Source organism: Brevibacillus fluminis (genome assembly GCF_052072235.1).
GTDB classification, from domain to species: Bacteria; Bacillota; Bacilli; order Brevibacillales; family Brevibacillaceae; genus Brevibacillus_D; species Brevibacillus_D fluminis_A.
The window spans coordinates 4,562,775-4,620,445 of sequence record NZ_CM125436.1 but is presented as its reverse complement, the minus strand read 5'-3'; the positions used below and the strand labels follow the sequence as shown (position 1 = coordinate 4,620,445).

Sequence of the window (57,671 nt, the reverse complement as noted above, 5' to 3'; positions counted from 1 at the left end):
GATTTACGGCGCACGCGGCCAAAGCCAGTCCCATGCGCTAAAAGGCGTGTCGCTTACGATACAGGAAGGGGAATTCGTGGGGATCATGGGACCGTCCGGCTCGGGCAAAACGACCTTGCTCAACGTCATTTCTACATTGGACCGGCCGACCGACGGCGTGATTCAAATCGCGGGGACGGACATCACGAAGATGAAGCAAGGCAATCTGGCAGATTTTCGCTCGCAGAAACTCGGCTTCATTTTCCAAGACTTCAATCTGCTTGAAAACCTGTCCGTCTATGAAAATATCGCGCTGCCCCTGTCGCTGCAGGGCGTCTCTTCCAAAGAGATCGGGGCCAAGGTGACGAAAGTGGCGCAAACCCTCGGGATCGAAGGCATTTTGAACAAATACCCCGTCGAAATTTCGGGTGGGCAAAAGCAGCGGGCTGCGGCGGCGCGCGCGTTGGTGCATGATCCGGCGATTTTGCTCGCGGATGAACCGACGGGCGCCCTTGATTCCAAAAACGCCAAGAGCTTGCTGGAAACGATGACCGATCTGAACGAAAACCACCATGTCTCCATTATGATGGTCACGCACGATGCATTCAGCGCAAGCTACTGCAAGCGCATCCTGTTTATTCAGGACGGCAATCTGTACACGGAAATTCACCGTACGACCGATCGCCAGCAATTTTTCAAACAAATTCTGGATGTCCTTGCCGAGCTTGGTGCATCGCATGATGTGCACTAGGAAGGAGGAAGGGACATGTTACTGAAGCTGTCGCTTGCGAGCATGCGCAAAATGATGAAAGACTATCTGGTGCTTCTGATCGGTCTCGTCATTTCGATCTCGATTTTCTATATGTTTCAGACGCTTGCGATGAATAAAGCGTTCATCGAAAGCAATTCCGTCATTTCGGCGATTCAGTTCGTGTTTTATGTCGGCGCCTTTTTGCTGGCGTTCATCACGTTCTTCTACATTTTTTACGCCAATTCATTCCTGTTGTCGCTGAGGCGCAAGGAGCTTGGCATGTACATGATGCTCGGGGCGAAAAAAGGGAAGGTCAGCCAGCTGTTGTTTGTGGAGACGCTCGCTGTCGGTATCCTTTCTTTGGGTCTAGGGAGCATTGTGGGAGTCGGGCTTTCCAGCGGTGTCGGCCGCCTGTTGATGAGCCAGCTGGAAATCGCGCCGGAAGGCTATCAGCCGTTTTACATGCCGTCCTTGTTGGTGACAGCCGGATTTTTTCTGGTGCTGTTCCTGCTGACATCGACGGTCAATGCGATCAAGCTGGCGCGCACAACCGAGCTGAACCTGATCACGGCCGAGCAGCAAAACGACCGGGTGAAGGCGAAAGGGCCGCTGACCATCGTCGTCGCGGCGCTTGGGATGATTTTGACCGCCATCGGCTATTACGTGCTGATTCATATCAAAGAGCTGCAGCTGCCAGGCTTCGTCATCGCGACGGTGACGATTACGATCGGCACCTATCTGATTTTCATTTCGCTGTTGCCTGTCTTTTTGAACGCATTGAAAAAGAACCGCAGCCTGAACGACAAAAAGCTGAATGCCTTTACGTTCGCCCAGCTCCGCTTTCGGGTGAACAACCTGACAAAAGTGCTCGGAACCGTCACAATGCTGATCGCCTTGGGCGTAGGCGCGATGGCCGGCGGGCTGGCGTTCCAAAAAAATGTCGGCATGATGGCTGAGCTGAGCCACGCCTATGACAGTACGCTGATCGATCCGGTCGATGCAGATTACGCCGCGCTGAAAACGATGAATGTCGTGGAACAGCGCACCTACCATTATAAAACGGATGACAAAGCCGTTTACTATCAAAAAGACGAGCTGCTCGCACACCCGCCGCTCATTCTCAACATCGGCAAAGAGATGTATGTCGAAAAGAATGAACCGCTGCGCGTCTCCGCCAAGCTGCCAGCCGATTCCTACAGCATGTATGAGGATAAAAAGGCAAAGCAGGGCGAGGAGGTGCCGAAGGAGTGGCAAAAAGCGCTTTCGAACGAATTCTCAACCAGCTATCAGCTGTATGACGGAAAAGCGATCCGCATCGTCGGTCAGGCAGCCTATGCCGGTGTCAAAGGCAAAGAACACACGCTGCTCTTGACCAAAGTGGATGATTTCCTCAAATACAAGCCCGCGTTTAAAGAGATGGATGAGCGCCAAAAAGCGCTGGTCACGCTCGAAACGGGGGAAGAAAACCCGTATCTTTCCACAAAATACGGCAACTACGAAGCGATCTATGTATTCACCAGCGGCACGATGTTCATGGGCTTCTTTTTAGGGATTGCCTTCCTGGCGATGATGGCGAGCTGCCTGATGTTCAAGATTTTGTCCGGCGCGACGCGAGACCGGAACCGTTACAGCATGCTTCGCAAGATCGGCGTGCGCAAGGAATGGCTCGTCGCCTCCATTTACAAGGAGCTGTTCCTGCTGTTCATTTTCCCGGCGATCATCGGGCTTGTACACGTGTTTGTCGGCATGAACCTCTTCTCGTTCATCCTGCTTGACCCGTATGTGAGCATCTGGCTTCCGCTCACGGTGTTCCTGCTCATTTACGCCGTTTACTATCTCATTACCGTCCGTCTTTACCGTGGAATTGTTTTGCCGAAAGAAGTGTAGAATCTGGAAAAAACGGGTAAAGCAAATAGACATGACCTCCGCAGTCATTGCGGGGGTTTTTCCTGTACATGTGGAGTTGGTGCTGTCGATTTTTTGGATATGGCGTCGAATGTTGGAGCATTGACAAAATTTTACGCCCGTCGGTAGAATTTTAAGAAGCATGCCAATTTTTTCTGTGAGGTTGCCGAAAAGCTTGGGACAAGCAAAAGATGGAGTGAGACAGGCATGAACGAGTCTTGGAGACAAAACGCCTCGTTTCTGATCATCGACGATCAGGAATACAATATCAGCCTTTTGGAGCGCATATTGAACCGGGCTGGCTATACCAATTTGCACAGTACGACCAATCCGCTGCAGCTGCAAACCCTTTTTCACGAAGTGCAGCCGGATATTATTCTACTCGATCTTCATATGCCGGAATTGGACGGATTCGCGGCGCTTCAGCAGATCAAGGAGCTGAATCAGGAGGGGGAGTACATCCCGGTTTTGGTGCTGACCGCCGATGTGACCCAGGAGGCGCGAAAGCGGGCGCTGCATGAAGGGGCCAATGATTATTTGACGAAGCCGTTCGATCGGACGGAAGTGGTGCTGCGCATTCACAATCTGCTGCGGACGCGGTTCTATCATTTGCAGATGCAGGAGCAGAATCACGACCTCGAACAGCGGATTCGGGTACGCACCTTCGAGCTTGAGCAGGCGAAAAAGGAGATTCTGCAAGTATTGAGCCGGACCGCCGAGTTCCGCGATGACGAAACCGGCCAGCATACACTTCGGGTCGGCCAGCTGGCGGGCAAGCTGGGCGCTGCGCTGGGCATGACGCAGCAAGAGGTGGAGCTGCTTGAAATGGCGACACCGCTGCATGACATCGGCAAAATCGGCATACCGGACGGCATCCTGCTGAAGCCGGGCCGCTTTACCCCGGAAGAGTTCGAACAGATGAAAATGCATACCAAAATCGGGGCGACCATCCTGGAGGGCAGCTTGTTTCCGGTTCTGCAGCTGGCGAAAACCATCGCGCTTACGCACCACGAAAAGTGGAATGGCACCGGCTATCCGTGCGGTTTGAGCGGAGAAGAGATTCCACTCCCGGGGAGGATCGTGGCCCTTGCCGACTTTTTCGATGCGCTGACCCATGAGCGTCCCTACAAGCGGGCGTGGACGGTCAATGAAGCCCTGGAAGAGATCAAAAAGCAGAGCGGAGCGCATTTTGATCCGCGCGTCGTGGACGCTTTCCTTGCAATCATGGAAGGCACACCCGCATCATCATTCGGCCAAATGGAAGGTGTTCACGAATGAAAGGCATGGTTTTCACCACATTTTTGGAAATGGTCGAGAGCAAATTTTCGCTTCAGCTCGCCGATCAGATCATCCAGGCTTCCGCTTTGCCCTCGGGCGGCAGCTATACGAGTGTCGGGACCTATCCCCACGAGGAGATGATCGCGCTTGTCGGACAATTGAGCGAGCGGACAGGCATAGCGGCAGCGGAGTTGATGCGCACCTTCGGCGAGTACGTGTTCGGTCAGTTGTAGGAGATGCATCCACGATTCTTCGCAGCCAACAGCTCGGCTATTTGCTTTTTGAAAAACGTCAACAACTACATCCACGTCGAGGTGCGCAAGCTGTATCCGGACGCCGAGCTGCCGTCCTTTACGTATGAAACGCCCGGGAAGGGGACGCTTGTCATGACGTATCGTTCGACTCGGCCGTTCGCCGATTTGGCAGAGGGACTGATCATCGGGTGCATTGCGCATTACGGGAAACCGGTGGGACTTGTGCGTGAAGATCTTCCGGAAGGCAATGGCACCCGTTTTGTTTTGACGAGTCAGGAGGAAACCGGCAATGACTGAGCTTGACATGCTCCGCAGGCAGCTGGAGCGCGAAAAAAAAGCACGCAAGGAAGCCGAGCGAATCGCGGAGGAAAAAACGCGTGAAATCTACTATGTGAACCAGGAGCTGCGTCATCTCAACGACCAGCTGGAAGAATTGGTCAAAGAGCGCACGCTCGAGCTGTCCAAAGCGCGCGACGAAGCGGTGGAAGCCAATCAGATCAAAAGCCAATTTCTCGCCAACATGAGCCATGAGCTGCGAACACCGTTGAATGCGATCATCGGCTATAGCGAAATGCTGAAGGAAGAGGCGGAGGAGATGGGCGAGCAGGCGTTTGCCGACGATTTGGACAAAATCAACACCGCCGGGAAGCATTTGCTCGCGCTCATCAACGATATTCTCGACCTGTCCAAGATTGAAGCGGGCAAGATGGACATTTATTTGGAAAGCTGCGAGATTGCAACCCTTGTCCGCGATGTCGTGACAACCGTCCGCCCGCTGGTGGAGACGAACAACAACCAGCTCGACGTATCCGAGCTTCCCGATGGGATCATGAAGACCGACGTTACCAAGCTGCGGCAAATTTTGTTGAATATCCTGAGCAACGCGTGCAAGTTTACGAAGGAAGGCACCATCTGGCTTTCTGCCGAGTACGAAACGCGGCAAGGGAAGCAGGGGATTCGCTTTCAGGTGCGTGACACGGGTATCGGGATGACGGAAGAGCAGCTGGCCAGGCTGTTTGAAGCGTTCAAGCAGGCCGATTCGTCCACGACGCGCAAATACGGCGGCACCGGGCTCGGGCTTGCGATCAGCCAGAAGCTGTGCCAAATCATGGGCGGGGACATCCGGGTGGCAAGCGAATTCGGCAAAGGGACCACGTTCACCGTCTGGTTGCCCACGATGGAGCAAGATATTCATGTGCTGGCAGATCCGAAAGAGACCGACATGCTGGTCAAAGGCTCATGCACCGTATTGGTAATCGACGATGACATGGCGATGCTGCAGCTTATGAAACGGTACCTTGGCAAGGAAGACTGGACGGTTGCGGTAGCCAAAAACGGCCCTGAAGGCATACGCTTGGCCAAAGAGCTGCGCCCCACCGTGATCGCGCTCGACGTGCTGATGCCCGGAATGGATGGATGGACCGTGCTGACTACGCTCAAAAACGATCCCGAGCTGGCCGACATCCCCGTGGTGATGATCTCCATGACCGACGACAAAAATTTGGGCTATGCGCTGGGGGCATCCGAGTTTTTGACCAAGCCTGTTTACCGGGAGCGCCTGATCGCGGTGCTGGACAAATATGTGCCGGAACGCCGGGACAATTCCGTGCTCGTGATCGAAGATGACGTGACAACCAGCCAAATGATGACCAAAATGCTGGAGAAGGAAGGCTATCGCGTCACACATGCGTGCAACGGGCAGATTGCGCTCGACGCCGTCGCCCAGTCGGTGCCCCAGCTCATTTTGCTCGATTTGATGATGCCGGAGATGGATGGCTTCGAGTTCGTGACCCAGCTGCGGAAGCGGGAGGAATGGCGGGTCATCCCGATCGTCGTCGTGACCGCCAAAACGATCACGGATGAAGACCGGCTGCGTTTGAACGGCTATGTGAAAAATATTGTGCAAAAAGGGAATTTTGAACGCGATGCGCTGCTGCAGGAAATCCGCCAGCTGATCGCCGGCGCGGAAGAACTGACGCGGGTGCAGCACGACAGTGACGCGCAGCATGAGAGGGTGAATCATGAATAAGATCCTGCTGGTCGAAGACAATGAAATGAACCGGGACATGCTGTCCCGCCGCCTCATGCGCAAAGGCTACCACGTCATCATGGCGGTCGACGGCCAGGAAGGAATCGATCTGGCGCGCACGGAGGCGCCGGATTTGATCCTGATGGATATGAGCCTGCCGGTTGTGGATGGCTGGGACGCGACGCGCCGGTTGAAGGAAGCGGAAGAAACGCGCCATATCCCGATCATCGCGCTGACGGCACATGCGATGGCAAGCGACCGCGAACGGGCGATGCAGGCGGGATGCGATGATTTTGATACGAAGCCGGTGGAGTGGGCGCGGTTGTTGGAGAAGATGGAGAGGTTTTTGGGGAGAGGAGAGGCTTGAGGGCACCTCTTTTTTTGATAGAAGAGAATACGTATGGGTGTTTAGGATTTTGTAGGGTGAACCGTATCATAAGTAACGGCAAGTTTTTGGGAGGGGAGCGGGCAGAAGCCCCTAAATACGGCTTATATGTCATGGGTTTACTTGCAAGAATCCTTTGTTTTAGGGGCAAATTCGGGCGTATTTTATACTAGATTACGAGGGGGTATCGGTAGGGGGCTTTTGCTTGGGGAAAGCAAAAGCCCTCTCCACTTTATTGGTGGAAGGGGCGTTGACGAGTTGGACTCCAGTTGCCTTTCAGCCTCTCTCTTGCGCTGGGTGAACGTATTGTATTTTCCTTTCAGCTCATATAGCCTTTCGAGCAGAAAATCGTTGTCGATTGTGTCGCTTTCATACAGCTTGAAGTATTTTTGTTTCTGAGTGTCGAGTGTTTTCAGTTCTTTTTCGAGGAGCACGATCTCTTTTTGGAGTGGAGTGACACTTTTGGTACGATCTTTGTTGATCTTGTTCACGACGTCGTCGAGAACCTTGGGCTGGAGCACTACCTCAGCTATGCGCTCCATCACGTAACTTTCGACGAAGTCAGCTCTCACAGAATTGGAGCTGCAGGCGCGACTACCGTTGTTCTTGAATTTGTCGCACACGCAGTAGCGACGGATAACAACGGTGTTCAGTTGGTTGGCGATGCTTCTAAGACCTTGGCCAGCGGCGTACATGCGTTGTTTACCAGGCCGTCCGTTTTCTGATGTAGTTGTCTGGTTTGAACTTTCTACCTTGGTTTTGTCTGGTTACATACTCACAGGTGGTGTAGCTTGTTCTAGTTGTTTTCGTTTCGGTGCAAGTATCCTTTTTGTTTGGACTTTTTGTTCAGCAAGCTTGTCGGTTTCTGCCGTTTCTTTCTTTGAGGAAGATTCCGAATTTGGGGTATCAGTCTCCCTTACAGTTCTTTTTGCTTCCTGTTCTGCAATTATTTTTGCGAAACTTATCTTTCTATTGCTCATTAACCTTTTCACTCCTGAAAAAATATTCCAACTACATAAACGTCTACGAAACGTAGATGTAATGTTTATATATTTGTTTTGTAGAAAGTAAAACGGAAGTGAGCTGGTTTAATTACCTCCTTTGGTGGTGGTATCGAGATTATAATATATCATCATTTTGTAAGTTAATTACAAAAGGTTAGTTAAAAGCATTAAGGATTTGTCTTTGTTGATCCATTTGGAAAGTATTGGGCAGTACATGTGCAGTACAGGTACAGAACATGTCCGGTTCCTTGAAAGGCTTGGGAAGAACAACAGTGCAGCAGGCTAACGATTTTTGGAAGGATTTTGATATTGCAAATTCTTACACGAAAGTTTTTTGTAGGTGTCTACTGTAGAAGGTTGTAGTAAAATGGTAATGGTTGTCGGGAGTAGGAGAAAAATCAAAAGCCCCATTTTTAGGCATGATGCATACTATAAATTCTGTTTTTCGGGGAAGGAGAATTATCTATGAAAAATTTGGGGGGATTTTTGTTACCCTGTATGGCATTAGTATTACTGTTGGGAGTGACTTCACCAGAAGTATCCTTTGCGAAAAACAAACAGTCTGGCTCAAAATACACTCAAGCTTTAAAAAAAGAGGAACCTGAGAAAGTTCGCTTGATCGACTGGTACCTCTACAAAACCGACAATCTCAACTTCTATATGACCGAGGGCGGCAAAAAATACGCCTATGTTTATTATGATGCGGAGAAAATTGTGGAACAGGAAATCAAGTATTTCAATGTTGACATGGATGGAGACAAAATTGATATCTTCCTATTTGGAAACGAAGGATTCTTGGCTCCTATCCGCGAGGCTGCGTACAACGGCGACCAAGATCTTATGGTTATGAATGGTGATGGTATCAGCCCACCCCACCGTCTGCAAGACATTCGTTACCATTTCGCGCACGAAATGGCTCATGCTATGACCAATCATAAGTGGGGAATGGACAAGCTGAATTATGCCAACATGAAGTATGCCGGAGCGGGAACTTGGCTAATTGAGGGAATTGCCGAGTATACTGCCAAACAGCAGATTCAATACACCAAGATGAAGGATGTACCTCCTCTCAAAGATCTTGGTTACGGAAAAGCAACCTATACTAAGGAATTAAAGAAACTTATTGAGCGCAACCATATCGACATGGGGTATGTCAATCAGACTGGGGACTTGATTAACCTTGGAGAATATTTCTTCTATGAATCCGTAGTTTACTTCATGATTGAAACCAAAGGTAAGGACAACTTCTTTAGCTTCCTTGAATCCATGACACCTAGCAAACGTGCTTTGGATATAGACGAAGCTATTAAGAAATACTATGGTAAGTCAAATAAGGACTTTATTAAGGATTGGAAAAAGTACTATGGCTTGTGAGGAAGCAGGGTGGCGTTGTTTGCCACTCTTTTTTTCCTGTGTCAGACTAAGTCAACTTGCCGTTACAGACAGCGCAGAGAGGCTTAGACTCTTATTTGTAAAAAATTGTTAAACATGTAGAGTGATGTACCATTAATATTTACCTAAAAACTATATAGAAGCACCTTAATTGTAAATATATCGGTTAACGGAGACGATTATTGGATCACCGACAATTAGGCCATATCAGATAACGTCTGAGGATATGGGCTTCGTGTTCGTGGGATGATTCCAAAGTTAAAATAATCTGTATCCGATATTGGTGTGTTTTGGTATAGTTAGGTCTAAGGAACCACTAAATAGAAGACTTGATTTGTAAAAAGTTGAAATTAGGAGAGAAACCGATAAAAAAGGCTATTCTGATTCATGGTTTCAATAAGAGCAAAAGCGACATGAAGTCGTTAGAAGATCATTTAGAGAGACAACAGTTAGAGTGTATCTCTGTTAATTTACCATTAACTTTTGAAAAAATAGAGCATTGTGCATTTATTTTCGAGGGAATATTTGAAAAAATTATACAGGAGATGAACGGGGAAGGGAAGATATCTCTAATAGGACATAGTAGTGGTGGATTAGTAATTAGAAAATTTCTATCAGATACAAGGTTTCTACTTAATGTACATAAATGCGTTCTTATAGCTACTCCAAACAATGGAACTAAGTTGGCGGACTATGCTGATAAATTTTCAAAGCCTTACACACGAATATATAAAACTTTACAGTCATTACGCACTAAAAATATTGAAGCACTGAATCTAAAGGACACTGAGGTTGATATTGGAGCAATTGCCGGAAATAAAAGTGATTTATTGTTAGGAAAATTGCTTAATTATCCTAATGATGGTCGTGTCGAGGTTGATTCAGTATATTATAAAGGGCTTAAGGATTTTGTTGTCTTACCTTATGGTCATAAAGATATACATTACCAAAGGGAAACAGCCGATCTTATTGTTAACTTTATAAAAAATGGAAAATTTAGATAAGGAGGGAATGATATGGCGTTTAGAAAGCCTATATCTACATTTGGGGGATTAACTTGGTGGAAAAACGTTCGGCAGAATGAATATTTTATTATGCAAGAACATAAGGTTGGTATACCGGTTTGGCCTTATAAATATAGAATTTTAATGAGAGAAAATAAGATGGAAATAGCCAATTCTAACGATTATGATGAAATCATTTACGATTGGCGGTATCTTGAGAATAATGCTGTTCCACAACTAGATCAGAAAATCGATTGGTTAAAAAATGGAAGTGACTTTGTTGATTTGATTACAAAAATAGTTTTAAAGAAATAATAAAACAGCCAGGGGATTTTAAACAATGAAGGTGACCATAACTGGTCACCTTCATTGTTTATGATATGCTCCAAAACAAGGACTGCCCGATAATTGTTATTCCATCATGGGACTAATCGATCAGAATTACTTTTTCTCAATGTGACAACACCAATCTTACCGTTTACCTTTATTGCATTTGTATAGTTTTTTGGAAATTGATTATTCTTATCCCAAGTAAGATCTGGGTTGTAATAATTATTCCCCTCCAAGGCTTGGAAAAATTCCTTCGGATAGGAGAGAATGATGTTACCTTGTGTATCGATCACATGATAATTTCCTCCGGGAGCATTCCAATCTTCTCTTCGATAGATCAGGTCTAAGCTCTTTTCCCCTTTCACAATGGAATCGAGTTTGTTAATCTGCTCTTCCGTTCCGTTAAAAGAAACATCATATACATCCAAAAATGGGCCATCATATACTTCAGCCCATCCATTTTCAAAATGATTCACTATAGAATAACCGCTAGCAAATAGAATCTTGCCAGCCCGATCAATATAATATTCCTTTTCGCCCTCAATCCATAGTACGGTATAATTCTCTTGGAAATATCCACGGAACGCCATTCGTCGATTCGGGTCGATACCATGGCTCACAAGCTCGTCTTTGATCATATCCGTAGTTAGCACGACTTGCCCGTTCTCATCGATAATCCCACTCATGCTGCCTTTCCGTACTCCCGCATAACCTCTATAAAAGTTAACAGCAGCATCCCATTGTGGCTCTGAAATGACTTTCCCACTTTTATTGACGAATCCGTATTTGCCATCCTTTTTAACTCTACCGAATCCATGGGAGAATCGATCAGCATCGTCCCACTGTGGCTCGGAGATCACTTTGCCACTGCTAGAAATGTATCCAAATTGGCCATTTTTGAACATAACTGCGATTTCTCCTCCAAAGAAATCCAATACACCGTCTCCCAATCTAGACTCTTTGGTTCCACTTGCCCGATACTCATATAGTATTGGAATAATCAACTTGCCACCTTTATCCATGAAACCATAGTTTCGATTTTTCGTTACCCGTGCCAAGCCATTGTGCATCTCTGCAATATCATCCCATTCAACTTTGGTAAGCGGCTTCCAGTTTGCATCTAACAGGCCGAATTTCTTCCCGATCTGAACTTTATAACCATAATATTGTTTTTTACCAGGTTTAAATTCATACCCGTCATACAAGCTTCTACTCTCTTCATCAAATACCCGCACAATGCTGTCATGTTGAAAAGGAAGTATAGCCTTGCCTTTTTTGTCGATGACACCGTATTTACCGTTCTTCTTTGCAATCGAGCTTCCATTTTCAAAATGTTCAATCTCATCATATACAAACGGAATCATCACTTTGCCTGTAAGGTCGATACATCCGTATTTACTATTTTTCTCAGCGATAATCAATCCATCGTTCAGAATTCCAGAATTCGGCGCCATATTGAACTGTATGCCAATAGGCTGGAATGGAAGAATGACTTTGCCAGCTTGATTAAGCAATCCTACTACTGTTTCCAGGCTGTTTTTTTTGGTGTATTTCCATGCTATATAAATAACCTGGTTATTATCAGAAACAACCCTGCGCAGCCCCGCATAAGCCATCGGAATAATGATTTTCCCCTTGGCATCAATGACGCCGGCTTTCGTTTGCGTCACATACATGTCTGTTCCATTAAACCCTAGCGACTCTGTCCCCTCTTTTACAATGGCTTGTCCCTTATAAAAGTTTTCTACTTTGGTGCTGGACGGTAATGAAAATGCAACACGACCATCCATGCCGACATACTCATTTATTGAATTGGATTTTTTCCGCTGACCCAATGCACTCGTTTCGCTGGAGAGAATGATTTTATCAAATTGGGGTACGAATACCGCCTTACCATTTGAATCCATCAAACCGTATTTTTGGCCATCTTGAACCTGAAAAAAATTACCCACTTTTTGTACAGAATCCCACTTTGGTTCAATAATGGTTTCCCATTCATACATTGGTTTAGATAGAGGAGTAGTATAAACGACTTTATTAAACATTTCATTATCTGCAAAGGCTTGTGCCGGAGCAAATAGCGTACTTAAAACGATAAAATAAGACATCGACTTTTTAAACATGAAAATATCCCCTACACATTATATTTAAATTGTTTTACGCGAAACTTTGAATCTGTAAACTATTGATATTCTTTCATCCTATGACATTGTGTTGATTCGAGGTTAGATCACACTATCGTGTCGAAGGAATTGTTTTATTATGGGTTACATTACCTTTTATGGTAACAACTTTTACATTTTATCTCTCCACTCAAGACAAAACAAGAAGAATATCTTGATTTACCATTACTTAGATATTTATACAGATAAAAATTCATAAAATTCTTATCCAGTATAAGGGCAACCGCGGCTACGCCAAAAAGCATAGCGTAGCCAGGTTTTCTAACGTAAAGCGTTCGAATGTGAATAAACGGTAGGATTTACAGTCACATTGTAAATGGAAACCAATGCTTCGATCAGGAGGAATCAATCGTTTCGTAACGAGTCAATCAAAGGAGTGATCACATGAACAAAAAAATCGGACATGTAACCTTGTTGGTAAAAAACTTTGATGAAGCCATTGATTTTTATATCAACAAGGCGGGGTTTGTATTAATAACCGACAACGCATTTGGCAACGGATTCCGCTGGGTCACCGTTGCTCCCTCGAAAGATGCTGAAACAGCAATTGTTTTCGTGGAAGCGGATACGGATGAAAAAAGGAAGAGGATCGGCAATCAGGCTGCGAACCACGTGTTTATGGTCGTTCAAACCGACGATTGCAAACGCGATTATGAGAAAATGAAGGCAAACGGAGTAAAATTTTTCGGAGAACCGAAAGAGGTGCCTTGGGGAGTTGAGGTTGTGTTTGAAGATCTTTACGGAAATCGTTGGGATCTCCTACAGCATAACGGATTCTAAAATAAAGTAGCCACTCGAACCGGAGTGGCTTGCATTTTAACCGAGGCAGTCGTTTTTAGTCGAAATCCTATCCCTGTTATTTTTGTCATAATCTCCACAATTAGGAGACATAAATCAGCAGAATCGTGCGAATAATTGTAACATAAATAAAATTCACCTTTACATTTGCACTCACTTTTTCCGCGAAATTCCACACATTTTCCCCAAAATCCCGTGCTTATCCCCTAATTCCTGCCTAAAACAGCGTGAGACTTCTAACGATTATCAGCTTTCATACAGCATTTTGCTGTCATATAATAGTAAATATTTTAATCTCTCAACAATAGTGTTACACTATAAGCAGGTAAACATTCATCCAGAAAAGGTGCGTAACTAGGTCGCACCCTGTTTGCTGTCAAAGGCTAATCAGGAGCGCCTACATCTTTTCTTCAAATACTAGCGCGTTAGGACGGTAAAAATGAGTAACAGACAAATCAAAACAGACGTTATCTTAATTGGTGCCGGAATCATGAGTGCGACTTTAGGGTCACTGCTGAAGGAATTAGTACCAGACTGGGAGATTACAGTGTTTGAGAAGCTTGCAAGCGCAGGTGAGGAAAGTTCCAACGAATGGAATAATGCGGGAACTGGACATGCTGCACTGTGCGAGCTGAACTACACGAGCGAGAAACCTGACGGATCGATAGATATTAGCAAAGCGATTAAAATCAATGAGCAGTTTCAGGTTTCTAAACAGTTTTGGTCCTATCTTGTCAACAGCAAGCTGATCCGCAACCCGCAGGACTTTATCATGCCATTGCCGCATATGAGCTTGGTCCAAGGGGAACAAAATGTAAAGTTTTTGAAAAAGCGTTTTGAGGCAATGTCGAACAATCCTTTGTTCCAAGGTATGGAATTTTCCGATGATCCGAAAAAGTTGGCGGAATGGCTTCCACTTGTGATGACAGACCGTACATCGAATGAGCCGATCGCAGCAACAAAAATCGACTCGGGAACGGATGTCAACTTCGGTGCGTTAACACGCATGTTGTTTGATCACTTGCAAAGAAAAAACGTTGAGGTCAAATACGAGCATAGTGTCGATGATCTTAAACGTACCAGCGACGGCTCGTGGGAATTGAAAGTGAAGAACCTCAAAAATGGCGTCGTCCAACGCCATGCAGCCAAATTCGTCTTTATCGGCGGTGGCGGCGGAAGCCTGCATTTGCTGCAAAAATCGGGTATTCCGGAAGGGAAGCATATTGGCGGATTCCCGGTAAGCGGAATTTTTATGGTGTGCAACAATCCGGATGTTATCGCGCAGCATCATGCAAAAGTATACGGCAAGGCTAAAGTTGGTGCGCCGCCAATGTCTGTGCCGCATCTTGACACACGTTATATCGACAACAAAAAATCGTTGTTATTCGGACCGTTTGCCGGCTTCTCGCCCAAGTTCTTGAAAACGGGTTCCATGTTCGATTTAATCACTTCTGTCAAACCGAATAACGTCTTGACGATGTTGGCGGCAGGCGCGAAAGAGATGGCTTTGACAAAATACTTGATCCAGCAAGTCATGCTCTCGAAAGAACAGCGTATGGAAGAGCTGCGCGAGTTCATCCCGAACGCGAAAAGCGAGGATTGGGATTTGGTCGTAGCGGGTCAACGCGTACAAGTGATCAAAGATACAGAAGCAGGCGGCAAAGGTACGCTTCAATTCGGTACGGAAGTCATTACTGCGGCGGATGGTTCGATCGCTGCATTGCTGGGGGCTTCTCCGGGTGCTTCTACCGCTGTTTCCGTCATGCTTGAGTTAATCAAAAAATGCTTCCCGCAGCATATCAATGCGTGGGAACCGAAATTAAAAGAAATGATTCCAACGTACGGCGTGTCACTGATGGAACACCCAGAGCTGATTCAGGAAATTCATACGTCCACAGACCGTACGCTTGAACTGAGCAAAGAACTGGCTCTTTCCAAGTAGACGGGTCAAAACCGAATCATAAGGCAAGCGGCCTTCGTCCTTCCATACCGTGGGACCAAGGCCGTTTCGCTTTGTGCATGTTCATAGAATTTTCTTGCAATTCATTCGGATGCATGATATATTTCTGAACAAAGATAAACGATTAACGTAAACGTTTATCTGCAGCAGGGAGGTTTCACATGGCTACGCTAAAAGACATTGCCAAACATGCGAATGTAAGCGTTTGTACGGTGTCGAAATACTTGAGCGCCGACATGACGGTCAAAAAAGAAACAGAAGAACGCATACAGCTCGCAATCAAGGAACTGGGATATGTGCCCAATGTGGTTGCCAAAGCGTTGAAGCGCAAGGAAACCTTCAATGTCGCGGTCATTTTGCCGAAGATCAACAACCTGTATTATTCCGAGATCACCTCCGGCATCAGTCAAACCTTGGGAAAGCATCACTATAATCTCTTTATCTATGAAGTCGACAATCTCAATCTAAGCGAAGATGAAATCCTTCAGCTTATGCGCGAAAATATGATCGCGGGCATCATTTTCATCGGCTTGTTTTCGGATACTTCTTTTCGCGAGAGCATCCACAACGCAGTGGGATGGGAGATTCCCGTTGTCTATGTCAATCGATGCATGCCGTACAGCGGCTTTCCTTTGGTGTACCCGGATTTGGTCCAGGCGGGCAAGCTGGGGGCAGAGCAGTTGCTGTCCAACGGGAAACAACGAATTGCTTTCGTTCATAAAAAGCTGCCTGACGATTTGCTGGGCTATTTTTTGGAAGGGTATCATCAAGCGGCCAACAGTGAGCACAAGCCGCTGTTGATCGAGATCGAAGACGGGATGGACCTGTCAAAATCATGCATTCCTGCCTTGCGCGAAAACAACATCGATGGTGTATTTGTACTCAATGAAATGAGCGCCGTCTATTTGACCAAGGCATTGGTGGATCAGGAGATTCGCATCAGCGAGGAGATCGCGGTTGTGAGCTTGGGAAATTCGCTGATCTCGCAAATTTCTACGCCGGAGCTTACTTGTGTAGATTTGCAGAACCGGGAATTAGGCATTCGCAGCGCAGAGATCATTCTCAGCCAGATTCGAAAACAAGCGTTTGAATCGGTTACGGTTTTGGAACCGTTCATCGTGGTGCGCAAATCCGCCTGATTTTTCGTGAAGGAAAGGCGAAAAATCAGGTGGTTTTGAAAGCGGATGTTGGATAAACGTTTAACAAAAGATGGAGTGTGACGATGGCGAGTCACAGAAAGAAACGTAGTCACAAACGGTGGAAGTGAGGCTCGGAAGACAATTGCACTGCAAGATAAACGTTTAACAATGAGATAAGACTTCCATGCCGCTGTTCGCGGCACCACTGATGAATGAAAATGAAATCGTTTTTTCAGGGGAGAAGAAACCGTAACCGGAAAAACACCCGATCAAGTTAAACGTTTAATAAGCGAGAATCATCATTCACTCCGATAAGTTCAGAGCCCAGCTCTGCTTATATATGAGAAAAACACAGAAGGGGAGAACAAACAATGAAACAAACAGAAACGAATCATCTTGAAAAAGTCCGCGCGATCTTTGATGTGCTGCATGGCGAAAAAGAAGCGGACCTGCTCGTAAAGAATGTGAACATCCTGGATGTGCATGGGGAGACGGTCTATCACGGATCGTTGCTCATCTATGACAAACGCATTGTTGCGCTGAATCCGGATGAATCGATCGTCAAGGTGAAAGAAGTTTTTGATGGACAGGGGCTTTATGCGATTCCGGGGCTGATTGATGCCCACCTGCATTTTGAATCGCAGCTGGCACACCCGACTGCGCTTGCCGAGGCGATGGTGCCATGCGGTACAACAACCATCTTTGCGGAGTGTCTGGACCTTCTGAGCGCGGCCGGTGAGGACGGGGTGCGTGCTGCCCAAAACTTGTTCCGCGATTATGACAAGCTTCCTTACCGACTCTACGCATTCGCGCCTGGCAAAAAAACAGCCGCTTGGGTCACAAAAGAAGTGTTGGAGATGGAGCCGGTGATCGGCTTGGGCGAATTCGAGCATTTTACATACAGCAAGGGGGATGAGGATGACTTCCAAAAAGCCGCCTGGGTACGGGAAAAAGGCGGATTCATGAATGGGCATTGGGGTTTGACCGCGCTTCCCGATATGGTGTTAAATTATTTGCCGGCGATTGGCGTATCCAACAATCATGATGTCTGGAATGGGGACGATATCGAAAAAAGCATTCGCTACGGCTTCCCTACGCAAATCAAGTTCGGCGTCGGCAGCAGTGAAGTGATCAAAACTTTGCTCCGCGCGATTGTCGACCGCAAGTTCCCAACAGAAAATTTCATGCTGTGCACCGACAACATCTCGATTGAACGCCTGCTGAAAATGGGGCATATGGACTGGATTATTTCGCTTTGCACACAGATGGGGATTCACCCGATCAAGGCGATCAAAATGGCTACCTACAACACAGCCAAATCCTATCATATGGACCATCTCATCGGCTCCTTGACGCCGGGGCGCTTCGCAGACATCGTCCTGACCGACAGCTTGTCGAAAATCAATCCGCTGTATGTATTTAAAGACGGCGAGCTGATTGCACAAGACAAAAAGATGCTGAAACATGTGGAGATCGATTACTCGGGCATGTGCACGAAAGGCATCGCAGGCTTGGATGATTTGACGCCGGAGCAGTTGGATTTGGTACCGTTAGAGGTTTCGGAGGACGGCACGAAGGCAAAAGTCTACTTGTTTGACGTATATGGCCGCGGGCACGCGAAGTTTTACCAGGAAGTATGGGTGCCGATCAACGAGGGCAAGATCGTTCCGGAATATGAAGGGGAACGGCTGAGCCGCCTCTCGGTCATTCGCCGCTATGCAGACGGAAAACGCCATGTTGTAAACGGCTTGTTTAAAGGTGTTTCGATCGAGCGCGGTGCCGTAGCAACCTCCTGGCCAGCTCCGATCCCTTATTTTGTTGTCGTCGGGCAAGACAGCGATGAAATGTGCTACTGCGCAAAAGAGGTCGATCGGTATTCGGGCGCGTGCATCGTCACGGACAACAAGACGCCAAAAAGCGTGATGCCGATCGAAATTTATGGCATGATGACAAATATGACCGTGAATGAACTGACCGCAAGCGCGGCTGCGATCGATGCCGCCTTGGAAGAAATGGGGAACCGCAACGCGGGGGAGCCGGTGGTGAACAAGCTGTTGAGCCTGTTTATTTCGCTGCATCGTTTCCGCTTCATGAAATAAAAGGAGGTTGGGACAAGCTTTTTTTAAAATGTCGTAATTATCCTAAAATTGAAACGAAAGCGTCTTGAAAATCGGAAGCGTGCTCCCGTTCTTTGCGGGGATGGCGTTTGGCGAGAACACCGCCTGGGAGAATGGAGCACCTTTTCGAAAGCGTTCCCAGCGTTGCTGCGACTCGAAGCCTGCTCTTTAAAACAGTCAGTGAAAGAAAGAGGGATGGTTGATGCAAAAATATACGGACAGTACCGAACTGCAAAACAATTCCAGTTTGACAAAGCGGTGGATCATTTATTTAGTTGGCATTTATATATTGACTCTTGGCATCAGTTTGGCGATTCGGGCAGGAATCGGGATCTCGCCGCAGAGCAGTCTTACAAGGACCATGACCGTCATTTTCCCTCAACTGTCGCAAGGAACGTTCTCTTTCCTCCTGGAGCTTCTCATGCTGCTGGGAGCCTATCTGGTCCTGCCGAAAGATTTTAAACTAAAATATTTTGCCGGATTGATTCCAGCTTTGGCGTTAAGCATTTTTTTGGACCTGAACCTGCTGATTACCAGTTTTATCAAGATCGATCTCTATTATGCAAAAGTGATGCTGCTGGCTGTTGCGGATGCAGCGTTGGCGTTTGGGTTGTATCTCATGATTCAAGCGAACCTGGTGCTGATCCCCGTCGATTTGTTTGTGAACACCCTGTTTAAAAGGACCAAAATGAAGTGGGGGAATATCAAGACGATCTTCGATTGCTCCTTGCTGGTGGTATCCGCATGCATCGGTCTGATTTTCCTTGGTGAGATCAAGTTTATTCGCGAAGGGACCATCATCAATGCGATTTTGGTTGGGCAATATATCAAGCTGTACACCTATTTGTTTAAGCGGGCAAAGGATCGCAAAGCGGATGAAGATCCAACCCTCATCAAAGGGTAGAGGCCGGGCTGTTCCCGCTTTTTCGTTTCCGGAACTTGTGCAGCAAACACGGTGGTTGAAAGTGGCTGACAAAATCAGTAAAGTAGGGGGAAACGAACAGGGATTGAGGGGTGTTTGGTCTGAATATTAAAATAGATGATTTGACTGGTCCGGAAGTGGCTGCGTTAATCGGGGAGCATCTTCAAAATATGGCCCAGCATTCTCCGCCAGAAAGCATACATGCCTTGAACCTCGACCGGCTGCGGAAGCCGGAGATCACGTTCTGGAGCGCTTGGGAAGAGGGCGAGCTGCTCGGCTGCGGGGCGCTCAAGGAGCTGGATGCCCTGCACGGAGAGGTCAAATCGATGCGAACGGCATCCGCGCATTTGCGAAAAGGTGTCGCGGGGCGAATCCTGCAGCATGTGATTGAGGAAGCCAAACGCCGCGGCTATCGGCGGCTCAGCCTGGAAACAGGCTCGATGGCTGCGTTCGAGCCAGCAAGGCGGTTGTATGCGAGCTTCGGTTTTCAGGAATGCGGGCCGTTTGCCGATTACGTGCCAGACGAAAACAGCGTCTTCATGACGAAAGAATTATGAGTCGCGAGCGGGCAGGGGGATGAACATGAAGATCGTAGTCGCACCTGATTCATTCAAAGGCTCAATTACGGCACGCGATTTGTGTGCCGCGATCCGTAAAGGCATCCTCGCAGTCCGTCCCGATGCCCAAGTTGTCGAGCTGCCGCTTGCAGATGGCGGAGAGGGCACGATGGAAAGCCTGGTCTATGCGACCGGAGGCGTCACGCAAAAGGTTCGGGTACACGATCCGCTGGGAAGACCGATCACTGCGGCGTATGGTGTTTTGGGCGACGAGAAGACGGTCGTGATCGAAATGGCGCAAGCATCCGGTCTGCCGCTGCTTGCGTGGGCCGAACGCAATCCGTGGCGTACCACAAGCTTTGGCACAGGAGAGCTGCTGCTTCATGCGCTCGATGCGGGCTACCGCCGTTTTATTATCGGGCTTGGGGGAAGCGCCACCAATGACGGTGGAGCGGGCATGATGCAGGCGCTCGGCATCCGTTTGTACGATCAAAAGGGGGAGTTGCTCCCGGCAGGTGCGAGCGGGGGAGCGTTGGAACAGCTCGGCTCCCTCGATCCGTCCGGACTGGATGCACGTTTGCAAGAATGTTCGTTCATCGTTGCAAGCGATGTCACGAATCCGCTGTGCGGCCCGTCAGGCGCATCGGCTGTGTTCGGCCCGCAAAAAGGCGCGACGCCCGAGATGGTGGTCCAACTGGATCGGGCGCTCATGCGGTACGGCGACATCCTTTTTGCCGTGCTTGGCGTAGACGTGCGGGAGCGTCCGGGAAGCGGTGCCGCAGGCGGGATGGGCGCTGCCTGGATGGCATTTTTGCAAGCGGAATTCAAGCCGGGAATCGAGCTGGTCATGGAAGCGACCGGATTCGCGGAGCATGTCCGCGATGCCGACCTGGTTGTGACGGGAGAGGGACGCCTCGATGCGCAGACGCTGTCGGGCAAAGCGATTGCAGGCGTATGCGCGCTTGCCCAAAAGCATCGCGTGCCGACGGTTGCCTTGTGCGGCGGCATGGAGCTGACCGGCGCACAGATGGACCAGCTCGGCTTGACGGCAGCTTTTCCCATCGTACCGAAACCGTGCGGCATCGAGGAAGCCATGGAAAATGCAGCCCAATGGGCGACGGAGCGAACCGAACAGATCATGCGCCTGCTGTCCATTCGGCAGGCAGGTAGATGATGATGTACGTAAAAAAGCATTGCTCTTCAAAGCCGAACAAATGGCGTGACGGGGCGATGCTTTTTTTCATGTTCTAAAGATGCTGCAAACGCTTCGGAATGTCAGCTGCGAAGCCGGCCGTATGATGGATGGAAAACGTCTGCAGCTTGTGTCCGGAAAAATGCGTAATCACAGCAACTCTTCCCCACGATGGCAATCAGATTACTTGGAAAAAGAGACGCTGCTTTTTGCAGGTGCACTGGTTTGCTTTCGGCCAAACCGGTTCGCCCCGACTACGCCGATGATGATCAATGCCGCCCCGGCTACATGATACAGCGACACTTCTTCCCCCAAAAAGAGGGCGCCGGCTGCCAGCGAGACGACCGTCGACAAGTTCGAGAACACGCTCATTTTCGCCGCCTCGATTTTGGACAGGACATAGTTGGCGATCATGGACGTTACCAAGGAAGACATGATGCCCAAATACAGGACGGCGATGACAAACTGCCCGTTTGCCAGCGGCGCGAAAAATTGCCCCATCGTCCCGGTAGCGATATGTTTGCCGACCGATACGATCAGAAAAATGACAAAGCCGAAGCCCATCATGACATAACTCAATTCGGAGGGGGTAAACTGCTTGGAAAGCGAGCGCGACTGGACATTGTAGCCGGAGATGGCGAAGCCGGACAACAGCAGGAGCACGATGCCGCCGATGTGGGTAGGATCGATGCTGCTTCCCTTCATGATGAAGATGAACAACACGCCAAAAACGGACAGGAGAATGGACAGCTTCTGCATGAGATTGGTTTTTTCCCGCAGGAACAGGGAAGCCAGGACCATCGTAATCACAGGCGTGAGCGCAATCAGGATCCCCCCTTCGGCAGAGGTCGCATGCAACAGTCCGAATGTTTGCAAGGTAAAGAATGAGGTAGGGTACAGCAGCGCGAGCACAAGCAGGGAACCAAGCGGCTTGCCACGGTAATTCAGCTTGATATGGCCGGTGAGCACCGGGATGGACATCGCCAAAAAGGATGCGATGAAGCGGAAAGCCAATGTATCGAGCGGATCAGCGGCTGCCAGCGCATTTTTGGTAAACAGAAATGAAAAACCGATGATGATGGCGTTTGTGATGGCGAAAACGTAGGCGAGCCCCAGCCCTTTGTTGGTCATAATGGAATCCTCCTAGCGAAAGGTAACGTTCTGGAATGTATTGTACAATCTGCGCCAATCGGTTTCATCGGCAGATAGTCGCTGCTTTTCTACAAAAATAGTCCACCCCTGCTGCAGGGTGGTCGTACGACTATTGGCTGATTTGTTTTCCAAGTATGCGTGAGGAAGTCTGTTTCTCGCTGTGCAACTGTGTTACAGTAATGCGGTACAATTACATACAGCGGGGATTTCTCAACCGCAGCAATCGTGAAAGAAGGATTACAGCAATGGAAGTGCTCAACCGGCTCCGCTTCCGGCGGATTGAGCATCGCATTGGCCGCCTCGGGCCACACCTATCTGCAGCAGGCCATCAGCCTCGGGATCGATCCGCAGGTCTTGCATCGGGTGGCCGCCATGGCGGGAGCGGGACTCGATACGCTGCCGCACAACGGGGCGATCTTGACGATTTTGGCGATCACCGGCGTGACGCACCGGCAAGCGTATCGCGAAATTTTCGGGCTGACCGTCATCAAGGTTGCCGCGCCGTTTTTTGTCATTTTGGTGTATACGTGGTTCGGCATCGTGTAACTTGTGTCTTCTTCGGGAACGATTGGGGGAACCGGTTGCATTGTGGTCTGCAGAAGTGTAGGTTTACGGAGGAGATAGAAAAAGCGCTGCAGATTGAGAAAGGGGGTCCAGATGAGAAAGCACTTTTATGCGCTGATGCTGGCGGTGGCTGCCGTCTTCATCGGTTATTCTTTCTACGCAAATTTCATCCATGATCCCCAGGCGACCGGCTTTCTTGGACACAAGGTGGCGCTGAAGCGGCCGATCAACCTGCCGGTGTGGCTGACTGTGATGGAAGTTCATATTGTGTTCGCGTGTGTCGCGCTGGTGTCAGGCGCGCTCAACTTCCCCAGCCGCATCGTCCAAAACTACCGCAAGTTCCACAAATTCAACGGCTACCTGTATGTGGCGTCCGTAGTGATCGTCGACCTGACCTCCGGGTATATGGCGCCTTTTTCAACCGGCGGCAAAATCAACAGCGTGGCGTTCAACCTGCTTAACATCATTTGGCTGGGGATGACGATCGCTGCGATCGCGCAAATCAAGCGAAAACAAATCGACAAGCACCGGAAATGGATGGTTCGCAGCTACGCGTTTTGCTATACAAACATGTTTATCCATCTGATTACGTACGTCTGTCACAACGGATTCGGCATGGCGTACGAAACGAGCTATACGATCGGCGTGTACGGCACGATCCTGCTCCTGCTCGTGATCGCTGAAATCGTCCTCGGAACCATCTATCGGCACCCTAAGGGACGATTGCGGGCGTAGCGGCGGATTTGCGGACGTACCATTCCACGACCAGCAGGTTGGGCACCCAGCAGATCCACGCGGTAGCCGGATAAAAGGATGCGAATGCGCCGGTTCCCCAAATGGCGAAGCAGATCGGCATCCAAAGGCGGAGCGTGACGCCGGCGAGCGTGAGGGCATAATTGCGGAGCATCCATTCGCGATGGGCCTTCACGTTTTTTTGCCTGATTTGTTGGTAGGCGGCGTAGCCCGTATACAGCCACAAAACGGAGAGCAGGAAAAAACCGCTCGCCGCCATGAATCCGCCTGACGCAGAAAATGCGAGGACTGCGCCTGCCACCCCGCCGAGCAGCACGGACACAAGGTATGCCTTCCCTAACGAGCGGTGAAGGGAAAGCCGTTTTTCGCGCAGCTTCGCGGAAAAGAGAAACGGGCCGATGACCAGCGCGACGGCGCTAAAAGCGATATGCAGATACAAAAATGCGTACCACGATGGCTGCAGCGGGCCCATGCTTTTGATTTTCACGTTGACCAGGCCGGCCTTGTCGACGCCCACCACGAGGTACTGGACAATGGAGTACGCGCTGATTGCGAGCGCAAAGAAAAGAATGATGGTCCAAATGATTTTTTTCATAAGTACGACCTTTCTATCATCGGGGATATAGGATAAATTTTACAAGATGATAGAGGCGTGCACAAATGATTCTCTTCCAAATAAGAAACGACCAGCCTTGCAAGCGCGAGGCTGGTCGTTTCACGGTTATGGCAATTACGCTTAATCGCGGAACAAGAGCGATTTGCCCGCAATCCCCGGATGGGTCATCTCATACGGATCGAGGATCAGGTCGAGTTCTTCTTCCGTCAGCACGTTATTTTGCAAGCACAGCTCACGCACCGATTTGCCGGTCAAAATCGCTTCGCGGGCGATGCGGGCTGCAACCTCGTAGCCGAGATGCGGATTGACGGCGGTGATGACGCCTGCGCTTTTTTCCACATAAGCCTTGAGAACCTCTTCATTGGCGGTGATGCCGTCGAGGCAGTTTTCCTTGAACACGCGGAACACGTTGTTCATCATGCTGATCGATTGCAGCAGGTTGAACACGAGCACCGGTTCCATGACGTTCAGCTCCAACTGACCGGCTTCGGATGCGAGGCAGATCGTATGGTCGTTGCCGATCACCTGGAAGGCGACCTGGTTCACAACCTCTGCCATGACCGGATTGACTTTGCCCGGCATGATCGAGGAGCCTGGCTGGCGCGGCGGCAGATTGATCTCGCCCAGACCGACGCGCGGGCCGGAAGCCATCAGACGCAGGTCGTTGGCGATTTTGGACATGTTGATCATGCACACCTTCAGCGCTGCGGACACTTCCGTATAGGCGTCCGTGTTTTGGGTGGCATCGACCAAATCTTCTGCACCCGTGATGGCGAACCCGCTGATTTCAGCAAGGTGGACGACGACGTTTTCGATATAGCGCGGATCGGCGTTAAGCCCGGTGCCGACAGCGGTTGCGCCCATATTGACTTCATACAGGTGCTGGCGGCTTTGCTGGATACGGAGAATATCGCGGGACAGCACCTTGCGATACGCTTCGAATTCCTGGCCGAGACGGATTGGCACGGCATCCTGCAAATGCGTACGGCCCATCTTGATGACATGGTCGAATTCTTTCGCCTTCTGCGCGAACGCATCGCGCAAGGTTTCCATTGTATGTAGCAGCTTCTCCAGCATCGAAAGCGTCGCGAGATGGATGGCTGTCGGGAATGAGTCGTTCGTCGATTGGGACATGTTGACGTGCGTATTCGGGCTTACTTGGAAATAATCGCCCTTTTCAAAACCGAGAATTTCCAGTGCGCGGTTGGCAATGACCTCGTTGGTGTTCATGTTGATCGAGGTACCTGCACCGCCTTGAATCGGATCGACGATGAATTGCTCATGCCAGCGTCCAGCGATGATCTCTTCCGCAGCGGAGACAATCGCTTGTCCAATCCGCTTGTTAAGCTGGCCTGTTTCCATATTGGCCAGTGCAGCCGCTTTTTTCACGATCGCCATCGCAGTGATCAGCGATTCGTGAATCCGGTAGCCTGTAATCGGGAAGTTCTCGATGGCACGCAGCGTTTGCACACCGTAATAGGCATCTTTCGGCACTTCTTTTTCTCCGAGAAAATCCTTTTCGATCCGTTTAGTTGCTTCCATGTGACACATCTCCTTAGAGTATTTTGAGGTGACTGTTTCTTCGAAGGAACGATGGTTCGGTCGATGGTATAGTGAAAACGATTTCGTTCACTTCTACCATCCTACCACAGTTTTCAGGATGTTTCCCATCCTCATAAAAATTCTACCGATCAAATGGTGAATCGTGCGCCAAAAACAGGGAAGCAGAAGCAGTTTATTTGTTTTGTAACGATGCTCTCCTATAGTAAGATAGAAAAAAACGAGCTGGAGGAATTTCATCATGCACGGGTTATCGTTATGGTCGGCTACAGTCAATGCCCATCGCGAGCGAGCTTCCCTTCAAGGAAACAAGGAAGCGGATGTGGTCATCGTCGGAGCCGGCTACACGGGACTGTCTACGGCCTACCATGCGTCACAGCTTGGATTGAAGGTCATCGTCGTGGAGCAGAACGAAGCGGGATGGGGAGCGAGCGGGCGCAATGCTGGCATGATTTTGCCAGGCTACAAAGATTACATGAAGACGCTTGCCGCGAAGCACGGGCTAGAAACGGCGAAGGAGATGTTTTCGCTTTCGCTCGATGCGATCGCACTGGTCAAAAAAATGGTGAGCGACAATCAAATTGCGTGCGATCTCGCGCAGACCGGCCATCTGATCGCGGCTACAAAGCCGAAGCATATGGACAGCCTGCGAGAGGAACAGGAATTTTTGCAAAAGCAGTTCCACTACCGCACAGAGATGGTGTCGAAAGACGAGATGCGCCGCGAGCTGGACTCGCCGCTTTTTGCCCATGGCGGGCTGGTGGACGAGCACAGCTGCTCGTTTCACCCGCTTAACTATGCATTGGGCCTGGCCGATGCTGCCGAGGCGCTCGGCGGCGTTATTTATGAGCGTTCGCGGGTGATTGCCATCGACAGAACGCCGGGGAAGGTCATCGTCAGGACGGCGGAAGGGGCGGTTGCTGCCAAAGAGCTGGTCATCGCCACCAACGGCTACACCGACGACCTGGTGAAAAAGTTGACCCGCTCGGTATACCCGATCGCAAGCTACATGGTCGCGACTGAGCCGCTCGCCCCCGATCTCGCCGCGCAGCTGATCCCGCGCAACCGGATGGTATTCGATACGAAAAACTTCATTTACTACTTCCGCCTGACCCCTGACGGCAGGCTGGTGTTCGGCGGCAAGGATCAATTCACCGGCGAGGAAACCGCGCAGACGTACGAAGAGGTGCGCGATGATCTGATCAAAGTGTTTCCGCAGCTCAAGGAAACGCGCATCGACTATAAGTGGGGCGGTTTGCTCGGCGTTACCTACGACATGCTGCCGTACATCGGCCAATTGGAGGATGGCACCCACTTTTCCATCGGCTGCGCAGGTCACGGTGCGGCGATCACCACGATGCTGGGCAAGATCATCGCGCAAAACATTGCGGGTGAAAGCCGGATCAAAAAAGGGCTGGAAACGGTCCCGCTGAAGCAGATTCCGTTTCACGGGCAGCGGGCTTTCGTGCTCAGCGTCCTGGAAGTATACTACAAGCTGTTGGACATCATAGCGTAAAATCAGAATCATTTTTTCGAGCAGGAAGGGCTAACGCAAGCAGATGCGCAATAGCCCTTTTCGCTTGCTAAGTCGTTCCTTCCAAGGCCCGCAAGTAATCGAGCCCGCTGCGCGTCAGCTTGATCCCGCCACGCCCGCGATTGGTCACGATGTAGGCCTGTTGCTCCAATATATCCAGCCGCCTGCGAATCTGCTGCTCGGTGAGCGGCTTTTTCCACAGTCCGCTTTTTTCGGACAGTGTCTTGCGGCCGATCGATACCCCTTGCTGATTGGCGAGATGGATGGCTTCAAGCATAAACCGATGCTCCTCCTGATCCGACGGGATTTCCAGAGGGGATGCCGCCGGTGCCTGGGTGCCCGGATCAAGGAGGGCAGGCTCGTGAACGGCCTGCTGTTCCGGCGATTTGCGCTGGAAAAAGCTTTCGCTTGGAATATCGTCCACGGTGATCACCTGGCCGTTGCACACCGCGAGCATGTAATCGATCGTATTTTTCAGCTCGCGGACATTGCCGTACCATTGATACCGCAGCAGATGCTCCATGACCCCGGGCATGATCGCGATGCTGCTTCTGCCGCTTTGCATGAGGAAGTGCTCGATCAGGGCGGGGATGTCTTCCTTGCGGTTGCGCAATTCGGGCAGATGGATGTAGAGAATTTTCAGCCGATGGTACAAGTCTTCGCGGAACGTCCCTTGCTCGATCATCCGGATCAAGTTTTTGTTGGTCGCGGCGATGACGCGAACATCGATCGGAATGATTTTGTTGCCGCCGATCCGCATCAGCTCTTTTTCCTGCAGGACGCGCAAGAGGCGGGCCTGCAGCTTGAGACTTGTATCGCCGATTTCATCGAGAAAAATCGTTCCCCCGTTGGCTTGCTCGAACAGGCCGATTTTGCCGCCTTTTTTCGCTCCGGTAAACGCCCCTTCTTCATAGCCGAACAGCTCGCTTTCCACCAGATCGTCCGGCAATGCGCTGAAATTGACCGCGAGAAACGGGCCCGACTCGCGCAGCGATGCGTTATGGATGGCGCTGGCGTACAGCTCCTTGCCTGTGCCGCTTTCGCCCTCGATCAGCACCGTCAGATTGGTCTTGGCGATTTTGCTTGCGATCTCTTTCGTTTTCACGACGCGCTCGCTGTTGCCGCGAATGTCCTGAAAGGTGTATTTGGCGATGTAGCCTTTGCGGATCAGCTCGCGGCGGAACGACTTTTCCAGCTCGATCGTTTCATGCGCATTTTTGAACGTGGCGACGATCGACTCCTCCGTGCTGACGTGGAAGCGGTGGACGATCACATCCGCCTGAAACAGCGTGAACCAGCGGCTCTCTTCCTCCGAGTCATTGAGCACGAACGAAACGAGTTCGTGATTGCGAAACACGTCCGACAAATGGCGGCCCACTGTCTTGGTCGTATTCAGCCCGAGCATGGCGATGAGGTTTTCGTTGAACACGGTAATGATCCCGCTGGGGGTGACGGCGAGAATGCCGTCGTTGACCCCGTCGAGCACTTGCTTCAAATGCTTGTTGAGCTGATCGGACTGGCGCGTGGTATGGGAAAGCTTTTTGCTCAGGTCGATGATCTTGCGGATGTACTTTTCCGAAACGATGTCGCCTTTCTTTTCCAGCAGATTCAGATGCTGCAGGATCGTGATGACGGTGATGAGGTCGATCAGCCGCGGGCCGATGTTGACGACTTCCTTCACGACGGCGGGGACGAGGCTGACCTCGCCGGGGGTGATCGCGATCTCGATGTCCGGGACGTGTTTTTTGCCCGGGTAGAACGGGATGTAATCGATGTGGTTGATCCCGAGCTGCAGCAGCGTTTCCACCGACTCGTACACGGTTTCGGGGGCGTCGTTGACGTACAGCACCCGCGTGTTGTCAGGCAAAAACAACAGCTTGTCGATGTTTTGGAAATTGACCGTTCGTTTTGCGACCACGACCTTGCAGCCTTCCCCGATGTAGGGAGCGGCTTCTTCGACGATCGCAGAGGAGGAGAGGATGATCAGCTTGTCCGTAAACACGTGGGGAATCGACTCTTGCAGCGAAAAGTCATGGATGTGAACGAAATCGCCGATGACTTCCGTCAATTGCTCAACCAGCGTCTTTCTGGTTTCTTTTGTCCCGGTGATCAGAATAAGCTCCTTGGCATACATGTCGCCGTTCCCTCCTGTATGGCCTTTATTGGTTCAAATCGGTTCTTTGGAATAGCATCCAATTTCATCCATTATAGCGAATGTTGGGCAAAAATGTCTCGTGAATAGACGAAAAATTACGAATTGTCCGGGTGGCACGCGGGTTGCAATTTCGATCAGGCAAGAGGGGCATTCATTTTTCACTATTGGAGGGGTTTTTATTGGCACGTAAACGCAATGGCTTGAAAGCAGGAGTTAGCGTCGTTCTCGCGGCAGGTATGCTGGCGGCTTGTTCACAGGCGCCGGCGACGACTACACAAAGTCCACCGGCAAGCACGCCTGCACCGGAGACACCGGCACCAGCTGCACCGGCGCAAGCGAAAAAAGAAGAAGCGAAGCCGGTTACGCTGGCGGTCGAAGCAGAGCCGGTCTCGCTCGATCCGCAAAACGTGACAGACGGGAACTCGATTACTGTACAGCGGCCGATGTTTGAAGGGCTGTTTGCTTTCGATGACAAGATGCAGCCGGTGCCGGTTCTCGCTACCGGCTATGAATTCAGCCAGGATGCGACATCGGTCACGTTTACGCTGCGCGAGGGGGTCACGTTCCATGACGGTTCTCCCTTTAACGCGGATGTGGTGAAAGCGAATCTTGATTTTGTCCGCGACGAGAAGAACGGGCTGGCGCGGCGCAGCTTTTTCTCCTTTATCAAAGAGGTGGTCGTCAAAGACCCGACGCATGTGACCGTTGTGGCAACTGCGCCGAACTCGGCGATGCTGTCCTATCTGGCCCATCCGTCGGCTTCCTTCAAATCGCTCGAATCGATCAAAAAGAAGCAGGCAGACCCGAGCTACAATCTCGACCGCAATCCGGTCGGTACAGGACCGTACAAATTCGTCGAGTGGAAAGACAACCAATACGTCAAATATGAGCCGAATCCAAACTACTGGAACAAAGAAAAGCTCCCGAAACTGGCAAACATCATCTACAAGCCGGTGACGGAAGCGAGCACGCGCATCAACATGCTGAAAGCGGGCGAAACCGACATCATCACCAAGCTGCCGACGCAAGCGGCGAAAGAGATTGCGCAGGACAGCAACTACAACGTCTTCACGGCGCCATCGCTGAATGTGTACTATGTGGGCCTCAACCTCAAAGAGAAAAAGTACCAGGACAAAAAAGTGCGCCAGGCATTGAACTATGCGATCAACAAGGATGAGCTGATCGCCTCGGTGGTGGACGGCTATGCAAAGGTGGCCGATTCCGCGATTGCGCCGGGAACATACGGCTACAGCCAGCAAAAAGTGTACGAGTACAATCCGGACTTAGCGAAAAAAATGCTGGCGGAAAGCGGATATAAAGACGGCTTCACCGCAACTCTCTGGACGCGCAATACGAGCGAATTCATCGCCATTGCTGAAAACGTGGCGATTCAGCTCGGCAAGGTAGGCATCAAGGCGAAAGTCCAGGCTTATGAAAGCGGCACGCTGTTCGACATGCTCGACCATAACAAAGGCACGGACATGTGGATCGGCCGCTGGTCGCCGGGAACCGGGGAAGTGGACTACGGCATCCGCCCGAACTTCCATACGAAGAGCTTTGCGCCTGACAACAACAACTCCGGCTTCTACAGCAACAAGGAAGTCGACAAACTGCTCGATGAGGCGCTCGCGACCCCGAATAAGGAAGAGTCTTTGAAAAAGTACGCGGATGTGCAAAAGATCATCTACGACGATGCGCCATGGGTGTTCCTGCATGTGCCGGACAACGTCGTCGCCAAGACAAAGGACGTGAACGATGTAAGCGTGCTGCCGAGCGATACGGTGATCGTGAATAATGCCGTGAAGAACTAGAGGTGAACAGGCGTGCTTTCTTTCATCATCAGGCGAACAGCCGCAATCGTCCCCATGTTACTCATCGTTTCCATCATCGCATTTTTGTTTGTTCACCTGACGCCGGGCGATCCGATCCGCATCATGTACGGGAACGAAATCGATGCCACAACCTACCAGCTGCTCAAACAGAAGGAAGGGTTCAACGATCCCTTGTACCAGCAATACGCCCGCTATGTCGGCAAAATCATCACGCAAGGCGATTTCGGCATCTCGTACCGGACCAAGGCGAACGTATCCGATGAGATTGTACGCCGATTCGGCTATACCTTGATTTTGACGCTGGCAAGCATGGTGTGGGCGATCGTGATCGGGCTGATCGTCGGCGTGGTTTCGGCGACGAAGCGCAATTCCATCTGGGACCGCATCGGCATGGTGTCCGCGATCACGGCGCTCAGCATCCCGGAGTTTTGGTTCGGTTTGATGCTGATGCAAATCTTTGCCGTGCAGCTCGGCTGGTTTCCGACGAGCGGCAGCGGTAGTATCCGGCACCTGATCCTTCCTTCACTGACGCTGGGGCTGGGGGTCGCGGCGATCGTGGCCCGCTTTACCCGCTCCAGCATGCTGGAGGTGCTGCGCGAAGACTTTGTGCGGACAGCGCGGGCGAAGGGACAGAAGGAATGGGTGATCGTCATGACGCACGTTCTGCGCAGCGCGCTGATTCCGGTCGTCACCATGACAGGCCTGCAATTCGGCTTTTTGCTCGGCGGCGCCGTCGTCGTGGAGCAAGTATTTGCCTGGCCGGGACTGGGTTCCTATCTGATCGATTCGATTCTGACGCGGGATTATCCGGTGATTCAAGCGCTGATCTTGTTGTTCTCGGTGCAATTTTTGGTCGTGAACCTGCTGGTCGACATCAGCTACGGATTGCTGAATCCGCAAATTCGTTACGAATAAAAAGGAGACCATTATGCCAACGACAACCAAATCACCCTCTCCTTTTCAAGCGTTTGTCCGGAAATTCCGCAAGCAGAAAGTGGCGGTGGTCTGCCTTGGCTTCACGCTGGCGATCGTCGGCGTAAGCATCGCGGCCCCCTGGATCGCTCCATTTGACCCGTATCGGCCCGTCACGGACCAGTATGCGGAAAAAGGCGTCCAGGTAACGCAACTGACCAGTGCCAGTCTGGGCGTCCGCGCGCTGTACAGCGATGGCAGCGAGCAGCCGGCAAGCGGACTGAACCCGCTGTTGTTTGAAAGCGACGACAAGCTGATCGCTTCCGCGCGAAAAACAGAAGCGGGCGTCAGCATCAATGCGAGCGGCCAGGGCACGACGACAATTCGGGTGCAGAGCGGGGATGTAGCGTCCCGCTTTCAGGTAAATGTCTCGGGAGAAGGGCAAGCAAAGCCCGCGCTGTCCCAATTGATCGCCGAGCTGCCGCAACTGCGCACAGGGCAAACGGCCAAGATCGAGCTGAAAGCGCTGCTCACGGATGGCAGCCAGGTCGCAGGCGCATCCGAGATCGCCATGCTCGCGCACAAAAACCAGGCGGTCGAGGCGATGAAGCCTGTTGAAAGCAACGGCTTTAACACCACCTCGACCACGCAGGCGAAGCATGGGCTTACCTTTGAGGCGCTGTCGCCGGGCATCGTGACGGTTGGCGAGGACGGAACAGTAACGGCGGTCAGCCAAGGCGAGACTGCGGTGAAGGTGGCGCTGGACGGGGTTTCCACGCTCGTCCCGATCGCTGTCAACCAGCCGTTTTCCCACCCGGTGCTGACCCGGCTGGAGCCGGAAGCGCTGCAGATCGAACTGATCAACGCCTACAAACATCAGCCGCCGTCCATGCTGCACTGGTTCGGGACGGATCACCAAAACCGCGACATTTTCAGCCGGGTGCTGATCGGAACGCGTGAGACGCTTTTGATCGGATTCATTTCCGTTGCGATCGGTGCCGTCATCGGGACGATTCTCGGACTGCTGGCAGGTTATTACGGCAGATGGGTGGATGCGCTCATCACCCGCTTCACGGATGTGCTTTTGGCGTTCCCCGGCATCCTGCTCGCGATCGCGGTGATCGCGCTGCTCGGTCCCGGCATTACCAACATTATCTTTGCAGTTGCCGTCTTCACCGTTCCGATCTTTATCCGCATTGTGCGCGGGAGTACGCTTTCGCTCAAGCAGATGATGTATGTGGAAGCGGCGCGTTCGATCGGCGTCAAAGATCATGTCATTCTCGCCCGCCACATTTTTCCGGGGACGCTTTCGGTCGTCATGGTGTATCTGACCATGCGCATGGGGACGGCCATACTCATTGGAGCGGCACTCAGCTTTCTCGGCCTGGGCGGCGATATTACCGCGCCGGAATGGGGCGCCATGCTGAGTGCGGCAAAGGACAACAGCCGGAATATATTCCATCCCACTTTTTTTCCGGGGCTTGCGATCGTGCTGACCGTCCTCTCGTTCAATCTGCTCGGGGATGGGCTGCGGGATGCGCTCGATCCGAAAGTAAAGGAATAGGCGGTGTGTAATGATGCAGGAACGACTTTTGGAAGTGAACGGGTTGACGGTCAATTTTCGCAACGATCATCGAGAAATCACCGTTGTTCACAATATTTCTTTTCATATCAACCAAGGCGAGACGGTCGGTGTGGTCGGTGAGTCGGGCTGCGGAAAAAGCATCACCTCGCTGTCCATCATGCAGCTTGTGCCCACGCCGCCAGGGCGGATCGCAAGCGGCGAGATCCGTTACAAAGGAACGAATCTCCTGTCTTTGAAAAGCAAGGAGATGAATCAGATTCGCGGCAACGAGATTTCGATGATCTTTCAGGAGCCGATGACCTCGCTCACGCCGGTGTTTACGATCGGCAGGCAGCTCGACGAAGTCATCCGGCTTCATACCAAGGCATCGAAAAAGGAGGCCAAGGAAAGGTCGATCGACATGCTCAAACTGGTCGGCATCTCGCGGGCGGAGCAGATTTATGCCAGCTATCCGCACGAGCTGTCCGGCGGCATGCGGCAGCGCGTCATGATCGCCATCGGCCTCGCCTGCAATCCCAATCTGCTGATCGCCGACGAGCCGACGACCGCGCTCGATGTGACGATTCAGGCGCAAATCCTCGATCTGATGCGCGAGCTGAAGGAAAAGACCGGTTCCTCGATTTTGTTCATCACGCACGACCTCGGCGTGGTGGCGGAGATGTGTGATCGGGTGATCGTGATGTACGCCGGTGAAATCGTGGAAGAGGCGGATGTCGATACGATTTTTAACGATCCGCGGCACCCGTATACGCGCGGGCTGCTGGCTTCCATCCCAAAAATCGAGGAGAAAAAGCGGCACCTCTACTCGATTCCGGGGCAAGTCCCGCCGGCAGGCTCGATCACGCAAGGATGCCGGTTCCGCGATCGCTGCGACAGTGCCATCGATCGCTGTGCGACGGACAATCCGGCGCTCGTCGCAGTCGCCGCCAATCATGCATGCCGCTGCTGGCTGCAAGCCGACTAAGGAGTGAACCTGATGACAGAAGCGTTGCTGGAAGCCAAAAACGTACGAGTCCATTTCCCGATCCGAAAAGGGATCTTGCAACGGACGGCCGGTTACGTGAAAGCGGTGGACGACATCTCCTTTTCCATCCGGACAGGAGAAACATTCGGCCTGGTGGGCGAATCAGGCTGCGGGAAATCGACCACGGGACGGGCGATCCTGCAGCTGATCAAGCCGACCGCCGGACAAGTGCTGTTCGACGGCGAGGATCTGGCGCCTCTCGCTGCCGAACAGCTGCGCCAAAAGCGGAAAGATATGCAGATGGTGTTTCAGGACCCGTACGCCTCGCTGAATCCGCGCTTTACCATCGAGCAAATTTTGGAGGAACCGTTGAAGGCGCACGAGGAGCGTGACGACGCGGAATGGAAGCGGCGCATCGCTGACATGATGGACGTATGCGGCTTGAACAAAAGCTATCTGAAGCGGTATGCGCATGAGTTTTCCGGCGGGCAGCGCCAACGGATCTGCATCGCGCGCGCCCTGATTCTGCGGCCCAGGCTGATCGTCGCCGATGAACCGGTATCCGCGCTGGATGTTTCCATCCAATCGCAAATCCTCAATCTCATGCAGGACTTGCAGGAGGAATTCCAGCTGACCTATCTGTTCATTTCGCACGATCTGGCGGTCGTCCACCATCTTTGCAATCGGCTGGGCGTGATGTATTTGGGGCGGATGGCGGAGATGGGAGCGGCCGAAAAGCTGTACGCCAACCCGCTCCATCCTTATACGAAGACGCTGCTGTCGGCCATCCCGATCTCCAATCCGCGGATGAACAAGGAGCGCATCCTGCTGCAAGGCGAGGTGCCGTCCCCGATCGATCCGCCGAAAGGGTGCGCATTTGTGACGAGATGTCCGAAGGCGAAAGAAATCTGCAAGACAAAGAGACCGGAGCTGCTGCCGGTGGAGGATGACCATCTGGTAGCGTGTCATCTCTTTGCATAAGGAGAGGAATGTGGAATGGTAGAAACATTGGTAGTCGTCAAACGCGGTAATCAGATCGAGAGCAGACATTCCGGAAGCATTGCAGTCGTCGATTATGAAGGAAATCAGCTGTATGCGGTAGGCGATGCAGGGCGCGTGACATTGACGCGCTCCGTCCTGAAGCCGATTCAGGCTATCCCGGTCATCCAGTCGGGAGCCGCCGACCGCTTTCTGTTTACCGATAAAGAAATCTCCATTTGCTGCGGCTCCCACAATGGCGAGCAGCAGCATACCAAAGTGGTCGAGTCCATGCTGTTCCGCCTCGGGCTCACGCAGGAAAGCCTCCAGTGCGGCGTGCATGCGCCTTACAGCCAGGCCAGCTATGCGGAGCTGCTGCGCCAAGGTGTGGAGCCGACACCGATTCATAACAATTGTTCCGGCAAGCATGCGGGGATGCTGGCATTGGCGCTGCACCTGCAAAGCGACATCGGTACGTATCACCATCTGGAGCATCCGGTGCAGCGCAAAATCGAGGAGGCGCTTCTCGCCCTGTCCGGGCTTAGGGCAGAGGAGCTGGTCACGGAAATCGACGGCTGCGGTGTGCCGACGTTCGGGCTGCCGCTGCACAACCTGGCCCATGTATATGCCCGGCTGGCCTATCCGGAACAGCTCGATTCCCTTTCGCTGCGCACGGCGGTAAAACGGGTCGTCTCTTCCATGATGGCGTATCCGGAGATGGTGAGCGGTACCGACGAGTTTTGCACCGATGTCATGCGCGCGCTGCCAGGAAAAGTGCTGGCCAAGGGCGGGGCAGAGGGCGTTTACTGCATGGCGCTGCCGGAAAAAGGAATCGGCATCGCGATCAAGATCGACGACGGGGCTTTTCGCGCGGCGTATCCTGCGGCGATGGAAGTGTTGAAGCAGTTGGGCGTGCTGGACGCACAGGAGGAGGCGGCGCTGCAAAACTATCGCACACCGCCGATCACCAACCGCCGCAAAGAAACGGTGGGGGTTATCGAGCCTGTTTTCGCATTGAACGAATAACCAATCGAAAAAGGAGTGCATGGGCATGAAAAGGTTTGGCAAAAAAGTGCAGTCGTTTTTGTTGGCAGGGGTTATGCTTGTGGCATCGCTCGGATTCGGAGGCAGCGTGTGGGCGGAGGAGCCAGCTGCTGCACAGGATGAAGCAGCACAGGACGCTCTCGCGGCGAAAGCGAAAGGAAGCCTTGTCATCATCGGCGGGGCCCAGCAGCGGGACAATGCGGCGATTCACGAAAAGATGATCGAGCTGGCGGGCGGCAAGGACAAGGCGATGATCGGCATCTTCCCGACGGCGAGCGGCTCGATGTCGTCGTCGGAAGAAATGAAGGAAGATTTCGAATATTACGGGGTGCCTGCCGACCATGTCAAAATCATCGACATCACCAAAGACAATTATCAAGACAAGGTGAACAACGATGACATCGTCGCCCAGATCGCCGAGACAAACGCGCTCTTTTTCGTCGGTGGCGACCAGGCGCGGATCACCAAAGCGTTTTACAATCCGGACGGCAGCAACACCAAGGCGCTGGATGCCGTCTGGGACGTGTACAACAAAGGCGGCATGATCGCCGGAACGAGCGCAGGGGCGGCGATCATGTCCAAAACGATGATTGCCAACACCGATTCGCTCGGCGCGCTTTTGAACGGCGTGACCTATGATGACACGAAGCCTGGGCTGTGGGTCACCAAAGGGCTCGGCTTCTTCAACGGCGGAATCGTCGACCAGCATTTCAGCAAACGCGGTCGTCTGGGCCGTCTGGTCGTCGCCTTGGTTGCCGAGAAGCAAAAATACGGCTTCGGTATCGATGAAAACTCGGCGATGGTAGTAACCGGCAACACGATCGAGGTGATCGGCGCGAGCGGCTTGTTCATCGTCGATGCATCCAAGGCGTCCGTTTCCAAAAGCGGCGTGTACAAAGGCATCGACGTGTCCTACATCGAGAAAGGCGACAAGTACAATTACGTGACCAAACGCTACACGCTCGCCAAGGAAAAAGTCGCGATCGAACCGGGGAAAGAATACTATGAGGGCAATACGCTCAACACGAGCGTGTTCGGGCTCGATGCCGCAAAAGTCATGCTGCTCGACGATCTGATGGACAACACGGCGAAGGAAGCGGCCGGCGTCGCATTCGGCCTGGAAAACGACGGTGCCGGCGTCAAGGTCGTCTTCAGCAAAAACAGGAAAACACAAGGCTACTATGACGAAACCGAGTATGCGTCGTCTGCCTTGCATGTGGATATGACGATTACGCCGATCGAAGTGACGATCAAGGAGAAGAAATAGGAGCGCAGCTCACACTAAAAAACCGTTCAGGACCGTGCGAAAGGTGCATGTCTGAACGGTTTTTTCTTTCATCTCCGAAGACGCCGATCAGTGGCGCAGCGTTATCGTTCGCTATTTTGCCAGAGTAACACATTCGCTTCGCCTGCAATATGATGAGTCTAGAAATCCAAAGAGGTGAGCCAATGGCAGTCGTAAAAGCCAGAAAGCAGGATATTGATATGTTGGCAAGGTTGCTTCGGGCTGAAGCTGAGACCGAAGGCGAAATGGGCATGCTCCTTGTTGGAAATGTTGGCATTAACCGAATAAGAGCGAATTGTTCCGATTTTAAAGGAATCCGGACCATTCCCCAAATGATCAACCAGCCGCATGCGTTCGAAGCGTTGCAACATGGTATGTACTATCAAAAAGCAAGAGAGAGGGAACGCCGTCTGGCGCAACGGGCAGTGAATGGGGAGCGGAATTGGCCAGGCAAATTCTCCCTATGGTATTTCCGTCCAGGAACGTTCGAAAATCCCGGACCCTGTCCGCCAACTTGGTATAATCAGCCGTTCGTAGGTCGATGGAAGAAGCACTGTTTTTATGAACCGACCGCGAAAGAATGTGAAAATGTATATAATACGTTTTAACGAAAAGAACTCAGGATCTCTTAACCTGACTGTCACAGCCATGTGTCGGTAAGTTGTTGTCGGGTTCGAGATTGAACGAACGGGTATCGATAGCTTAGTAAAAGCGAGGTATTCAGGAATGATTTTTTCTCCTGACTACCTTTTTTATTTTCCAAAGAAATACTTTATTTTCTACGAACAACCGCGGCCTTGTCCATGAAGGCCGCTTCATCAAAACTCAACATCTCTATACATTGGCTTCACGCCCCGCTAACATTCCCGTCGTAAGATAAACAGTGTAGAGATGAACAAATGAGCGGGAGGATTCCACATGCTGACCAAATTCCTTCGGTGGATGCTGTCGGAAACAGAAGACGTACATGTTGAGCGAAAACTGTATGTCCAAAATGAAATCAACCAATTCGTGCCGAGCAAAACAGGTATGGCAATGGGGGCCAACCTGCTGTATCGGTCTTGAGCAAAAGCCGCAGCAGGCGAACGAAAAGCCGTCCGATAAATGTAGGGAATACATTTGCGGGCGGCTTTCGTTCTACCGTGCAGCCAATCAGGGAGATGCGTGAAATCGCGTGTTTACACTACACAGCTTGGGGGGAACGGGAAGATGGATACGGGAAGTCATCTGTTGCTGGGAGTGTCGCTTGCGGGACTGGCGTATGCCGATCCGGTGGTGGCGCTTCATCCTGAGATCGCGCATGCCGTCATGATCGGCACGATGATCGGTTCGGTCGCGCCAGATTTTGATACGGTGGTTCGATTGCGCGGATACGCCTTTTATATTCGCCACCATCGTGGGATCAGCCATTCCATTCCGGCGTTGTTTTTGTGGCCAGCCGTTATTTCAGGTGCGATCATGTTATGCAGCGGGCTTTCGCACGGCTGGCTTTCCTTGTTTCTCTGGACGTTGGCAGCTGTGATGCTGCATGTTGGACTGGATATGTGCAACACGTACGGCGTGCAATCGCTCCGGCCTTTTTCCAAGGCATGGGTGCATCTCGACATTTTGAGCATTTTCGAGCCGTTCCTGTTCTTCTTGCATCTGGCGGGCGTTGTGGCCTGGTGGCTGCACGCAAGTATTGCGCCGGGCATGCTGTTCGGCTTGATTTACGCCATAAGCGGCTTGTACATTGTGATACGGGCGAGGCAGCACCGTGCGTTGATTCGGCTGATCAAAGCGCACAGCGGCCAGAAGGGGCTGTGCCATGTCTTTCCGCAGCTGAGCTGGTTCCGCTGGCAATATTTGCTGGAAGGCGAGCAGGCGTTTTACACCGGCATGATCGAACGCGGACGCATCATGAGCGGTGAAGTATTTTCCAAGCAGGAAAAAAACGACGTCATTCAGGCGACGGTTGGGACAGACGGGGTTCGCGCATTTCTGGCGTTTGCGCAGCGTGTCCATGTCACCTGTCTGGAATTGCACGACGGGTATCATGTCCGGTGGAGCGATGTGCGCTTCTGGCATGGACAAAAGCTGCCGTTCGGCGTGGATGTGCGGCTGGACCGGGAGCTGAATGTCATCAGCTGCTCGCTCGGCTGGCGCAAAAAGGTGTGGGAGCCGCCGTTCGTGTAAGCGCGTTTCGTCGGGTACGACGCCAGTAGGAGCCAACCCTCCATAAAATATCATGCGACAATCAGCCTAAAGATGGATATACTTTCCTGTCGAATCTCGTATACTTTGAATAGTTTGACAATTTTCGTCATAATGGAGGGTAGGACAATGAAAGGTATCATTTGGCTGCGTATTGCGGTCGTCTACTTCGTCATCGGGGTCGTTTTCGGCATGGGAATCGGTATCGCCCAGCTGTTCCAGCTTGCCAGCGTTCACGCGCACATCAACCTGCTCGGCTGGGTATCGCTCGCACTCGCTGGCATCATCTACTGTCTATTCCCGCAAGCGGGCGTCGGCAAGCTGGGGAAATGGCATTTTTGGCTGCACAACATCGGCTTGCCGCTGATGGTCATCGGCTTGTATCTGGAGATCATGCAGCTCTCGACGCTGCCGTTGATCCAGATCGGCGGGACCTTGGCGATTATCGGGATCATTTTGTTTTTGATCAACGTTTTTGTAAACGTGAAAGAAAGCACGTTTGTTTTCGCGAAATCGGGGAGCAATAAGTTTTCGTCTTGAAAATGCAAGCAAGGCAAAAAGATGGCAGCAGGGGCCGGATCGGACGGTTCTCGCTGCCGTTTTTTTGTTGAAAGGGAATGCTTGCTTTTGGGTGGCGGAAGATTGTACCATCACGGTATCGCAGGCGAGGAAGAGATCGCGCGGGGAAGAGGGAAAGCCGGATGGAGCTACTTGCAATCTTCAATGAAAACAGGGAAAAAGTCGGCGTCATGGAGCGTGAACAGGTGCACAGGGAGGGCTGGTGGCATGAGACCTTTCACTGCTGGTTCGTCAAAATCGTGGCAGGGGAGCTGTACCTGTACGTCCAGAAGCGTCAGGTGGGCAAAGATACGTTTCCCGAAAAATTCGACATCACCGCAGCGGGTCATTTGCGCGCGCACGAATCGCCGGAGGACGGGCAGCGCGAGGTCGCGGAGGAGCTGGGCATCGAGGTCGATTTCGCCCAGTTTGTGCCGCTTGGCATCTTTGCGGATGAAGGCTTCTTTCAAGAACTGATCGACCGGGAGTTTTGCCATGTTTACGCCTATCGCAGCGAGCATGAGCTGTCCGACTTCCATCTGCAGCTTGAGGAAGTATCGGGAATGTACCTCATCAAGCTGCAAGACATGCTCGACCTGTTCGCAGGAAAAATCGAGAGTCTCCAGGCGAACGGCTTTGAAGCGACCGCCACAGAGCGGACCGATGTAACCGTTACATTGACAGTGACTGACTTTGTCCCGCATGAGGCGCATTATTATCAAGGCGTATTCGGCAAAATCAGCGAGGTTTTCGCGTAACGGCCGACCGGCTTGGCAATGGAAAAAAGGAACGGAAGCTTGGCGATGCTTGCCAGCTCCGTTCCTTTTTTGATCGTAAAAGAATTTATAAGTGCTCGCACTTATAAATTCTGGAGCGGAAGAAAAACTTCCATAGTTCGAAGGACCTGCTTCTCGAAAGGACTTCTGAAAGAAGTTTTTCTTCCTGCTAGCTCAATCCGTTTCGTACAGCACCGTTCCCATCCGTGAAATGTCATAGCCGCCCAGCCCATGCACTTCCTTCTGAAACGCCTCCGAACGCAAAATCGCCAGCACGGTTTGAATCAGCAACCGGTTTTCCGCCGTTTTCAGCAAAACAAGATCATAGCTTTCCTGGATGAGCGGGACAAAATCGATGCCGGCGAGCCGCGCCGCTTTTTCGATGCCGACTCCCACGTCCGCCTGACCGCTCGCGATCACGCTGGCGACGCCAAGATGGCTGGTCTCCTCAGCTTCATAACCGATCAGCTGGTGCCGTGGAATCTGGTGAATCCGCAGCTGCTCATCGAGCAAAACGCGTGCGCCCGAGCCTTTTTCCCGATTGACCAGCTTGAGTCCGGGCCGCTGCAAGTCTGTCCATGTCTGCAGCTGGAGCGGATTGCCCTTTTGCACGTACAGTCCCGCCCAGCGTGTCATGACGTGAACGACCAGATACGACTCGCTGAGCAAAATTTTGCGGATGTAAGGCAGATTGTACGCATTCGCATCCGCGTCCAGCAAATGGGTGCTGACCACATCGGATTCCCCCTGAAACATCGAGATCAGGCTGTTCAGGCTTCCGGTATGGGTGCGGAGCGGACGGATGCCGATCTGCTGCTTTTCGATGTGTGCGGCAAGCAGATCGAGGCAAATATCTTGCCCGCTGATGATGATGGGGCGGGGAGCGGCGGTTTTGGCTGCGGAATAGCCCGGTACATGTGCAGGCGCTTGCGCTGCGGGCAAGGCGGCAGCGGGCGATTTGACCGCAACGTGCTCGCCTTTGGAACGGAGCTTGTACGCCTCCAGATCGGCTGCGTCCACGCGCATTTGCCGACCGACGCGATAGGCGGGCAGCTCGCCTTTTTTGATCAGATCATAGACGGTCAGTTTGGAGACGCGCAATAATTGGGCAATCTCCTCCGTTGTATAGGAAATCTCATTCGACAAGTGGCTTCCTCCCCGTGACATCGACACAGCATTTCTTTTATTATAAACCTTTTGCATCAGCCGCTCCATGCCGGGAAGAAGGCTTTTGTTGCTATAAATAGATATAGTTAGTTATAAATAGATTAAAATAAATGTGATAAATACAAAATTAAATATAGCCAATTATGTTTAGATATATATAATTGTAAATAGAATGCAGCATATGTAGAGAAGGAGTGAAAGAAGTTGAGTAAGCCACGCAAGTCTGTTCTAATGCTGTTCCTGTTTTGCCTGAGCCTCTTGGCTGCGCAAATTATGCCTGCTTCAACAGAGGTGGCACAAGCGGCAGCGGCAATCCATGTAAAGGTGGATGGACGTCATCTATCGGTCAGCCAGCCGCCTGTCATCCAAAATGGCAGAATGCTGGTGCCGATGCGCGATATTTTTGAAGCGTTGGGCGCCCGCGTGACGTGGAACGGCGCGAACAAGACGGCAACTGCCGTACAAGGCTCCACCACGATCGTGCTTGCGATCGGGCAAAAAACCGCGAAAGTCAACCAGTCGAGCAAAGCGCTTGACGAAGCGGCGCAAGTCATCAGCGGCAAAACGATGGTGCCGGTGCGCTTTGTCAGCGAAACATTCGGCGCAAAAGTGATTTGGAACGAGCATGCCCGTACCGTGGCAGTCGTCACGCCAAAGCTTGCGAACCAAAAAGCGGATTTGACCATTGCGGCGGCTGCGAGCCTGACCGATGCCTTGAATGAATTGAAAACCTCATTTAACGCGGATTATCCGAACTATCATCTGACCTTCACATTTGGCAGCTCCGGCAAATTGGCCACGCAGATTCAGCAAGGGGCGCCTGCGGATGTGTTTCTGTCCGCCAGCAAAAAAGACATGGATACATTGGAAGCAAGCAAGCTGATCGCACCGTCGACACGCGTCAATTTCGCAGAAAACCGCCTTGTGCTGGTTGCGCCGAAAGATACCAAGCTGCCGGTCGCCGGGTTTGACAAAATCAATCCGGATGCCATCAAGCAAATGGCAATCGGCAACCCGGACAGCGTGCCTGCCGGTCGCTATGCCAAAGAAACGCTGACGAATGTAGGGCTGTGGGACAAGCTGCAAAGCAAAATCGTGTTTGCCAGCGATGTTCGCCAGGTGTTAACCTATGTAGAGTCGGGCAATGTTGATGTGGGCGCGGTTTATACGTCCGATGCGCTTTCCACGGATAAAGTCAAAATCTTGGCGATCGCCGACACGAAATGGCACAGCCCGATCGTCTATCCGGGCGCGGTCGTCAATACGTCCACATTCGCTTCGGAAGCGGACGTTTTCCTCGACTATCTGAACAGCGAAAAAGCGATGCTGATTCTCTCGAAGCATGGCTTCTATGTAAAATAAGCAAATCGTAGCGGTAGAATTGAGAAAGGTGGCTATCATGACGGACATCGACTATACACCCTTGTATTTGTCTGTAAAAGTCGCCGGGATAGCCACCTCCATTGTTTTTATCAGTGGAGTTTTGCTGGCCCGGCTGCTCGCGCGCAAGGAGTTTGTGGGAAAAAGCGCGCTGGAATCGTTTTTTTTATTGCCGTTGGTCCTGCCTCCGACCGTCGTCGGCTTCGGCCTGTTGATGTTGTTCGGCAAAACCGGTTTCCTGGGCAAGTGGCTGCTCACGCATTATGATGTGCAGATCGTCTTTACATGGGTGGGGGCGGTCATCGCTTCCGTGGTCGTTTCGTTCCCGATGATGTACCAGAGCGCGCTCGCTGCGTTCCAGACGGTGGACAAGCATTTGGAAATCGCCGCGCGCACGATGGGCGCTTCCGAGTGGCGCGTGTTTTGGACGGTTTCCTTTCCGCTGGCGTGGCCGGGGGTTTTGGCCGGCCTGGTGCTCGCCTTCGCCCGGGCGCTGGGTGAGTTCGGTGCGACGATGATGCTGGCGGGCTACATCCCCGGCAAAACGGACACGATTCCGATCGCCATCTATTTCGCGGTGGAAAACGGGGAGATGGACAAAGCCTACTTTTGGGTCGTGATCATCGTTGCGCTCGGATTCAGCACCATCATGTGGCTCAATTGGTGGACCAAACGCAACCTGAGGCGCTACGCACATGAAAGCAAACAATCATAGAGTGGGAGAGACGCGCATGCTTTCTGTTCATATTGAAAAAAAGCTGGCCCATTTCCAGCTGGACGTCCAGTTTGCGGTCGGAAATGAACGGATCGTCCTGTTCGGCCCTTCCGGATCAGGGAAAACAACGATTCTCAACGCGCTCGCAGGCATCATTCACCCCGATGCAGGCGGGATTCGGCTGAACGATACCGTCTTCTATGACGCGAAAAAGCGCCCTCTTTCGATCCAGAAGCGCCGCATCGGCTATTTGTTCCAGGATTTCGCGCTGTTTCCCCACATGAAGGTCGAAGCGAACATTTTATACGGCGTCAAGCAAAAGGGGATGACCAGCCAATCCCCCCTCATCCAGCAGCTGTTGGCTGTGATGAAGATCGGACATTTGCTGGAGAAATATCCGGCGCAAATTTCCGGCGGTGAAAAGCAGCGGGTAGCTTTGGCCAGAGCGCTCGCCACCGAGCCGCATCTACTGCTGCTCGACGAGCCTTTTTCCGCGCTGGATAAAGAGACAAAGGCGCAATGCCATGAAATATTGATCGAGCTGCACCAGACGTGGAGCATCCCGGTGATTTTGGTGACACACGACCTGGAGGAGGCGCAAAAGCTCGGCGACCGGATTTTGTTTCTGGAAAAGGGCAAGATCGTGCGGCAGGAAGGGAATACGGACCAAAAAGAGCGACTGCATTCCACGTAGGAAGCAATCGCTCTTTTTGTGATGTTCAGTGTCGTGCTCCATCATTTTCGTTCCTGGCGAGCGTCGCGAACTCCGCCACATCCGCCTCCATACGGACGATTTCATCCTCGGCCAATTGCTGTCCGCCATAACGGTAGCTCTCGTACGTGCGCGTGATGCGTTCGGCAAGCGGGGTGACGGGACTGTTTGCATAGGCGGCGCGGATGCGCTGCAAAAACTCGCGGCTCGTCTCCTCCAGATGGATCAACATGCCCCGCTCGCTCATCTGCTGCAAAAATCGATAGTACGCGTACCTCACGCGATCGTTTTGCGGCACATGCCATTTCTGCAAGTTCTCATGCGGTTTTTCTTCCACAATAACGGAAGGGGAGAGCTTTTCCACCGTCTGTGCAGGCGGCGTGATCGGCTGCATGGGCTGATCCACACGCTTGTTCTTTTTGTAATGCTTCCAGACCATCCGCGCCAAAACGAACAGAATCAGAAGGGCGACAAGTGCGATGAGATACGGCTCCAGCCGCGAAAACAAGTCTTGCTGAACAGGCGGTGGGGGTGCGTATTCCTGCTGCGCGCCGCCGCCTTGCTCAAGAAATTTGTTCAATGCCGTGTTGTTGCTGGCCTTTCCTTTCAGCGCTGCGACCAGCGAATCGAGCCACAGCAACAGCGGCATGAAGACCACTTTGAGCAGGCTCAAAACAGGCCCTTTGATCAGGGCGAAGCCGTAGGCGAGCGCGTAGTAGAGGAGGCTTGCGGCCGTCAAAAAGACGGCGATGATTCCGATCGCAAGCCCTGCTTGCTGTGATGCGAATACAGCGATTTTTCCGCCGGAGAGTGCGGCAGAGCCTGCATCTCGCGTCAAAAACTCCAGATAACACATGATCAGAAACCAGACCGTCGAAAACGAGAGCGCGAGCATGAGATCGGCGAGCGAAAAAGCTCCCGTCAGAGCCAGCCAAATCATGAGGCAAACGTAGGTGAACATGACAAGCGTGAACCGCTTGGTCAATTCGGGCAGCGTGATGCCTTCCGCCGCGCGCACATGCAGACGCCAATAGTATACGGCAGCACCGGCCAGGGCGAGAATCACCGAATCCGCATATACATAGCCCAAAACCGCGACGAGCAAGACCGTGAGCGACAGCAGGATCAGGCCGAGAAAGCCGCGGCTGCTTTTTTGGTAAAAGAACGAACCGGCGGAAAACAGCACGCTGATGGTGAGAAACAACCCGATCGCGCTTTTGCCTGAAAAGGCCAGGTATGGCGTGACGAACAGCAGCAGCGCGATGATTTGCGCTTCAAACGTGAGCGCCAGCGAGCTGCGCAGAACGGCGTTATCGTTCATGGACGGCTTCACGCTCCTCTCGGATAGCACTTGACGCTCTCATGCCGGAATGCGACTGTCGCTGCAGCGGGCGGAAAAATGGCGTGTCTGCGGAAGCGTCGAGCAGTGTCACTTCATGCCCGCGCTTCTTCAGCCGTTCTGCCATTCGGCTTGTCTCTGCGTCAAAGCGGGAAGAAACAAGAAGAATGGACAGCTTGTGCGTACTTGCCTCCAGACGGCGAAAAACAGTGGACAGCGATGTGGGCACAAAATGGTTCATTTTCGCCAGCTGTGTCAGGATGTGCACATATTGCGCCTTACCGCTGCCTTCTGCCAGATGGAACAGCTCGCGCCCGCGCTGCCGCACATTCAAGTAGAGCGAATGAGGCGTCTTTTCCCGGCGGAAGCGGGCAGCAGCGGAGGCGATGGCCGAAATCGTCCGCTCGTTTTCCAGATCGTTGAATCGCTGTAGCTTAGGCTCGTACATCGGCAGCATGTGGCCGACGATCACCCATTTTTGCGAGGACGTATATTCGAAGAGCCGCGTTTGCAGCTGTGCTGTCTTGGCGGTGGCTTTCCAGTCGATCGTTTTTTGCCGATCGCCGGGCAAATAGTGGCGGACACCGCGGATGAAAGCAGGATCGTCCTGCATGCGCTGCATCGACAGCCGTTTGCCCAACGGCTCAAGCGATCCTTTTTGGTACGGGGGCAATGCAGTGATTTCGGGATAGACCAAAAGCGAATAGGATGTTTTGCCGGTATGTACGCAAGGCTCGGTCGCAAACGGGCTCATCAGCTCCATCGCCATATCTGTCAGCCAGAGCACCCCCCGCTTCCGTGGAATCACCGTCAGCTCACGTATGACCTGTGAACGGGGCGGGACGTGCAAACACAGCTGGATCTGCAGCTGCTTGCTCACCTCCCGGCAAACGTCAGCGCCTTCTACCTCCACGGTCAGCGGGAGCGTAAAGAAGAGCTTTGTCGCCGGAAGCGGGAGCAGGGAACGGTTTTGCACCGCGATGCGCATGGTCGTTGGCGTATGCGGCATCACCCGCGATTGCGGGCTGCTGCAGGTGATCGTGACAAAACGGGACAGCCGCTTTTGCCACCAGCGATGCGCAGCCAAAAGGAACAGGAAGAAACAACCGAGCGCGAAGAAAAACCAGTCGTGCGTAAACAGCGCGACAAACAGGAAAATGCCGCCGATCAGTTGAAACGAATCCCGTGTCGTCATTTATTGAACGCCCGTTTCCACAGGGGCTGGCACGCTTTGCAAAAGCTCCTGCACGACATCTCGCTCCGTCTGCAGCAGCTCTGCTTCCATCGTCAAACGGATGCGGTGGGTGAATAGCGGCGGGACTGCCAGCTTGACATCATCCGGCAGGACAAAGCTTCTGCCATCGATGTACGCGAGCGCCTGGGAAGCGTGGACCAAGGCAAGCATGGCGCGGGGGCTGATGCCGACCTCGATCGACGAATGGGTGCGGCTCGCCTCCGTCAAATCGATGATGTAGTTCTCGACGGCCTCGCTTACATGGACGCGGCGCACTTCCTTTTGCATCTGAATGATGTCTTGCGCGCCAAGCACCGGCTCGATGTCGTCCAGCGGCGAATCGGTGCGGAAGCGGCGCATGATGGCAAGCGAATCGGCCCGCGTCCCATAGCCCAGGGAGAGTCGGAACAAAAAGCGGTCCAGCTGTGCTTCTGGCAGCGGATATGTGCCTTCCGATTCGATCGGGTTTTGGGTGGCGATGACAAAAAACGCTTCCGGCAGCGGCAGGCTGACGCCTTCGATGGTAGCTTGCCGCTCTTCCATGCACTCCAGGAGGCCGGACTGTGTCCGGGGCGTTGCCCGGTTGATCTCGTCGGCAAGCAGCACATCGGCAAAAACCGGACCGCGGCGCAGCTCGAAATCGCCTGTTTTCGGATTGAAAAAATGCAGTCCCACCACGTCGGACGGCAGCAGGTCGGCGGTGAACTGCAGCCGCTGGAAGGCACCGCCGATCGACTGGGCCAGCGTCTTGGCCAGCACCGTTTTGCCCATCCCCGGCAGATCTTCCAACAGGACATGCCCGCGCGCAAGCAAGCCTGCGATCAGCAGACGAACTTCCGTTTCTTTTCCTACGATGACACGATTGATCGAATGCAAGAGCTGTTGAACCTTTTCAGCGTGCATGTGGTTCCTCCTTATCGCAGCTTTTTAAATGGAAATCCCATCTATTTTCTCATTATTTTCAAATCATTTCCATAAAGTATGAAAAATTCAGCATGATCAATCAATAAAATTTTATAAAATCTTATCTGTACCAAAAAAGCTCGCCTCAAGCAGGCGAGCCAATGGTGTTTCATTCGATTCGATTATTTTTTGCCGTTTTTCTTCTCATTCAGCGCCACATGGGAAGCGAAATCGTGAATGAGCGTAGCTGCGAGCAGGGACGTAATGTTGGTTGGATCGTACGGCGGCAGCACTTCCACCAAATCGAAGCCGATATAGTTCAGGTCGGTCAGGCTGCGAACGATTTCCAAAGACTCGGCGCTGGAGAAGCCGCCTGCTTCAAGCGTACCTGTACCTGGAGCGAACGCTGGATCGACGAAATCGATATCGAACGTCAGGAAGACAGGCGTGTCGCCGATTTTGTTTTTGATTTCGCTCACGACATCCGCGATGCCGCGTTGGCGCAGTTCAGGGGTGGTAATGACGTTGTAGCCCAATTCATAGCTGGCATCCAAATCGCCAGGGTGGTTCAGCGTGCCGCGAATCCCGACTTGGAACACTTTATCCGGTTGGAGCAGGTTTTCCTCGTATGCGCGGATGAATGGGGAACCGTGCCAGTATTTCTCATCATAGTACGTGTCCCACGTGTCGGTATGGGAGTCGAATTGGATCATGGCAACAGGGCCGTGCACTTTAGCGGCTGCGCGCAGGCTTGCCAGCGTGACGGAGTGGTCGCCGCCCAGACCGATCGGGATAATCCCTTTTTGCATCAATTCGAGCATCGCAGCTTCGATGCGCTCGTAGCTGCGGTGGATGTTGTGCGGAATCACCGGCACGTCGCCGACATCGATCGCATTGGTATCGTCGAACGGATACACCTTGTGGATCGGATGATACGGGAACAACGTCATCGAAGCCTGACGGATCGCTTGCGGCGCGAAACGGGCACCGACGCGGAAGGAAGCGGCGGTATCGAACGGCATCCCGATGATTGCAACTTTTGCATTTTCATTGGCTGCCGGCAAGCGCATAAACGAACCGGTTGTGCAAAATTCTGGTTTTACGTCTGGTGTCAAAGGATATTTCATGGGAAGTTCCTCCTGGAATTGTTGGATTTGTTGGGTTGGTTTTTCACGTTGAAGGCTTTCCCGGTTTTATAAGATCATCGACAGCAAAACTGCGATTAAGAACAGTTTCAAGTTCATTTCAGACTAACCCCTACCTTTTGATGAAAGTATGGCTGTATGCTTTACCTCTTAGCAAAAACGATACCAACTGTAAGGAAAGCGATTTTTACCCGCTTTTGCATCGTTTTTACCCATGAATGAATTGATTATGCACCAATGCATCGATTCTTCTAACTAATATTAGTTAGGTAATGGGTGTTAGCGTTTCCAAGCAATCGATGCTAAAATCAATTCACTTGATTTGTATTTTACCACAAAATGTGATCGGAAAGGTGGAATGTATAAAGATGGCAGAAGCCGCCAGTAAAGGGAAGGTACGCTTGACCGAAGGGCCGATCGGAAAAACGCTGTTCTTTTTTGCCCTCCCCGTCTTGTTCGGCAACGTCCTGCAATCGCTCAACGGCTCGATCAACTCGATCTGGGTAGGGAAGTTCCTCGGAGAGACCGCGTTGGCCGCGACGTCCAATGCGAACAATATCATGTTTTTTCTGCTCAGCTCCATTTTCGGGATCGGCATGGCCACAACGATTTTGGTAGGACAAAATATTGGAGCGGGCAACATGGGAGAAGCGAAGCGGGTCGTAGGGACGAGTGCGGTGTTTTTTTGTTCGCTGTCGATTTTCATCGGTTTGATCGGCTTTTTGTTTTCCGCCGACATCTTGCAATGGATGAATACGCCGCCCGATGCCATTCCGCTTGCGATTGCCTACACGCGCATCATTTTTGCCGGTGTCCCGTTTTTGTTCGTGTATAACTTCATCATGATGATTTTGCGCGGGTCGGGCGATTCGAAAACACCGTTTTATTTCCTGCTCATTTCGGTGGTTCTCGATATCGTGCTGAATCCGCTGCTGATTTTCGGGATTGGCCCGTTTCCGGAGATGGGCATTTCCGGATCGGCGTTCTCCACGCTCATCGCCCAATTCGTCAGCCTGATTTTGCTCGTCGTCTATCTGTACAAGACGAATTACTTCCTGTTATTGCGGAAAGGCGAATACCATCTGCTGCGCTTCGACCGCGACATCATCGCGGCTTTGATCAAAAAGGGACTGCCGATGGGGTTCCAGATGATCGTCGTCTCATCGAGCGGGCTGGCCTTGATCAATCTGGTCAATACGTTCGGCTCGGATGCCACAGCTGCATTTGGGGCCGCGACGCAGCTGTCCAACTACATCCAGATGCCAGCGATGGCGATCGGCGCAGCCGCGTCCTCGATGGCGGCGCAAAACATCGGGGCAGGGAAGTGGGAGCGCGTGACGCGCACGGCCATGACGGGCATTTTGTTCAATTTCGTCATGTCCGGGCTATTGGCCGCGCTCATCTATGTGTTCAACCGCGAGGCGCTGTCGCTGTTTCTTCCTACAGAGGGAGATGCGATCACGATCGGCATGCATATCAACCGGCTGACCCTTTGGGCGTTCGTGCTGTTCGGGATCAACTTCGTCCTGGCGGGTGTCATCCGTTCGACCGGTGCCGTCATGGTGCCGCTCCTCGTCACGTTTATCGCGCTGTGGGTCATCCGCATCCCGATGTCCTACTATTTGGCAAGCATGTATGGTCTGGATGCGGTCTGGTGGAGTTTTCCCGTCAGCTTCTCCATCGCGGTCATTTTGACGGTGCTCTACTATATGTTCGGCAATTGGAAAAAAGCGAAGATGATGTCATAACATAAGCACGAACAAAAAAGAAACCAGCCGCTCATGGCTGGTTTTTATTATCTTTTGGGAGAGGAGATGATGATTCGCAAGTCAAAAACGGACTACGATCGAACGATCAAGAGCGGTTTGGTGGTCCGGTGAATCATTTTGTACACCGTGCTGCCGACCAGCAAATCGGTAAGACCGCTCGTGCCGTGATACCCGAGCGCAACCAGGTCGATGTGCTCCTGCTCGGCGACTTCCTTGATCCGCAGGGATGGATCGCCGATCGCCACCTTCGTGGTGTAGGTGACGCCGGATGTGCGAAAGAGCGGCTCGTATGCGGCGATAATGCGTTCGCCGCTGGTCAAGAGCTTCTCGTGAATGTCCTCGCTAAGCTCTTCCGCGTGAGGGAGCGAGTAGCCGACAGCCGTGAACAGCACGAATTCCGCGCCGGTCTTTTTGCCCAGCTGGATGGCCGCTTCGGCTGCATAGCGGGCGTGATCGGAACCGTCCACCGCAATCAGGATGCGTTTTGGCGCATGGACAGACTCGGTTTCTTCCGGGACGAGGATGATGGGAACCGGCAGATGGTGCAGCAAAGGATAGCCGATGCTGCCGAGCATCCAGCCGGCGACACGGCCGTAGCCGTGCGTGCCCATCACAATCATGTCGTGCTCTTGGGCCCAGTTGCCGATCGCCTCATGCGTAATGCCGACCTCATAGTTCATGGTATAAGGCACGCGGGAATTTTCAACCAGCTCCAAAGACGGCTGGAGGTGTTCCATCGCGTCCTCTTTTTGATAACGGGTGAATTGCTCAGGATCGATGAACGTCACGGTTTTTCCCGGCGGCAGCGGCGAAAGCACGTGCAAGAGGGTAAGGGACGCATCGGCTTTGTCAGCGGCGATCGCGGTCGCCAGGCGGACGGCCTGCTGCGAACGCTCGCTTGCGTCGATTGGGACCAAGAGCTTCGTCATGATAAGTTCCTCCTAAACGGAAATATGGTGATTAACGTACGATCAATACCGAGCATTTGGCATGGTGCAGCACTTTGGCGCTCACGCTGCCCAAAAGCACAGAGGAGACGAGTCCATGGCCAACGCTTCCGACCACGATCAGATCGCACGCTTTCGCTTCGGCTTCATTGCAAATTTCTTCCGCTGCACCGCCGAGAATGTTGCGGTACGCGACGCGCGATTTGTCCTCGAATTGCGCCCATGCCTGATAGGAAGGCGTTTCTTCCGGCGAGAGCACGTCTTGCGGCTGCGGGATGACGGCAGCCGGATAGCCGGCGATGACGGGAACGAATGGCTGGAACACGTGCACGAACGTAATTTTGGCTTCCGGCAGCGCTTCGTGTGTTTTCTTTGCCCATTCGACTGCCTTTTGGGAAGTTTCGGAACCATCTACTGCAACTAAAATATTGGTAAACATGAGTGACCTCCTGTTTTGATTGTCATTGGCTTTCTGATGCATCTTCAGTATAGCAAAGGGGGGGATGGCTGTATGTCGGGGAGAACCCTGAAAATGGGGGGGGTTTTTCCCTGATCTTTGCCATGGAAAGCCACTGACTCGTCCGAGAAGTCGCAACCGTTTTAACTTACTGTCTTGACTTTGGAAGAAAGATGGGAATTAATGAGGGGAGGATAGCGCCGTCCATTTCTACCATTTCTACAGAGAAAAGAGGAGACAAGCCATGGAATTGCAAGAAAAGCTGGAGCGGATCGCGCGGGAAATGCCGGGGACGTTCGGGGTTGCCGTCAAGCATCTGGAGACGGGCGAAGAAGCGTCCTTGTTGGGGGATGAGCTGTTTCAGCTGGCGAGCGTTTTCAAAATCCCGATCCTGGCGACATTGTATCGGGATGTGGAGGAAGGGCGTCTGTCGCTTGGCCAGCGGGTGAAGCTGCAGGCGGACGAGCGTGTGCCAGGCTCGGGCGTGTTGCAGGAGCTGGACCCCGGCGCCGAGGTGACGATCAAAGACTTGGCGATGCTGATGATCATCGTCAGCGACAACTATGGAACCGATCAGGTGCTCAAGCATGTGGGGATCGAGCGCGTCAATCGCTTCATGAACGAGCTTGGCCTCGTGAAAACCAACATCCGGCACGATTGCTGGCGTCTGCTGACGATCTGTACGGGACTCGATTTGCCCGCGCCGACGGCTGAAGGATACGAGGAATATATGCGGCGCGAGGATGCCGATCAATTCGACGAGGCCCATCCGATTCTTGAGCCGCGGCCGGAGAATAACGTATCGACCCCGCAGGAGATCAACCGCCTGCTGGAGATGATCGCGAAGAAGCAGTTGATTTCCGAAGCGGCCTGCGACGGGATGCTGAACATTCTCAAGCGTCAGCAATTTACCAGCCGGATTCCGAACCTGCTTCCCGGACAAGCGCGAGCCGCACACAAGACAGGGACGATCGGCAGCTGCGTCAACGACGCCGGAATCGTCTACATGCCGCATGGAAAAGGCGCATTTGCCATCACGGTGCTGTCCCGCGACAACGAAAGCACCAACCAGGGCGCACAAACGATCGCTCGTCTGTCCCGCGCCGCCTACGATCACTTCATGGGCATGGAATCGTAAAGCGAAAACGAAAGAAGCCGGTGCGCGTGCATCGGCCTCTTTCGTTTTCTATAAGGTCTGCAACTTTTTTTCAGAAATCCCCGTATATCCACTACAGCCCACGGCCGCTTACCGAACCGCTTTCGCCCGCCCCGCCAGCTCGACGAACGATGCCGCAATCCGCAGCATGTTATCATCGTGCAGCCACATTCGCTCCGGATGCCACTGGATGCCGACAATCGTGGCATCGTCGTTTTCAATCGCTTCAATGACGCCGTCCGGTGCAACGGCCGTGACGCGCAAGCCTGGCGCCGGCTCTTTGACCGACTGGTGGTGGGACGTATTGACCAGCACGTCATCTTTGCCAAGCGCATCCCTGACAAAGCCGGGAGCAAGCGAAACGCTGTGCGCCGCATACAGCCTGGAGCCTTTTTGCCCGTGCTGGAGCGCGTGGGGAATTTGCGACGGGATGTCTTGCACGAGAGTTCCGCCGAGCGCCACATTGATGATCTGCATCCCGCGGCAGATGCCCAGCATCGGCTTTTTCAACTCGCGGGCGATGCGGATCAGCGCAAGCTCCGCCAGATCGCGCTCGTAATCGACCTCGCCTAAGCCCGGCAGCGGCTGTTCGCCGTAGAGATGGGGAGCCGGGTCTTCCCCGCCGGTAAAAATCAGTCCGTCCAGCGCTTCCACCATCGCTTGCAAGGGAGCGTTCGGCTGATGCAGGAGCGGCAGCAGCAACGGCGTTCCGCCGGAGCGCACCACGCCGTCGATGTAGCTGTTGCTTACATAAAAGTTCGGTTCGTGCGGGTTTTTGGCAAAAAATTGTTTGGGACAGGCAATGCCGATGATAGGCGGCATGTTCTCACCTCGTTTGTCAGTTGGAAGAATGTACGATCAGTATGGAAGATCTCAGACGGAAAGGGAACAAAAAACGTATAGAAGATTTACATAAGGTGTATTGAGGAATTCAATTTGTCATGATTCTTTTCCTTGCAGTACGATGTGTACGAGCAAAAAAAGAAAGAGATGCAAAACGATGAATCCGTACAGGGGGAAGCTTGCGATGAAAAAGAAGTTGATCCGTTGCATGAGCATGTTCGTATTGCTGGGAGGAATGTTGGCGGGCTGTAGCAGCAACGATGCCGCCGCACCAGCGCAGCCGGCACAGCCGCAAACGCAAGGAAACGCAGGAAGTACCGATGCCGGCAGCAAAGCACCGCAGATTTTGCACCTGAATGTAGAAGAACCATCATCGCTTGATACCGTTTCAGCGGACGAGGCGAATTCCGGCATTTTGATTCGCGAGCTGTTTGACGGGCTGACACGTTTCGATGAAGACGGGAATGCCGTCAAATCGTTGGCAGAGGACATCAAGGTGTCCGATGACCAGCTGGTGTACACCTTTACGCTGCGCGATTCGAAATGGACGAATGGCGATCCGGTGACTGCCGAGGATTTCGCCTATTCCTGGATGCGCAATCTCGATCCGAAAAACGCTTCTCCCAATGCATACTCTCTCTTTGATGTGAAAAATGCCAAGGCTTACTATTCGGGCAAAGCCAAGGCGGAGGATGTCGGCATCAAGGCGCTGGACGCCAAGACACTGTAGGTGACGCTGGAGCATCCGACATCGTATTTCTTAGCGTTGACCCCATTTTTCACCCCGGTCAACAAAAAGGCGGTGGAAGCCAATCCGCAGACATGGTGGAAAGATCCTTCGACATTCGTCAGCAACGGGGCGTTCAAGCTCGATACGTGGGAGCACAAGAGCAAGCTGGTGCTGGCCAAAAACGACACCTACTGGGATAAGGATTCCGTCAAGCTCGATAAAATCGAATTCTCCATGGTGGCCGACACGAATACCGAGCTGGAAATGTTCAACCATGGCGATCTGGATTGGGCGGGCGGGCCGCTCAGTTCGCTTCCGGCCGATGCGATTCCGGTTCTTAAGGAAGAAGGCAAGCTGAAATCCAAAATGAAGGCGGCCAACTACTACATCAAGTTCCAGACCGAGAAAGCGCCGTTCACCAATGAAAAGATCCGCAAAGCGTTTGCCTATGCGATCAACCGCCAGGAGCTGACCGACAACGTGACCCAGGCGGGACAGACCCCGCTTTTGGGATTCGTGCCGCAATCGATGGCGCTCAAGCCGGAGGGCTATTTCAAGGACAATGATGCCGAGCAAGCGAAAGCGCTGCTTGCAGAAGGCATGAAAGAGCTGGGCGTGACTGCCTTGCCGACCGTCACTTTCATGTATAATACGTCCGACATGAACAAAAAGATCGCCGAAGCGCTGCAGGCCCAATGGAAAAAAACGCTGAACGTCGACGTGAAGCTGGAAAACTACGAGACAAAAGTCTTTTTGCAAAACCAGGAAGGCGAAAACTACATGTTCTCCCGCTCAAGCTGGGTAGCTGATTACAACGACCCGATCAACTTTCTGGAAAAATTCACGGAAAAAGAAAGCTCGAGCAACAACACGCGCTGGTTCAACCAGAAGTATACCGATCTGGTGGAGGGAGCACGCGTCGAAAAGGATGCAGCCAAGCGCAAGCAAATGTACACGGAGGCGGAAACGATCCTCATGGATGCGATGCCGGTCACGCCGCTTTACACGAATGTGAACGCATGGGTGCAAAACGACAAGCTCAAAGGCGTCATCGTCGATGCGCTGGGGTACGTCGATTTCCGATTCGCCTATAAAGAATAGAAGAGATAGAACCATGGGAGGATGGAAGTATGAGTGAGAACATCGCTTATTTCAATGACCGCTTTATCCCGGTCGATCAAGCGGTCGTGCCGATCGAGGAGCGCGGCCTGCAGCTGGGGGACGGCGTCTATGAGGTGCTGTGCATCTACAACGGCGTGCCGTTTACACTGAAGGAGCATCTGGATCGACTGGAACAATCGGCAAACGCGATCGAGATCGATCTGCCGCAAAGCAAGGAGAAGCTGGCCGAGCTGGCCTGGGAAGGCATTCGCAAGGCAGGCATTGAAAACGGCACCTTGTACATGCAGATCACACGCGGAACAGCGCCGCGCAACCATCTGATCCCGCATAACATCACGCCGAACCTGTATTTGGTCTGGAAGCACGGCGCGCCTGATTTTTCCAAATACAAAGCAGAGGGTGCAGCTGTTTT

The 57,671-nt window shown here is 52.2% G+C and carries 51 protein-coding genes and 2 pseudogenes (2 of these 53 cut by a window edge); 38 read left to right on the top strand and 15 right to left on the bottom strand.

The window, feature by feature from the left end; translation table 11 throughout:
• The 6 genes and pseudogenes from ACTID9_RS22695 to ACTID9_RS22670 form a co-directional block, all read left to right on the top strand.
• Positions 1-730 carry the 3' portion of an ABC transporter ATP-binding protein gene (locus ACTID9_RS22695; RefSeq protein ID WP_441067132.1) on the top strand. It extends 38 nt beyond the left edge of the window, so the window shows 730 of its 768 coding nt (coding positions 39-768); the start codon falls outside the window, past its left edge; the stop codon is at positions 728-730.
• 15 nt (positions 731-745) lie between these two features.
• Entirely contained in the window at positions 746-2,617 is a 1,872-nt protein-coding gene (locus tag ACTID9_RS22690) for an FtsX-like permease family protein (protein WP_441067131.1), read from the top strand.
• A 225-nt stretch (positions 2,618-2,842) separates the two neighbouring features.
• The gene (locus tag ACTID9_RS22685; protein WP_441067130.1) at positions 2,843-3,913 is read left to right on the top strand and encodes an HD domain-containing phosphohydrolase; all 1,071 of its coding nucleotides are present in this window, start codon (positions 2,843-2,845) and stop codon (positions 3,911-3,913) included.
• Positions 3,910-4,464: pseudogene (locus ACTID9_RS22680) on the top strand (heme NO-binding domain-containing protein). The gene ACTID9_RS22685 and the pseudogene ACTID9_RS22680 overlap by 4 nt, the downstream one beginning before the upstream one ends.
• Complete coding sequence (locus tag ACTID9_RS22675; RefSeq protein ID WP_441067129.1) at positions 4,457-6,196, top strand: ATP-binding response regulator; 1,740 nt, start codon at positions 4,457-4,459, stop codon at positions 6,194-6,196. Before ACTID9_RS22680 ends, ACTID9_RS22675 begins: the two are co-directional and overlap by 8 nt.
• Positions 6,189-6,563 (top strand): response regulator, encoded by a 375-nt coding sequence (locus ACTID9_RS22670; RefSeq protein WP_441067128.1) that lies wholly within the window; start codon positions 6,189-6,191, stop codon positions 6,561-6,563. The genes ACTID9_RS22675 and ACTID9_RS22670 overlap by 8 nt, the downstream gene beginning before the upstream one ends.
• A gap of 182 nt (positions 6,564-6,745) precedes the next feature.
• Here the strand turns inward: ACTID9_RS22670 and ACTID9_RS22665 are convergent, their stop codons facing one another.
• Both ACTID9_RS22665 and ACTID9_RS22660 read right to left on the bottom strand, forming a co-directional pair.
• Positions 6,746-7,276: a hypothetical protein gene (locus tag ACTID9_RS22665; protein WP_441067127.1), complete on the bottom strand. Its 531-nt coding sequence runs from the start codon at positions 7,274-7,276 to the stop codon at positions 6,746-6,748.
• 72 nt (positions 7,277-7,348) lie between these two features.
• Entirely contained in the window at positions 7,349-7,561 is a 213-nt protein-coding gene (locus tag ACTID9_RS22660; RefSeq protein ID WP_441067126.1) for a hypothetical protein, read from the bottom strand.
• A 489-nt stretch (positions 7,562-8,050) separates the two neighbouring features.
• Here ACTID9_RS22660 and ACTID9_RS22655 point away from each other — a divergent pair, with 489 nt between their 5' ends.
• The 3 genes from ACTID9_RS22655 (at position 8,051) to ACTID9_RS22645 (ending at position 10,296) form a co-directional block, all read left to right on the top strand.
• Positions 8,051-8,959, top strand: a complete 909-nt coding sequence (locus tag ACTID9_RS22655) for a hypothetical protein (RefSeq protein WP_441067125.1) — start codon at positions 8,051-8,053, stop codon at positions 8,957-8,959.
• 347 nt (positions 8,960-9,306) lie between these two features.
• Positions 9,307-9,981: an alpha/beta fold hydrolase gene (locus ACTID9_RS22650; RefSeq protein ID WP_441067124.1), complete on the top strand. Its 675-nt coding sequence runs from the start codon at positions 9,307-9,309 to the stop codon at positions 9,979-9,981.
• A gap of 12 nt (positions 9,982-9,993) precedes the next feature.
• Positions 9,994-10,296 (top strand): hypothetical protein, encoded by a 303-nt coding sequence (locus ACTID9_RS22645; RefSeq protein ID WP_441067123.1) that lies wholly within the window; start codon positions 9,994-9,996, stop codon positions 10,294-10,296.
• 104 nt (positions 10,297-10,400) lie between these two features.
• Here ACTID9_RS22645 and ACTID9_RS22640 read toward each other — a convergent pair whose 3' ends face one another.
• Complete coding sequence (locus ACTID9_RS22640) at positions 10,401-12,434, bottom strand: WG repeat-containing protein (protein WP_441067122.1); 2,034 nt, start codon at positions 12,432-12,434, stop codon at positions 10,401-10,403.
• A gap of 444 nt (positions 12,435-12,878) precedes the next feature.
• Here ACTID9_RS22640 and ACTID9_RS22635 point away from each other — a divergent pair, with 444 nt between their 5' ends.
• The 7 genes from ACTID9_RS22635 (at position 12,879) to ACTID9_RS22605 (ending at position 21,161) form a co-directional block, all read left to right on the top strand.
• Positions 12,879-13,274, top strand: coding sequence for a VOC family protein (locus ACTID9_RS22635; protein ID WP_441067121.1), 396 nt, complete (start codon positions 12,879-12,881; stop codon positions 13,272-13,274).
• Between the two features lie 457 nt (positions 13,275-13,731).
• Positions 13,732-15,234: a malate:quinone oxidoreductase gene (locus tag ACTID9_RS22630; RefSeq protein ID WP_441067120.1), complete on the top strand. Its 1,503-nt coding sequence runs from the start codon at positions 13,732-13,734 to the stop codon at positions 15,232-15,234.
• 179 nt (positions 15,235-15,413) lie between these two features.
• Positions 15,414-16,391 carry a LacI family DNA-binding transcriptional regulator gene (locus ACTID9_RS22625; RefSeq protein ID WP_441067119.1) on the top strand — a complete coding sequence of 326 codons (978 nt, stop codon included), beginning with the start codon at positions 15,414-15,416 and terminating at the stop codon, positions 16,389-16,391.
• 371 nt (positions 16,392-16,762) lie between these two features.
• Positions 16,763-18,490 carry an amidohydrolase family protein gene (locus tag ACTID9_RS22620; protein ID WP_441067118.1) on the top strand — a complete coding sequence of 576 codons (1,728 nt, stop codon included), beginning with the start codon at positions 16,763-16,765 and terminating at the stop codon, positions 18,488-18,490.
• A gap of 220 nt (positions 18,491-18,710) precedes the next feature.
• The gene (locus ACTID9_RS22615) at positions 18,711-19,412 is read left to right on the top strand and encodes a YczE/YyaS/YitT family protein (RefSeq protein ID WP_441067117.1); all 702 of its coding nucleotides are present in this window, start codon (positions 18,711-18,713) and stop codon (positions 19,410-19,412) included.
• A 119-nt stretch (positions 19,413-19,531) separates the two neighbouring features.
• The gene (locus tag ACTID9_RS22610) at positions 19,532-19,987 is read left to right on the top strand and encodes a GNAT family N-acetyltransferase (protein WP_441072703.1); all 456 of its coding nucleotides are present in this window, start codon (positions 19,532-19,534) and stop codon (positions 19,985-19,987) included.
• A 25-nt stretch (positions 19,988-20,012) separates the two neighbouring features.
• Positions 20,013-21,161, top strand: coding sequence for a glycerate kinase (locus tag ACTID9_RS22605; RefSeq protein WP_441067116.1), 1,149 nt, complete (start codon positions 20,013-20,015; stop codon positions 21,159-21,161).
• 201 nt (positions 21,162-21,362) lie between these two features.
• Here ACTID9_RS22605 and ACTID9_RS22600 read toward each other — a convergent pair whose 3' ends face one another.
• Positions 21,363-22,310, bottom strand: coding sequence for a DMT family transporter (locus tag ACTID9_RS22600; protein ID WP_441067115.1), 948 nt, complete (start codon positions 22,308-22,310; stop codon positions 21,363-21,365).
• A 246-nt stretch (positions 22,311-22,556) separates the two neighbouring features.
• Here ACTID9_RS22600 and ACTID9_RS22595 point away from each other — a divergent pair, with 246 nt between their 5' ends.
• Both ACTID9_RS22595 and ACTID9_RS22590 read left to right on the top strand, forming a co-directional pair.
• Positions 22,557-22,877, top strand: coding sequence for a hypothetical protein (locus ACTID9_RS22595; RefSeq protein ID WP_441067114.1), 321 nt, complete (start codon positions 22,557-22,559; stop codon positions 22,875-22,877).
• A 111-nt stretch (positions 22,878-22,988) separates the two neighbouring features.
• Entirely contained in the window at positions 22,989-23,630 is a 642-nt protein-coding gene (locus ACTID9_RS22590; protein ID WP_441067113.1) for a DUF2306 domain-containing protein, read from the top strand.
• On the opposite strand, the gene ACTID9_RS22585 is transcribed toward ACTID9_RS22590, so the two are convergent.
• Both ACTID9_RS22585 and aspA read right to left on the bottom strand, forming a co-directional pair.
• On the bottom strand, positions 23,608-24,243 hold the full coding sequence (locus ACTID9_RS22585) for a DUF2306 domain-containing protein (RefSeq protein WP_441067112.1): 636 nt from the start codon (positions 24,241-24,243) through the stop codon (positions 23,608-23,610). The two genes, ACTID9_RS22590 and ACTID9_RS22585, sit on opposite strands and share 23 nt — an antisense overlap.
• Positions 24,244-24,384: 141 nt before the next feature.
• Entirely contained in the window at positions 24,385-25,806 is a 1,422-nt protein-coding gene (gene aspA / locus ACTID9_RS22580) for an aspartate ammonia-lyase (RefSeq protein WP_441067111.1), read from the bottom strand.
• Positions 25,807-26,065: 259 nt separating this feature from the next.
• Here aspA and ACTID9_RS22575 point away from each other — a divergent pair, with 259 nt between their 5' ends.
• A complete protein-coding gene (locus ACTID9_RS22575) occupies positions 26,066-27,340 on the top strand; it encodes an NAD(P)/FAD-dependent oxidoreductase (protein WP_441067110.1) in 1,275 nt (424 codons plus the stop codon).
• 67 nt (positions 27,341-27,407) lie between these two features.
• Here the strand turns inward: ACTID9_RS22575 and ACTID9_RS22570 are convergent, their stop codons facing one another.
• Complete coding sequence (locus tag ACTID9_RS22570; protein ID WP_441067109.1) at positions 27,408-29,492, bottom strand: sigma-54 interaction domain-containing protein; 2,085 nt, start codon at positions 29,490-29,492, stop codon at positions 27,408-27,410.
• Between the two features lie 200 nt (positions 29,493-29,692).
• Between ACTID9_RS22570 and ACTID9_RS22565 the strand changes: the two genes are divergently transcribed.
• The 12 genes from ACTID9_RS22565 (at position 29,693) to ACTID9_RS22510 (ending at position 41,622) form a co-directional block, all read left to right on the top strand.
• Positions 29,693-31,324: a glutathione ABC transporter substrate-binding protein gene (locus tag ACTID9_RS22565; RefSeq protein ID WP_441067108.1), complete on the top strand. Its 1,632-nt coding sequence runs from the start codon at positions 29,693-29,695 to the stop codon at positions 31,322-31,324.
• Positions 31,325-31,336: 12 nt separating this feature from the next.
• Positions 31,337-32,260, top strand: a complete 924-nt coding sequence (gene nikB, locus ACTID9_RS22560; RefSeq protein WP_441067107.1) for a nickel ABC transporter permease — start codon at positions 31,337-31,339, stop codon at positions 32,258-32,260.
• Positions 32,261-32,273: 13 nt separating this feature from the next.
• Positions 32,274-33,821 (top strand): ABC transporter permease subunit, encoded by a 1,548-nt coding sequence (locus ACTID9_RS22555; RefSeq protein ID WP_441067106.1) that lies wholly within the window; start codon positions 32,274-32,276, stop codon positions 33,819-33,821.
• 13 nt (positions 33,822-33,834) lie between these two features.
• Complete coding sequence (locus tag ACTID9_RS22550) at positions 33,835-34,806, top strand: ABC transporter ATP-binding protein (RefSeq protein WP_441072701.1); 972 nt, start codon at positions 33,835-33,837, stop codon at positions 34,804-34,806.
• 12 nt (positions 34,807-34,818) lie between these two features.
• Positions 34,819-35,787, top strand: a complete 969-nt coding sequence (locus tag ACTID9_RS22545; RefSeq protein ID WP_441067105.1) for an ABC transporter ATP-binding protein — start codon at positions 34,819-34,821, stop codon at positions 35,785-35,787.
• A 15-nt stretch (positions 35,788-35,802) separates the two neighbouring features.
• The gene (locus tag ACTID9_RS22540; protein ID WP_441067104.1) at positions 35,803-36,810 is read left to right on the top strand and encodes an asparaginase; all 1,008 of its coding nucleotides are present in this window, start codon (positions 35,803-35,805) and stop codon (positions 36,808-36,810) included.
• Between the two features lie 25 nt (positions 36,811-36,835).
• Positions 36,836-38,095 (top strand): cyanophycinase, encoded by a 1,260-nt coding sequence (locus tag ACTID9_RS22535; protein WP_441067103.1) that lies wholly within the window; start codon positions 36,836-36,838, stop codon positions 38,093-38,095.
• A gap of 182 nt (positions 38,096-38,277) precedes the next feature.
• Positions 38,278-38,721 carry a cell wall hydrolase gene (locus tag ACTID9_RS22530; protein ID WP_441067102.1) on the top strand — a complete coding sequence of 148 codons (444 nt, stop codon included), beginning with the start codon at positions 38,278-38,280 and terminating at the stop codon, positions 38,719-38,721.
• Between the two features lie 310 nt (positions 38,722-39,031).
• Positions 39,032-39,178, top strand: a complete 147-nt coding sequence (locus ACTID9_RS22525) for a hypothetical protein (protein WP_441067101.1) — start codon at positions 39,032-39,034, stop codon at positions 39,176-39,178.
• Between the two features lie 144 nt (positions 39,179-39,322).
• On the top strand, positions 39,323-40,288 hold the full coding sequence (locus ACTID9_RS22520) for a metal-dependent hydrolase (protein WP_441067100.1): 966 nt from the start codon (positions 39,323-39,325) through the stop codon (positions 40,286-40,288).
• Between the two features lie 147 nt (positions 40,289-40,435).
• Positions 40,436-40,846 (top strand): cytochrome-c oxidase, encoded by a 411-nt coding sequence (locus ACTID9_RS22515; RefSeq protein ID WP_441067099.1) that lies wholly within the window; start codon positions 40,436-40,438, stop codon positions 40,844-40,846.
• Positions 40,847-41,007: 161 nt separating this feature from the next.
• A complete protein-coding gene (locus tag ACTID9_RS22510) occupies positions 41,008-41,622 on the top strand; it encodes an NUDIX hydrolase (protein ID WP_441067098.1) in 615 nt (204 codons plus the stop codon).
• Positions 41,623-41,814: 192 nt separating this feature from the next.
• On the opposite strand, the gene ACTID9_RS22505 is transcribed toward ACTID9_RS22510, so the two are convergent.
• Positions 41,815-42,786, bottom strand: coding sequence for a substrate-binding domain-containing protein (locus ACTID9_RS22505; RefSeq protein ID WP_441067097.1), 972 nt, complete (start codon positions 42,784-42,786; stop codon positions 41,815-41,817).
• A gap of 225 nt (positions 42,787-43,011) precedes the next feature.
• Between ACTID9_RS22505 and modA the strand changes: the two genes are divergently transcribed.
• From modA to ACTID9_RS22490, 3 genes are read left to right on the top strand one after another with little or no spacing between them, the layout of a single operon-like run.
• Entirely contained in the window at positions 43,012-44,169 is a 1,158-nt protein-coding gene (modA, locus tag ACTID9_RS22500; protein WP_441067096.1) for a molybdate ABC transporter substrate-binding protein, read from the top strand.
• Between the two features lie 37 nt (positions 44,170-44,206).
• The gene (gene modB, locus ACTID9_RS22495) at positions 44,207-44,902 is read left to right on the top strand and encodes a molybdate ABC transporter permease subunit (RefSeq protein ID WP_441067095.1); all 696 of its coding nucleotides are present in this window, start codon (positions 44,207-44,209) and stop codon (positions 44,900-44,902) included.
• Positions 44,903-44,918: 16 nt separating this feature from the next.
• Positions 44,919-45,596, top strand: coding sequence for an ATP-binding cassette domain-containing protein (locus ACTID9_RS22490; RefSeq protein ID WP_441067094.1), 678 nt, complete (start codon positions 44,919-44,921; stop codon positions 45,594-45,596).
• A 25-nt stretch (positions 45,597-45,621) separates the two neighbouring features.
• Here ACTID9_RS22490 and ACTID9_RS22485 read toward each other — a convergent pair whose 3' ends face one another.
• The 4 genes from ACTID9_RS22485 to speB form a co-directional block, all read right to left on the bottom strand.
• Positions 45,622-46,935, bottom strand: coding sequence for a DUF4129 domain-containing protein (locus tag ACTID9_RS22485; protein WP_441067093.1), 1,314 nt, complete (start codon positions 46,933-46,935; stop codon positions 45,622-45,624).
• Positions 46,925-48,148, bottom strand: a complete 1,224-nt coding sequence (locus ACTID9_RS22480; RefSeq protein ID WP_441067092.1) for a DUF58 domain-containing protein — start codon at positions 48,146-48,148, stop codon at positions 46,925-46,927. The genes ACTID9_RS22485 and ACTID9_RS22480 overlap by 11 nt, the downstream gene beginning before the upstream one ends.
• A complete protein-coding gene (locus ACTID9_RS22475) occupies positions 48,149-49,090 on the bottom strand; it encodes an AAA family ATPase (RefSeq protein ID WP_441067091.1) in 942 nt (313 codons plus the stop codon).
• A gap of 182 nt (positions 49,091-49,272) precedes the next feature.
• The gene (gene speB, locus ACTID9_RS22470; RefSeq protein ID WP_441067090.1) at positions 49,273-50,217 is read right to left on the bottom strand and encodes an agmatinase; all 945 of its coding nucleotides are present in this window, start codon (positions 50,215-50,217) and stop codon (positions 49,273-49,275) included.
• 386 nt (positions 50,218-50,603) lie between these two features.
• On the opposite strand from speB, the gene ACTID9_RS22465 reads away from it, so the two are divergent.
• Complete coding sequence (locus tag ACTID9_RS22465; RefSeq protein WP_441067089.1) at positions 50,604-51,983, top strand: MATE family efflux transporter; 1,380 nt, start codon at positions 50,604-50,606, stop codon at positions 51,981-51,983.
• 92 nt (positions 51,984-52,075) lie between these two features.
• Here the strand turns inward: ACTID9_RS22465 and ACTID9_RS22460 are convergent, their stop codons facing one another.
• Positions 52,076-52,933 carry a universal stress protein gene (locus tag ACTID9_RS22460; RefSeq protein ID WP_441067088.1) on the bottom strand — a complete coding sequence of 286 codons (858 nt, stop codon included), beginning with the start codon at positions 52,931-52,933 and terminating at the stop codon, positions 52,076-52,078.
• A 31-nt stretch (positions 52,934-52,964) separates the two neighbouring features.
• On the bottom strand, positions 52,965-53,390 hold the full coding sequence (locus tag ACTID9_RS22455) for a universal stress protein (protein WP_441067087.1): 426 nt from the start codon (positions 53,388-53,390) through the stop codon (positions 52,965-52,967).
• A gap of 262 nt (positions 53,391-53,652) precedes the next feature.
• On the opposite strand from ACTID9_RS22455, the gene ACTID9_RS22450 reads away from it, so the two are divergent.
• The gene (locus tag ACTID9_RS22450; protein WP_441067086.1) at positions 53,653-54,546 is read left to right on the top strand and encodes a serine hydrolase; all 894 of its coding nucleotides are present in this window, start codon (positions 53,653-53,655) and stop codon (positions 54,544-54,546) included.
• Between the two features lie 108 nt (positions 54,547-54,654).
• Here the strand turns inward: ACTID9_RS22450 and ACTID9_RS22445 are convergent, their stop codons facing one another.
• Positions 54,655-55,386 (bottom strand): gamma-glutamyl-gamma-aminobutyrate hydrolase family protein, encoded by a 732-nt coding sequence (locus ACTID9_RS22445; protein ID WP_441067085.1) that lies wholly within the window; start codon positions 55,384-55,386, stop codon positions 54,655-54,657.
• Between the two features lie 142 nt (positions 55,387-55,528).
• On the opposite strand from ACTID9_RS22445, the pseudogene ACTID9_RS22440 reads away from it, so the two are divergent.
• Together ACTID9_RS22440 and dat are read left to right on the top strand one after the other, a co-directional pair.
• Positions 55,529-57,238: pseudogene (locus ACTID9_RS22440) on the top strand (peptide ABC transporter substrate-binding protein).
• A gap of 29 nt (positions 57,239-57,267) precedes the next feature.
• Positions 57,268-57,671: the beginning of a D-amino-acid transaminase gene (gene dat / locus ACTID9_RS22435; RefSeq protein ID WP_441067084.1), read on the top strand. 472 nt of this gene lie beyond the right edge of the window; the window shows 404 of its 876 coding nt (coding positions 1-404); the start codon lies at positions 57,268-57,270; the stop codon falls past the right edge of the window.

Coding starts and splice junctions, on each gene's coding strand:
- ACTID9_RS22540 (WP_441067104.1), top strand. CDS start 35,803: ATGGTAGAAACATTGGTAGTCGTCAAACGCGGTAATCAGATCGAGAGC.
- ACTID9_RS22450 (WP_441067086.1), top strand. CDS start 53,653: ATGGAATTGCAAGAAAAGCTGGAGCGGATCGCGCGGGAAATGCCGGGG.
- ACTID9_RS22690 (WP_441067131.1), top strand. CDS start 746: ATGTTACTGAAGCTGTCGCTTGCGAGCATGCGCAAAATGATGAAAGAC.
- ACTID9_RS22465 (WP_441067089.1), top strand. CDS start 50,604: ATGGCAGAAGCCGCCAGTAAAGGGAAGGTACGCTTGACCGAAGGGCCG.
- ACTID9_RS22535 (WP_441067103.1), top strand. CDS start 36,836: ATGAAAAGGTTTGGCAAAAAAGTGCAGTCGTTTTTGTTGGCAGGGGTT.
- ACTID9_RS22530 (WP_441067102.1), top strand. CDS start 38,278: ATGGCAGTCGTAAAAGCCAGAAAGCAGGATATTGATATGTTGGCAAGG.
- ACTID9_RS22625 (WP_441067119.1), top strand. CDS start 15,414: ATGGCTACGCTAAAAGACATTGCCAAACATGCGAATGTAAGCGTTTGT.
- ACTID9_RS22655 (WP_441067125.1), top strand. CDS start 8,051: ATGAAAAATTTGGGGGGATTTTTGTTACCCTGTATGGCATTAGTATTA.
- ACTID9_RS22550 (WP_441072701.1), top strand. CDS start 33,835: ATGCAGGAACGACTTTTGGAAGTGAACGGGTTGACGGTCAATTTTCGC.
- ACTID9_RS22545 (WP_441067105.1), top strand. CDS start 34,819: ATGACAGAAGCGTTGCTGGAAGCCAAAAACGTACGAGTCCATTTCCCG.
- ACTID9_RS22445 (WP_441067085.1), bottom strand. CDS start 55,386: ATGCCGCCTATCATCGGCATTGCCTGTCCCAAACAATTTTTTGCCAAA.
- ACTID9_RS22685 (WP_441067130.1), top strand. CDS start 2,843: ATGAACGAGTCTTGGAGACAAAACGCCTCGTTTCTGATCATCGACGAT.
- ACTID9_RS22665 (WP_441067127.1), bottom strand. CDS start 7,276: ATGTACGCCGCTGGCCAAGGTCTTAGAAGCATCGCCAACCAACTGAAC.
- ACTID9_RS22455 (WP_441067087.1), bottom strand. CDS start 53,390: ATGTTTACCAATATTTTAGTTGCAGTAGATGGTTCCGAAACTTCCCAA.
- speB (WP_441067090.1), bottom strand. CDS start 50,217: ATGAAATATCCTTTGACACCAGACGTAAAACCAGAATTTTGCACAACC.
- ACTID9_RS22570 (WP_441067109.1), bottom strand. CDS start 29,492: ATGTATGCCAAGGAGCTTATTCTGATCACCGGGACAAAAGAAACCAGA.
- ACTID9_RS22480 (WP_441067092.1), bottom strand. CDS start 48,148: ATGACGACACGGGATTCGTTTCAACTGATCGGCGGCATTTTCCTGTTT.
- ACTID9_RS22515 (WP_441067099.1), top strand. CDS start 40,436: ATGAAAGGTATCATTTGGCTGCGTATTGCGGTCGTCTACTTCGTCATC.
- ACTID9_RS22555 (WP_441067106.1), top strand. CDS start 32,274: ATGCCAACGACAACCAAATCACCCTCTCCTTTTCAAGCGTTTGTCCGG.
- ACTID9_RS22620 (WP_441067118.1), top strand. CDS start 16,763: ATGAAACAAACAGAAACGAATCATCTTGAAAAAGTCCGCGCGATCTTT.
- aspA (WP_441067111.1), bottom strand. CDS start 25,806: ATGGAAGCAACTAAACGGATCGAAAAGGATTTTCTCGGAGAAAAAGAA.
- ACTID9_RS22490 (WP_441067094.1), top strand. CDS start 44,919: ATGCTTTCTGTTCATATTGAAAAAAAGCTGGCCCATTTCCAGCTGGAC.
- ACTID9_RS22575 (WP_441067110.1), top strand. CDS start 26,066: ATGCACGGGTTATCGTTATGGTCGGCTACAGTCAATGCCCATCGCGAG.
- ACTID9_RS22510 (WP_441067098.1), top strand. CDS start 41,008: ATGGAGCTACTTGCAATCTTCAATGAAAACAGGGAAAAAGTCGGCGTC.
- ACTID9_RS22675 (WP_441067129.1), top strand. CDS start 4,457: ATGACTGAGCTTGACATGCTCCGCAGGCAGCTGGAGCGCGAAAAAAAA.
- ACTID9_RS22585 (WP_441067112.1), bottom strand. CDS start 24,243: ATGAAAAAAATCATTTGGACCATCATTCTTTTCTTTGCGCTCGCAATC.
- ACTID9_RS22605 (WP_441067116.1), top strand. CDS start 20,013: ATGAAGATCGTAGTCGCACCTGATTCATTCAAAGGCTCAATTACGGCA.
- ACTID9_RS22525 (WP_441067101.1), top strand. CDS start 39,032: ATGCTGACCAAATTCCTTCGGTGGATGCTGTCGGAAACAGAAGACGTA.
- ACTID9_RS22660 (WP_441067126.1), bottom strand. CDS start 7,561: ATGAGCAATAGAAAGATAAGTTTCGCAAAAATAATTGCAGAACAGGAA.
- ACTID9_RS22615 (WP_441067117.1), top strand. CDS start 18,711: ATGCAAAAATATACGGACAGTACCGAACTGCAAAACAATTCCAGTTTG.
- ACTID9_RS22645 (WP_441067123.1), top strand. CDS start 9,994: ATGGCGTTTAGAAAGCCTATATCTACATTTGGGGGATTAACTTGGTGG.
- modB (WP_441067095.1), top strand. CDS start 44,207: ATGACGGACATCGACTATACACCCTTGTATTTGTCTGTAAAAGTCGCC.
- ACTID9_RS22600 (WP_441067115.1), bottom strand. CDS start 22,310: ATGACCAACAAAGGGCTGGGGCTCGCCTACGTTTTCGCCATCACAAAC.
- ACTID9_RS22590 (WP_441067113.1), top strand. CDS start 22,989: ATGAGAAAGCACTTTTATGCGCTGATGCTGGCGGTGGCTGCCGTCTTC.
- ACTID9_RS22640 (WP_441067122.1), bottom strand. CDS start 12,434: ATGTTTAAAAAGTCGATGTCTTATTTTATCGTTTTAAGTACGCTATTT.
- ACTID9_RS22460 (WP_441067088.1), bottom strand. CDS start 52,933: ATGACGAAGCTCTTGGTCCCAATCGACGCAAGCGAGCGTTCGCAGCAG.
- ACTID9_RS22475 (WP_441067091.1), bottom strand. CDS start 49,090: ATGCACGCTGAAAAGGTTCAACAGCTCTTGCATTCGATCAATCGTGTC.
- ACTID9_RS22670 (WP_441067128.1), top strand. CDS start 6,189: ATGAATAAGATCCTGCTGGTCGAAGACAATGAAATGAACCGGGACATG.
- ACTID9_RS22520 (WP_441067100.1), top strand. CDS start 39,323: ATGGATACGGGAAGTCATCTGTTGCTGGGAGTGTCGCTTGCGGGACTG.
- ACTID9_RS22630 (WP_441067120.1), top strand. CDS start 13,732: ATGAGTAACAGACAAATCAAAACAGACGTTATCTTAATTGGTGCCGGA.
- ACTID9_RS22485 (WP_441067093.1), bottom strand. CDS start 46,935: ATGAACGATAACGCCGTTCTGCGCAGCTCGCTGGCGCTCACGTTTGAA.
- ACTID9_RS22635 (WP_441067121.1), top strand. CDS start 12,879: ATGAACAAAAAAATCGGACATGTAACCTTGTTGGTAAAAAACTTTGAT.